Below are 53,607 nucleotides of genomic sequence, written 5' to 3'. Positions count from 1 at the left end.
ACGAGTTGCCGGGTGAGCTGGAGGCGGCGATGCGGGTGCATCCGCTGCTGGGGTCGGTGGAGGGGGGCGGGTGACGCGCGCCGCTCCCCCAAGGCCTGTGCCGTCCCCTGGGGGGCGGCGGGCGGTCAGGTGGTGAGGGTGCGGGCGAGGGCGTAGACCTCGGTGAGGTCGGTGCCGCGGTAGTCGAGGGCGGCGATGCCGGCGAGGTGGTGGTCGGCGTTGACGGCGACGGTGTTGGTGAGGTGCCTGAACAGGGGCGCGTCGGACATGGAGTCGCCGTAGGCGGTGCATTGGTCGACGTCGAGCCCGTGGCGGGCGCGCAGTTGTTCGGTGATGCGGACCTTGTCGGCGGGGGTGAGGATGCCGGCGGGGTCGAGGGTGCCGGTGAAGGGCAGGGGCGGGAAGCGGGAGGCGATGACGTCGTCGAAGCCGAGGTCGAGGAGGTGGCGGGCGAAGAAGTCGGGCGACATGGTGATGACGGCGGAGTGCTCGCCGCGGGCGCGGATGTCGGCGCAGACGTCGGCGATGCCGGTGAGCCAGGTGGCGGCGGTGTAGGCGGCGGCGACGGTGTCGGGGGTGAGGTCGCGCCAGAGCCGGTGGATCTCGATGGAGAAGCCGCGTGTGTCGAGGGTTCCGGCGGCGAAGCGGGCCTCGAGTTCGCGGAGTTCGGGGAGGGTGCCGAGGTGCCGGGCGATTTCGAGGTTGGCGGTGGTGCCGGTGAGGAGCGTGCCGTCCATGTCGAAGATGTGCAGGTGTCCCACAGGGTGTGGAGTGTGCCGGATGCGGGGGCGGGGCCGCGAACGGTTTTCAGTCGTCGCGGGCGGGCCAGATGGCGTAGGAGATGAGGATGGCGGCCCAGATGGCGAGGGGCGCGGCGGGCCAGTAGAACGTCCACTCCCCTGCGCGGAGGGCGGTGGCGGCCCAGATGGCGGTCATGACGGCGGCGCCGCCGGTCCAGTAGCGCCATTCGGCGGCCCATGCGCGTTCGTCGGCTTCGTCCTGGGCGGCGCGCCGGGCGTGTTCGGTCCGGGTGCGGGCGGTCTGGGACGGGGGCAGGTCGGCGGTGAGGCGGTGCAGGTCGCCGCGGGTGGTGGCGGTGAGGGCCTGCTGGAGGCGGCGGTGTTCGGCGGTGTCGAGGGCGCCGTCGGCGAGGGCGTCGCCGAGGCGTTCGGCGGTGGTGTCGCGGTCGTGGTCGGAGGCGCGGACGGGGTCGCCGCAGGGGTCGTCGTGGGGCGGGTTGTGGGGCGGGTGTCGCATGGCGGCTCCGTGGCGGGCGGTGTGGCGGGCGGTGTGGTTCCAGGGTGGCGCGGCGGCGGGCGGCGGGTCCTCCTTCGGTATGAGGATCGGGTCGTACATCGTTCGCAGGACGCGGGGCGGGACCTCTGCCGAAGGTCGGGGGCCGCGGTGGCCGTTCGCGGGATCCGCGGGGCGGTGATCGTTTTCTAGCGTCGGGGGCATGGGCGGGGTTGCGGGTCTGGTGGACACGGCGGTGACGTCGCCGTGGTTCTACCTGGTGCTTTTCGCGGTCGCGGCGATCGACGGGTTCTTCCCGGTGGTGCCGAGTGAGAGCTTGGTGATCACGGCGGGGGTGTACGCGGCGGCGGGTGCGCCGGAGCCGGTGCTGGTGGCGGCGTCGGCGGCGCTGGGCGCGTTCGCCGGTGATCACGTGTCGTATCTGGTGGGGTGCCGGGTGGGCGGGCGGCTGGTGCGGGGGCTGCGGCCGGGGACGCGGCGGCATGCGGTGTTCGCGTGGGCGGGGGGTGCGCTGGCCGAGCGGGGCGGGCTGGTGCTGGTGGTGGCGCGGTATGTGCCGGGCGGGCGGACGGCGGTGACGGCGGCGATGGGCGCGGTGGGCTACCGGTTGCGGTGGTTCTCGTTGTTCGCGGCGGTGGCGGCGGTGTCGTGGTCGGTGTACGGGGTGGTGCTGGGCGTGGTGGGCGGGGCGGCGTTCGAGGGCGATCCGGTGCGGGGTGCAGCGGTGGGGCTCGGGTTGGCGCTGGCGGTGACGGGCGCGGTGGAGGGGGTGCGTTTCGTGCGGCGGCGCCGCCGGGCGGCGGCCGGTGGGCGGGGGCCGCGGCGGGACGCGGAGGCGGCGGGGCGGGCCGAGCGGGTGGGGCCGTTGTCCGGCGGGTGATGGCGGGAAAGTGACAGGCTTTCGGTGATGGTGGCCGTAGGGTGAACTTCGGCGGTCGGCCCGGTGTCTCAAGGGTGTCGGCCCATGGGTGTCGGGCGGGGCCGCCCGCGAGTGTGAGGGAGAGCATGGGAGCGCCGGATTTCAGCGCCGATCTGTACCGGGAGATCACCGATTTCGCGCAGGGGACGCCGTCCTGGGTGCATGAGGCGGCGGACGTGGGGACCGACGCGGGGCTGCTGCTGTTCGCCGTGCTGTTCGTGGTGGGCTGGTGGCGGGCCCGGGGTCTGGACGCGCGGGCGATGGGGCTGGCGCTGGCGGCGCCGTTCGCGGTGGTGTCGGCGTATCTGGTGAGCGAGGTGTCGAAGTCCTTCATCGAGGAGGAGCGGCCGTGCCGGGCGGTGGCGGGGGCGGTGCACATCGCGGCGTGCCCGCCGCAGGGCGACTGGTCGTTCCCGAGCAACCACGCGACGATCGCGGCGGCGTCGGCGGCGGCGATCGTGGTGGCGTGGCGGGCGATGGCGCCGGTGGTGCTGCCGCTGGCGGCGCTGATGGCGTTCTCGCGGGTGTTCGTGGGCGTGCACTATCCGCATGATGTGGCGGCGGGGTTCCTGGTGGGAGTCGTGGTGGCGCCGGTGGTGGCGCTGGTGCTGGTCCGGGTGCTGGGTCCGCTGGTGACGTCGTTGCGGGGCGTGGCGGCGGGCGCGGTGCTGCTGGGTACCGGTCCGGCCGCGGCGGGCTCGCCGCTGGGAGGGCCGTTGGGAGGGCCGTTGCCGCATGCCGGTATGGGCGCGCCGGCCGGTGCGGCGCAGGTGAACGCTCCCCTGGAGGACGCGGCGGTGACGATGCCGGACGTGATGGGCGGCGTGACGCGCCGCCAGGGCCCTCTCCCCTAGCCGAGACGGGCCGGCGGGGCCGTCCCGGTGGTGCTGAGGCGCCGCCGGGGCGGCCCTTTCTCGTGGGCGCGCGGTTCGGGTTCTGCCCTCTCCCCCGGTGTCATAGCCGTTGGTTATCACTGCGGGTATTGGACGGGCCGGGGGTGGTCCGCCCAGCATGGGCCGCGTTGCGACCACGGTTGGAAGGCGGGGACGGCGAGATGCGGATTGCGGTGCTGGGCACGGGCGAGGTGGGGCGCGGGCTGGCGTCGGCGCTGGTGAGCGCCGGGCATGAGGTGGCGCTGGGGTCGCGGACCGCGGACAATGCGCGGGCGGCGGAGTGGGCGCGTGAGCACGGCGGCCGCCACGGGGACTTCGCGGGCGTGTGCCGGGACGCGGAGGTGGTGGTGAACGCCACGAACGGCGCGGCGTCGCTGGAGGCGCTGGGGGCGGCCGGTGATCTGTCGGGCCGGGTGGTGGTGGACGTGGCGAATCCGCTGGACTTCTCGGCGGGGTTCCCGCCGGCGGTGCTGGCGCCGGGCGGGCTGAGCCTGGCCGAGCGGATCCAGGAGGCGTTCCCGGGGGCGCGGGTGGTGAAGACGCTGAACACGATGAACGGGACGGTGATGGTGCGGCCGTCGTCGGTGCCGGGGCCGCATGTGGTGTTCGTGTCGGGGGACGACGAGGACGCCAAGCGGGTCACGGCCGGTCTGCTGGGGGGTTTCGGGTGGCCGGGCGAGCGGATCGTGGATCTGGGGCCGCTGTCGACGGCGCGGGCGGTGGAGCAGCTGGTGTCGCTGTGGCTGGTGCTGTACGGGCGGCTGGGCACGGCGTCGTTCAACTTCGGGGTGCACCGCTGACGCCGACAACGCGCGGGCGCCGCCGGCGAGGCCGCCGCCGACCTGGGCGATGACGCGGTGGGCGACCTTCGGGGACAGGTAGGCGGCGCCGCCGGCGACGGCGCGGACGCCGGCGATGAGCTCGCGGGGGTCGCCGGATTTGAGGAGGAAGCCGCCGGCTCCGCCGGACAGGGCGTGGGCGATGTACTCGTCCTCGCCGAAGGTGGTCAGGATGATGATGCCGGTGGCGGGGGCGGCGCGGCGCAGTTCGCCGGCGGCGGCCAGGACGCCTGCCCGGGCCGCGGCGGGGACATCATGCCGGTGGCGGCGGGGAGGGCCAGGGCGGCGTACAGCAGGACGTCCTTGACCAGCGCGCCGCGGGTGGGGCGGCGCGCGGCGGCGCGCAGCGCGGACGGCCGCAGCGCGCGCACGCCAGCGGTCGCGGCACCGGTCGCGGCGGTGCGGGCGGTGGCGCGGGCGGGTGCCGTGGGCCGCGGAGGCGTTCACGGGCCCCGCGCTACTGGCCGGTGAACTGCGGTGTTACTGCCGAAGGTCAGGGGTGCCCCCGGGGTGAAGATCGCGGGGCGGGGTGCGGCTGAACTACGGTTGGCCCGTGACAGCGCCTGCGATCCGCCGTGCGATGCGGGCCCGGCTGCGCCGCCTGCGGGACCTGGCGCGCGGCCCGGCCGGCGACGCGGTCCTCGCGGCGGCGGCGCTGGTGGTGACGGTGTGGCTGAGCGAGGCGGCCGCCAAGCCCGGGGACCGTCCGCTGTGGCCGGGCGGGCTGGCGCTGATCGCGGTGGGGACGCTTTCGCTGGCGTGGCGGCGCCGGTTCCCGGTGGCGGTGCTGGCGGTGGCGGTGGCGGTGCCGCCGCTGTACTACCCGTTGGGGTATCCGGACGGGCCGGTGGCGGTGCTGCTGTGGGTGGCGCTGTTCAACGCGGCGGTGGAGTGCCGGCTGGTGGTGTCGCTGGGCGCGGTGATCGCCGCCAACGCGGGGTTCCTGGCGCTGTCGCTGGCGGCGGGCGGGGACCGCAGCGACGACCCGGACGCGATCACCGACGCGCGGGGGGTGGCGTCGTTGACGCTGGGGCTGCTGGTGATGGTGGCGCTGGGGCAGTACGTGCGCGGCCGGCGGGACCGGGCGGAGGCGGCCGAGCGGCGCGCGGCGGAGGCCGAGCGGGACCGGGAGGCCGAGGCGCGGCGCCGTGCGGTGGCCGAGCGGCTGCGGATCGCGCGGGAGCTGCACGACGTGCTCGCCCACCAGATGTCGCTGATCAACGTGCAGGCCGGGGCGGCGCTGCACCGCCGCGGCGACCCCGAGCGGGCGTATGCGGCGCTGGAGGCGATCCGGGCGGCCAGCAAGGAGACGCTGCGGGAGCTGCGCGGGGTGCTGGGCGTGCTGCGGCAGGTCGACGGGTACGGCGCCGGCGGGTGCGACGCCGGCGGGTCCGGTGCGGGGGCGGGCGGGCCGGCGGCGCCTGCGCCGTCGCTGGCGCGGGTCGGTGAGCTGCTGGACCGGGCCGCGCAGGCCGGGCTGGAGGTGCGGCGGTCCGGTGATCTGCCGGAGCCCGGGGCGGCGGGGACGGCGGTGCTGGAGGCGGTGCCGGCGCCGGTGGGGCCGGCCGGGTACCGGATCGTGCAGGAGGCGCTGACCAACGCCGTCCGGCATTCGGGTGCGGCGGCGGTGGCGGTGGAGGTGCGGTGCCTGCCCGATGCGGTGACGGTGGTGGTGGAGGACGACGGCGCCGGCCCGGGCGGGGGCGGGGCGGCCGCGGAGGGCAACGGGCTGCGGGGCATGCGGGAGCGCGCCGCGGCGGTCGGCGGGGAGCTGACCGCGGGACCGGGCCCGGCGGGCGGGTTCCGGGTGGCGGCGCAGCTGCCGCTGGACGGCGGCGGCCGGCCGGGCCGCGCGGCGGACGACGAGACGGCGGACATGGAGGAGAGCGCGTGATCCGGGTGATGCTGGCCGACGACCAGACGCTGGTGCGGGCGGGTTTCCGGTCGATCCTGGAGGGCGAGGACGACATCGAGATCGTCGCCGAGGCCGGGGACGGGGAGCAGGCGGTGGCGCGCGCCCGGGAGCTGCGGCCCGACGTGGTGCTGATGGACATCCGGATGCCGGTGCTGGACGGGCTGGAGGCGACCCGCCGGATCATCGCCGACCCGCGCCTGGCCGGCGTGCGGGTGGTGATCTTGACGACGTTCGACCTGGACGAGTACGTGTACGGGGCGATCAAGGCGGGGGCCAGCGGGTTCCTGGTGAAGGACACCGAGCCGCCGGAGCTGATCCACGGGGTGCGGGTGGTGGCGCGCGGCGACGCGCTGCTGGCGCCGGCGGTGACGCGGCGGCTGATCGCCGAGTTCGCGTCCCGGATCTCCGCGCCGCCGCCCGCCGCGGAGCTGAACGAGCTGACCGACCGGGAGCGGGAGGTGCTGGAGCTGGTCGCGGCGGGCCTGTCGAACGAGGAGATCGCCGGGCGGCTGGTGCTGTCGCCGGCGACGGCGAAGACGCATGTGAGCCGTATCCTGGCCAAGCTGGGGGCGCGGGACCGGGCGCAGCTGGTGGTGCTGGCCTACGAGACCGGCGTGATCCGCCCCGGCTGGCTCGGCTGACCCCCGCCCGCCCCGTGCCGTCCCGGGGTGTTCCGCGAGCGGTGCAACCGGGCGGGCGGGGGCGGTGTTGAACGGATGTGACGGTTACGGACGAGGCTGCTGCGCGCCCCCCGGCGGGCGGCGCCCGCGACGCGGCGGGCGCGCAGGTCGCGGCGGCGCTGGCGCGGGACCTGGACGAGGGGTTCGCGGCCCTGTACGAGGCGTACCGGGGCGCGGTGTTCTCCACCGCGCTGCGGCTGTGCGGGCGGTGGGCCGAGGCCGAGGACCTGTCGGCGGAGGCGTTCCTGCGCGCCTACCGGGCGCTGGCCGGGTACGGGCCGGACCGCGTCGCGGGGCTGCGGCCGCGGGCGTGGCTGCTGGCGATCCTGACGAACGTGTGGCGCAACAGCCTGCGGTCGGCGGCGCGGCGCCCCGCGTCGGCGGGCCCGGTCGAGGACGTCGCGGACCCGCCCGACCCGGGCGAGGGCGTGGAGGACGCCGCCGCGCGCCGCGAGACCGGCCGCGAGCTGGCGGCGCTGCTGGCCGAGCTGCCGGCGGCGCAGCGGGCCGCGGTGGTGCTGCGGCACGTGACGGATCTGCCCGTCGCCGAGGTGGCGGCGGTGCTGGACCTGCCGGAGGGCACCGTGAAGTCGCACGTGTCGCGGGGGCTGGCGCGGCTGCGGCGGCTCCGCGCCGACCGGCAGGAGCCGGACGGAGGACCGGAACGGCAGACGCCGAGAGGGCAGACACAGGGAGGGGGTCCGCGATGACCGGGACCGACCGGCCGGAGGGCGAGCTGGCGCGGGAGCTGGCGGGGCTGGCCGCCGACGCGCCGCCCGCGCTGCTGGACCGCATCGCCGCGCGCCGCGTCCGCGTGCCCGGGCCGCTGGAGGACGGGCCGCTGGCCGGGCTGCAGGTCGCGTTCACCGACCGGGGCGTGGCCTTCCTGCGCGCCGGGATGGGCGAGCGGGAGTTCGCCGAGGCGTTCCGGTCCCGGTTCGCGCGGCCGCTGCTGCCCGCCGCCCGCCCCCCGGCCGGGCTGCTGCCGGCGCTGCGCACCGGCCGGGCCGGGGGGCTCGCGCTGGACCTGCGGGGCCTGAGCGACTTCGAGGCCGCCGTGCTGGCCGCCGCCGCGCAGATCCCGCGCGGGCAGACCCGCCCGTACGCGTGGGTGGCGGCGCGGGCGGGGCGTCCGCGGGCGGTGCGGGCGGTCGGGTCGGCGCTGGGCCGCAACCCGGTGCCGCTGCTGATCCCCTGCCATCGGGTGACCCGGTCGGACGGGTCGCTGGGCGACTACGTGTTCGGCGCGGAGGCCAAGGAGCGGCTGCTGCGCGCCGAGGACGTGGACGTCGACGGCGCGGCCGAGCTGGCGCGGCGCGGGGTGCGGCTGGTCGGCTCGGACACCACCGGGATCGTGTGCTACCCCACGTGCGGGGACGCGCGGCGGATCGGGCCCGGTCACCGGCGCGGGTTCGCGACCCTGGCGGCGGCGCGGGCGGCCGGGTACCGCCCGTGCCTGCACTGCCGCCCCACCTGACCGGCCCCCACCCGACCGGGCGGGAGGTCGGCGGCGGGGCGCGGGCATAGATCGGCGCAGGCCGGGAATGGGGCCGTCCACCTGCGGGGACGCGCCCGTCCCGCACCGAGGACCGCCGACCGAGGGGGAGATCGCCATGCGCGTCGTCGTCACCGGCGCCACCGGCAACATCGGGACCAGCACGCTGCGCGCGCTCGCCGAGGACCCGGCCGTCACCGCCGTCACGGGGCTGAGCCGGCGCGAGCCCGGGCCGGGCGCGGCGCGGGAGACCGACCCGGCCGGCACCGGCAAGATCGAGTGGGCGGAGGCCGACGTCACCGACAGCGACCTGGTGCCGCTGATGCGCGGCGCCGACGTCGTGATCCACCTGGCGTGGCTGTTCCAGCCCACGCACCGGCCCGCGGTCACCTGGGACGCCAACGTGATCGGCAGCGGCCGGGTGTTCGACGCCGTCGCCGAGGCGGGGGTGCCGGCGCTGGTGTACTCCTCGTCGGTCGGCGCCTACTCCCCCGGCCCCAAGGACCGCGCGGTGGACGAGTCGTGGCCGACGCACGGGTGGCCGGGCGCCGCCTACTCGCGGGAGAAGGCGTACGTGGAGCGGCTGCTGGACGCGTTCGAGGCCGCCGATCCCGGCCGCCGCGTGGTGCGGCTCCGGCCGGGGTTCGTGTTCGAGCGGCAGAGCGCCGGCGAGCAGCGGCGGCTGTTCGCCGGGCCGCTGCTGCCGGGCCGGCTCGCCCGCCCCGACCTCATCCGGGTCGTGCCGGACATGCCGGGCCTGCGGATGCAGTTCCTGCACTCCGCCGACGCCGGGCAGGCGTTCCGGCTCGCCGCGACCCGGGACGTGCGCGGCGCGTTCAACATCGCCGCCGATCCCGTCGTCGACGCCGCCGAACTCGCCGACCTGCTGGGCGCCCGCACCGTCCGGGTGCCGCGGCGCGGGGTGCGGGCCGCGCTGGCCGCCGCGTGGAACCTGCACCTGGTGCCCGCCTCGCCCGGCCTGTTCGACCTGGCCTTGGAGATCCCGGTCATGGACACCTCGCGGGCCCGCACCGAGCTCGGCTGGACGCCCCGGCACAGCGCCCGCGAGGCGTTCGCCGAGTTCCTGGAGGGGCTGCGCGCCGGGTCGGGGCGCGACACCCCGCCGCTGGCGCCCGGCACCGGCGGCCCAGCCCGCGCCCGCGAGTTCGCCACCGGCGCGGGCCGCAAACCCTGACCCCCTGCCGCCGGCGCGGGCGTCCCGGCGCATCCCACCGTTCAGCGACTGTTCAGCGACCATGTCCACCGCACGCTCTCGGAGGTCACCAGATGCCCACGATCACTTCCGACCACCTGCACACCCTGCTGGCCTCCACCGACCGCGACGCCGCGCTGGTGGTCGTCGGGGGCCGCGCCACCGTCGTCCCCACCGACCCCAGCCGCGGCGGCGGCCCCGAGGACGCGATGGTGATCACCACGCGGGACGCCGTCATCGCCGAACTGGACACCGGCGCCAACGAGGAGCAGATCGAGGCCCTGGCGCAGCGCCTGGACGTCGCCCTGGAGAGCCTCGGCGGCTGACGGGAACCGGCCCGGCTCCTCGCCGCCTCACGGACGCAGTGGGCAATATTTCGGGCGCTCCATGGAAGAGGACCCCGCATGCCCGCTTCCGTGCGCGTGATCGGGGTGCCGGTCCTCGCCTCCCCGGGGCGGCTCCGGTCACCGCCGCGCCCGCCTCGGCGCACTCCCACCGCCTGCGCCGCCCGAACCGGCCGGCGGCCGGTCACCCGCGGGTGCGGCGGCGGTGGCTGGTGTCGCAGAACGGGTAGGAGCGGCTCCGGCGGCACGCGCACAGCGCGACCAGCCACCGCTCCGACACGACCGTGGAGCCGTCCTCCAGGACGACTTCGACGGGGCCCTCCACCAGAACCGGGCCGCCCGGCACCATCCGCACCCGCCGCCGCTCCCCCGCCGGCCCGCGCCCCGGCGCGCGATCCTTCGCGCTCCCCTCCGCGGGAGCGCCCTCCGGTCCGGCGCCGGCCTCGGGCACGCGGTCAGGCGGCCTGGTTCCGGTGCTCACAGCCCTCCTCCCCGCAAGCCTCCCCGCACGCCCCGCCGCAGGCGGCGGCTGCCCCGAGCCGGTCGGCGCGGACCACGACGAGGTCCTCGTGCCGCTGCCCGGGGCCCAGCAGGCCCCGCGCCGCCAGCCGCGCCGCGCGGCGCCGCATCACCGGCCCGAACGGCTCGCGGTGCCGCGCCACCACCGACGCGCGCATCCCGGCGGCGCGCAGCGACACCAGCGTCGCCGCCACCCCGTTCAGCGCCGAGTGCACCAGCAGCAGCGTCCCCGACGGCGCCAGGTGCCGCGGGGCGCGCGCGCAGATCCGGTCCAGCAGCGCGCGGCCGTCCGGCCCGGCCTCCCACGCGCGGGCCCGGCCCCGCACCGCCGCCGGGTCGGCGTCCCCGGCCACGTACGGGGGGTTGGCGACGATCACGTCGAACACCTCGCCGGCGACCGGCGCGAACAGGTCGCCGCGCAGCACCCGGACCGGCAGGCCGCGCACCCGCGCGTTCATCCGCGCGGCCAGGACCGCGGGCGCCGACACGTCCACCGCGACGACGTCGCAGCCGGCGCGGGCGGCTGCCAGCGCGACCGCGCCGGTTCCGGTGCCGAGCTCCAGGACCCGCGCGCCGGGGCGCACGCCCCCGCGGGTCAGGGTCCGGGTCAGCGCGCCCGTCAGCAGCGAGGTGTCGGACTGCGGCCGGTACACCCCCGGCGGTCTCAGCAGCATCATCGCCCGGTCCCCTCTCCCCCGTCGGACGGTGCGTCAGGCCCCGCGTCAGGCCCCGCGTCAGGCCCCGCGCCGGGCGGCATGGCGGACGGCGCGTCGGGCGGCGCGTCGGGCAGGGGGCGGCGCAGCGCCGGCCGGCCGGCCCGCCAGGCGTCCAGCAGGCGGGCGCCCAGGCGGTCCTCCAGCAGCCCGGTCGCCCGCACGCCCAGCACCACGTCGCCCGCCAGGGCGGGCTCGGCGGCCAGCAGCGCGCCGACCACGTCGTGGCGCAGGACCTGCTCGTGGACGGCGTCGGCCTCGATGTGCTCGGTGTAGAACAGCAGGGCGCGCGGGCCACCGCCCAGGCGCTCCAGGGCGCGGGCCATGCGCCGCGCGGACGGCGCCGTGGTGATCTCGGCGGCGGCGAAATGCCCGACCAGGGCGCCGCGCAGGGACCGGTGCAGCCCGAACAGCGACATCATGTTCACCGTCGCCAGCATCGCCGCCGGGGCGGCGTCCACGTAGGCGCCGTAGGCGGGGTCCAGGCCCAGGTCCTCCAGCAGCCCGGCGTACAGGCCCTGGTGGATCATGCCGGGGCGGCCGCCGCCGAACTCGTCGTTCTCCACCGCGACCAGCGCGGTCTTGGCGCGGCCGTGCAGGCGCGGGATCACCCAGGCGTGCGGGTCGGCCTCCTTCAGGTGGTACACCGACCGCAGTGCCGCGTGCTCGCGCAGCTGCCACGCCTCGCCGTCGTCGCGCAGGTGGTGGGAGACGCCGCGGGCGTCCACCGGCTCCACCAGCAGCTCCCCCAGCGCCCCTTCGACATCGGTGGCGGCGGCGTCGGCTCCGGGGAGGGCGTCGCGGCGCAGCGCGTCCAGGAACGCCGCCTCCAGCGCGCCGCGCAGCCGCAGCAGCGCCGGGTCCCACTCCCAGCCGGGGTCGACGCCGGTGAAGCCGCGGTAGTGCAGCTCGTAGCAGGTGTGCAGGGCCAGCTGCACGTCGTCGCCGTAGGGGTCGGCCGGCTGCGCCCCGGGATCGGGGAGGGCGGCGGGCAGGCGGTCCGGGTCGCCCGGCGGCGGGCCGGACCGCAGGGCGGTGATCACGGCCTGCGACAGCGGGCCGCGCGGCAGCGGCAGCGCCGGCACCGTGCCGTGCGCCGTGCCGGGCGGCTCGGCGCCGGGCGCGGCCGTGCCGGGCGCGTCCGGTGCGGTCGCGGCGTCTTCGCGGGCCGGAGCCTGCGGAGCGGTCATGTGTCCTCCGTCGTCAGGGGGGCGTCAGGCTCCGGTACCCGCTCACGCAGGTCCCATACGCCCGGTTCCTCCCCTCGGGTCGCGTGCGGTGGCGTGCCGGGCCGCCGGACGGGCGGCCCGGCCGGCGGGGCGGGCGGTCCCCCGGTGAGGCGGCCCGACTCGGTCTGCCGCGCCAGCATCCGCACCGCCGCGCGGGGGCCGCCCCGGCGGGCGGCGCGGCGCTGCCGGTCCGCGCCCGTCCCGGCCCGGCGGACCGCCTCCAGCAGCGTGAACACCGTGTCCAGGTCGCCGGTGTCCTCCAGCGCGGGGGCCGCGCGGGCGACCATGTCGTCCACCAGCCGCCGCGCCGGGACGGCCCGCCGCGTCACCGGGTCGGCCAGCGTGCCGCCCAGGCCGTGCCGGGCCGCGTTCCACAGCGCCGCCGCGCACACCTGCCCGTCCGCCCGCGGCGCCTCCCGGCCCGCCGACAGATCGGCCAGGGCGGCGCCGACCAGGCCCCGCACCAGCGCCGCCTGCAGCACCGCGTCATCCGCGGTGGGCGCCGCGTCCGCCGCGCGGACCTCCACCGTCGGCCAGCGCGGCGACGGCCGCGCCAGCCAGAACGTCATGGCCGGGTCGACCAGCACGCCCGCCTCCACCAGCGCCGCGACCCGCGCGTCCCACGCGGCCGCCGACGCCGACCACGGCGGCACCCCCGCGCCGGGGAACCGGGCCATCTCCACCATCCGGCGGCACGCGTAGCCGGTGGGGCGCCCGTGGTCGAACGGCGAGTTCACCGACAGCGCGAGCAGCACCGGCAGCCACGGGCGCAGATGGTTCACCACCGCCACCGCCGCCTCCCGGTCGGGGACGGCGACGTGGACGTGGCAGCCGCACGCCTGGTAGTCCTCCACCACGTCCCCGTAGACCGCCATGATCTCGGCGAACCGGTCGCCGCGCGCGGGCGGCGGGGGCGGGCCGTCCAGCACCGGCGTCCCCGACGACACCAGCAGCGCACCGCCCGCCCGCGCCGCCGCGGCCAGCCGCGCCCGCCCGAACCGCAGCTGCTCGCCCAGCGAGGCCAGGTCGCGGCACACGCCCGTCGCGGCCTCCACCTGCGAGGTCAGCAGCTCGTTCTGGAAGGAGCCGCCCGATCCGGTCCAGCGGTGCGGGCCGGCCGCCGCCAGGACGCGTTCGGCGTCCGGGACGCACTCCCCCGACACCGCGTCCACCAGCAGGAACTCCTCCTCCACCCCGATGCTCGGCGGCCCGCCCCGCGGCGGGGCGCTGTCCGGCGGGACGCCGCGCGCGGTCGCGTCCCCGCCGGTGCCGTGCACGCCCATGTGCTGCCCCCTCGATCGTCCGCACCCCGCCACCCGGGGGATGCCCGTCCAGAACGTCCCCTCCCGCGACCGGCCAAACTCCTTTCCGCCGGGAAGCCGGCAGGCGGCCGCCGGGCGGCGCCCGCGCGGTGACCGTGCGGTGACCGGATCGTTCCGCATCGCGCCGCGATCGTGCCTGCCGCCGCGCGCGGCGACCGGCCAGGATCGGCGGCATGAACCGAGCGCTTCTCGTCATCGACGTCCAGGAGTCCTTCCGCCGCCGCCCGAACTGGGCGGCGGTGTCGGCGCCCGACATCGCCGGCCGCGCCGCCCGCCTGGTCGCGGCGACACGCGTCGCCGGCGACCTGGTCGTGTGGGTGCTGCACGCCGAACCCGGAACCGGCGGCCCGTTCGACCCCGACCTGGGCCACGTCCGCCTCATGGACGGGCTGGCGCCCGGGGCCGGCGAACCCGTCCTCACCAAGACCTCGCGCAACGCCTTCACCACCACCGGGCTGGCGCAGCTGCTGACCTCGCGGGGCATCGGCGAGGTGGTGGTCTGCGGCATCCAGACCGAGCAGTGCTGCGAGACCACCGCCCGGCTGGCCGCCGACCTGGGCTACCGCGTCACCTTCGTCACCGACGCCACCGCCACCTTCCCCATCGAGCACCGCGACGCCCCGCCCGGCAGGCCCCTGCAGGAAATCCTCGCCGACCCCGCCACCCTGCCCGCCGACCAGATCATCGCCCGCACCGAGTACGCCCTGGCCGGGCGCTTCGCCACCATCGCGAGCCTGGACGACCTCGCCCCCGCGCAGGCCCCCGCGACCGGCCCCGAAGCGGCGGCGGTAGGCTGACCGGATCGTGAACCGCGTCGTCTTCCTGCTCGTCCCCGGACTGCATCTGCTCGACCTCGCCGGGCCTGCCCAGGTGTTCTCCACCGCCGCCGACGCCGGCCTGCCCTACCGGCTCGCCTACGTCGCCGACCACCCCGGGACCGGGCAGGAAGACGGCCCAGAAGACGGGCCGGAAGACAGGCAGGGAGGCGGGCCGGGAGACGGGCGGGCCGGCGAGCGGGAGGTGCCCACCGCGCAGGGCCTGCCGCTGCGGGCGCCCGCCGCCTGGCCCGACCTCACCGCCGCCGACACCGTCATGGTCCCCGGATGGCGGTGGCGCGACGGCACGCCCCACGCCCCGCCGATCTCCGCGCGCGCCGCCCGCCGGCTGGTCGCCCACCACGCCGCCGGCGGCACCGTCGCCAGCGTCTGCGCCGGCGCGTTCGCGCTCGCCCACGCCGGGCTGCTGGACGGCCGCCGCTGCACCACCCACCACGAGCTGCAGGACGACCTGGCCCGCCGCCACCCCCGCGCCGCCGTCGTCCGCGACGTCCTCTACGTCACCGACGGCCGCGTCCTGACCTCGGCCGGCATCGCCAGCGGCATCGACCTGGCCCTGCACCTGCTCGCCGTCCGGCACGGCCCCGCGGCCGCCGCCCAGGTCGCCCGCACCATGGTCGTGTACGCGCGCCGCAACGGCGACCAGCCCCAGGCCGGCGCGATGCTGCGGTACCGCGCCCACCTGTCCGACCCGGTGCACCGCGCGCAGGACCTCATCGACGCCGCCTACACCCGCCCGCTGCCGCTGGCCCGCCTCGCCGCCGCCGCGGGCGTCAGCGAGCGCACCCTGACCCGCCGGTTCGCCGCCGCGACCGGCCTCACGCCCCTGCGCTACCAGCAGGAGCTGCGGCTGGAGCACGCCGAGCACCTCATGGCGCAGGGCGCCACCGCCGAGGCCGCCGCCCGCGCCGTCGGGTTCACCGACGCGCGCATGCTCCGCCGCCTGCGCGCCCGCCCCCAGCGCGCGACCGGCCGTGCGGGCGCGGCACCGACCCCGTAGACCGACCGCGTAGACCGGCCGCGTAGACCAGCCCGCAGACCCCCGGTGCGGGCCGGCCGTGCGGGCCGGCCGTGCGGGCCGGTCGTGCGGTCAGCCGTGCAGGGCCACGTAGGGGGCCAGCACCAGCAGGCACACCACCAGCGCGCCCTTCAGCGCGGCCGCCGGGACCGTCCGGGCGATCACCCATCCCGCCAGCACGCCCGCCAGCTCCGGGACGCCCAGCAGCGCCGCGAGCCGCCAGTCCACCGCGCCCGCCGCGACGTACCCGGCCGTCCCGGCGGCGGCGATCACCACCGACTGGGCCTGCGCCGCCGCCAGCGCCGGCAGCACCGGCATCCCCAGCGCGATCAGCAGCGGGACGCTCAGCAGCGGCCCCCCGACCCCGAACATCGCGCCCACCGCCGCCACGCCCGCGCCGACCGCCACCGCCGCCGGCCACCCGATCCCCCGCCCCGCCCCGTCCCCGTCCCCGGTTCCGTTCCCGGGTCCGGTGCCGCCGGCGTCCGGCGGGCGCCGCCGCAGCACCAGCACCGCGACCAGCGCGATGAACACCCCCAGCAGCACCCCGAACGCCCGGCCGGTGACCAGGCCGTTGGCCAGCACGCCCAGCGGCGTCCCCACCAGCGCCGCGGCCGCCAGCAGCGCCGCCGTCCGCCGCGTCCGCGGCTCGCGCAGCTGCCCCGACCGCGTGTACACGGCCGTGCCCAGCACCCCCGTCGCGACGTTGGTGACGATCGCGGTGCCCGCGACCCGCGCCGGCGGCAGCCCGGTGAACGCGAACAGGCCCACCGTGATCAGCACCCCGCCCGGCCCCACCGCGGTGATCCCGATGCCGGCCGCCACGGCCAGCAGCACCAGCCCCGCGGCCACCGCCGGCTCCAGCCCCGCCACCGCCACGCACCTCGCCTCCGCCGCCCGCGGCTCAGGCTATGCCGCGCCCCCCGCCGCACCGCAAGATCGGCCGGCGATCGCGGCGGCGGGGTCAGCCGCGCCGCGCGGGCGGGGCGAGCGCCCCGGACAGGAACAGGGTGGTCGCGGCGGCGGTGGCCTCCTCCACGCCCAGGCGGTCGCGCAGGACGCGCGACACCACGCCCTCCAGCAGGCTGAAGTACAGCTCGGCGAGGGTGTGGACGGGCAGGTCGGCGCGGAAGTGCCCGGCGGCGGCGCCGTGCTCGAACACCGCGCGCAGCGGCCCCGCGAGCCGCCGCTCGATCAGCCGGGCCTCCCGCGGCGTCCGGTCCGGCAGCCCGAGCGCCCGGTGCCGGCAGGCCGCGGCGATCGTCGCGCGGGTCATCCGGGCCACCGCCTCCTCGATGGGGACGCGGTCGAGGCGGGCGTCCTCCAGCCGGGCGGTCAGGTCGGCCAGCGCGGCCTCGTAGAGCGCGTGCAGCAGGGCCTCGCGGCTGGGGAACCAGAGGTCGAGGGTCTCGCGGTCCACCCCCGCCGCCGCAGCGATGTCGGACATGTCGGCCGCGCAGGCGGGCGTTCCGCGCTCGGCCAGCATCGCGGCGGCGGCCCGGAGGATCTCCGCCCTCACCCCGTCGCCGGCGACCGTCCCGCTGCCCATCGCGGGAAAGGCTACACCCGCCGCGGCGCCTCCCGGAGGGCCTCCGCCCGGCCGCCCCCGCGGCGGGGCCGGCGGGCCGCGCGGCGTGTCGGTTGCGGCGCCGCCCGCCCGGCAGGTGGGGTGGGAGACGGCCCGCACCGGGCCGCGACACCTGGGAAGGGCATCCCTCATGGAAACCGTGCACTCCAAGGACGGCACCCGCATCGCCTTCGACCGGACCGGGAGCGGCCCCGCCCTGGTCTGCGTCGGCGGGGCGCTCAACGACCGCGGGTCGGCCGCTCCGCTCGCCGGGCTGCTCGCCGGCCGGCACACCGTCCTCGCCTATGACCGGCGGGGCCGCGGAGACAGCGGCGACACCCCGCCCTACGCCGTCGACCGCGAGATCGAGGACCTGGCCGCCGTGCTCGGCGCGGCCGGCGGGTCCGCCGCGGTGTACGGGATGTCCTCGGGCGCGGTGCTGGCGCTGCGCGCCGCCGCGGCGGGGCTGCCCGTCACCCGGCTCGCGCTGTTCGAGCCGCCGTTCCACTCCGGCCACGACGACCGGCTGACCCGTGCGCGCGCCTACAACACCGAGCTGACCGGGCTGCTGGCCGACGGGCGCCGCGGCGACGCGCTCGCGCTGTTCATGGAGGGCGTGGGGATGCCGCGGGAGATGGTGGCGCAGGCCCGCAACTCGCCGATGTGGGCGGCGCTGGAGGCGCTCGCGCCGACCCTGGCCTACGACTCGGCGGTGATGGACGACGCCCGCGGCGGCGCGATGCCCGAGGCGCTCATCGCCCGCGTGTCCGCACCCGCGCTGGTCGTGGACGGCGGCGACAGCCCCGCCTGGATGCGCGACACCGCCCGCCGCGTGGCCGCGCTGCTGCCCGCCGGGACGCACCGCACCCTGGACGGCCAGAGCCACGACGTCGCCCCCGAAGTCCTCGCGCCCGTCCTGGCCGACTTCCTGGCCTGACCCGGGGCCCGGGGCCGCCGGGGGCGCACGGATGCCGGGGCGCGGGCCGCCGGGGCGGGGGGCGGTCAGGGCACCGGGACCTCGATGTGGCCGGCCGCGCCGCGCCGCAGCGCCGCCCGCCCCGCGGTGACCTCCGCCGCCCACGCCTCGAACGCCGCCAGGTCCTCGGCGGGCACCGCGACGTCGGCCTCCACGGTCGCGGCGTAGCGGACGTCGCCGGGCCGGTGCCCGGCCGCGTGCAGGTCGCCCAGGAACCGCCCGGCCAGGGCGTGGTCGACGCCGACGGTGACCGTCACCGCCGGGCGCAGCTCGACCACCCCGACCGCGTCGACGGCGTCGGCGACCGCCTGGGAGTAGGCGCGCACCAGGCCGCCCGCGCCGAGCTTGACCCCGCCGAAGTAGCGGGTGACGACCGCGGCGGTGCCGGTCAGGCCGCGCCGCAGCAGCACCTCCAGCATCGGCACGCCCGCCGTCCCGGCCGGCTCGCCGTCGTCGCTGCTCTTGGTGATCTCGCCGTGCTCCCCGACGACGTAGGCGGTGCAGTTGTGGGTCGCGTCGCGGTGGGCGCGGCGGTGCGCGGCGATGAACGCCGCGGCCTCGGCCTCGTCGGCGGCGCGGGCGAGCGTGCAGACGAACCGGGATCGGCGTATCTCCAGCTCGCGGGAGCCGCCCTGTCTGATCGTGCGCATGGCGCGTCCGAGTCTACGGCCGGGGCGTGTTCGGCCCGGCGCGGCGGCGGGCACAGTGGGCGGCATGGGTTCTTTGGACGCGGGTTCTTTGGACGCGCTGTACCGGCGCTGGCTGTTCGAGGTGTGGGAGGGCGACTTCGCGGTGGCCGAGCAGATCCTCGCGCCCGGCTTCACCGGCCACTGGCCGGACCTGGAGGTGCACGGGCCGGCCGAGGCGGCCGAGCAGGTCCGCCGCTCCCACGAGTACTTCTCCGGCGTCCGCACCGGCCTGGACGCCGGCCCGGTCGTCGGGGACGGGACGGGGGGCGGGATGGTCGCGGCCGCGTGGACCTTCCACGGCACCTACCGGGGCGGCGTGCCCGGCGCGACCGCCGCGCCCGGGACGCGGGTGTCGTTCCGCGGGCAGGACATCTTCCGCGCCGAGGACGGCCGGTTCGCCGAGTACTGGGTGGTGTCGGACGCGCTGGGCCTGATGACCGCGCTCGGCGCCGTCGGCTGACCGCCCCCGCCTCCCCCCGGGAGGCCCGCGGGCGGCCGCGCGGGAGGCCGCGGGTCAGACCAGGTCGACGAGGTCGGCGACCGAGTTGACGACGCGGCTCGGGCGGAACGGGAACCGGGCGATCTCGTCCTTGCGGGTCACCCCGGTCAGCACCAGGATCGTCTCCAGCCCGGCCTCGATGCCGGCGACGACGTCGGTGTCCATCCGGTCGCCGATCATCGCGGTGGACTCGCTGTGCCCGCCGACCACGTTCAGCGCGGTCCGCATCATCAGCGGGTTCGGCTTGCCGACGAAGTACGGCTCCACCCCCGTCGCCCGCGTGATCATCGCGGCGACCGCGCCGCACGCGGGCAGCGACCCCTCCGGGGACGGGCCGACCGGGTCGGGGTTGGTCGCCACGAACCGGGCGCCGCCCTCGATCAGCCGGATCGCGCGGGTGATCTGGGAGAAGCTGTAGGTGCGGGTCTCGCCCAGCACCACGTAGTCGGGGTCGATGTCGGTCAGCACGAAGTCGGCCTCGTGCAGCGCCGTGGTCAGCCCCGCCTCCCCGATCACGTAGGCCGACCCCTCGGGGCGCTGGTCGGCCAGGAACCGGGCGGTCGCCAGCGCCGAGGTCCAGATCGACTCGGCGGGGACCTGCAGGCCGGCCGCCGCCAGCCGGGCCGACAGGTCCCGGCGGGTGTAGATCGAGTTGTTGGTCAGGACGAGGAACGGCGTCCCGGCCGCCGACAGGCGGCGGATGAACTCGTCGGCGCCGGGCACGGGGCGGCCCTCGTGGACCAGGACCCCGTCCATGTCCGACAACCAGTACTCGATCGGCCTGCGTTCGGTCATGCCCCCATTGTCGCAGGTGAGGATCTTCGTTCGGACCGTTCCCGCGCGGCCGCCGCCGGCCCCGCCCCGGCGGCGGGGCGGCGATGGGGCGTTGACCTGCGCGTGACGCGGATCATAGATTTTCGAGACGGCGCACCGAACCGTGTTCGGCGGTCGGGCCGCGCGGCGGCGCGCCGTGACCCCGCGGGAGGCGCGACGTGCAGGACCGTCCAGTGCAGGATCGTGACAGGCAGAGCGGGCGGCAGGCCGCGCCGCCCGGCGGGCTGCCGGGCATCGCCGAGGTCAGGGAGCGGCTGACCGCGCCGGGGAGCCTGTTCGAGATGGACGAGGTCGACATCCGCGGCGTCCGGACCCGGGTGTGGAAGAACGCCCCGCCCACCCTGCGGGAGATCCTGGAGATCTCCCGCGCCCACGGCGACGCCGACTTCCTGGTCTACGAGGGCGACCGGCTCACCTTCGCCGCGCACTACGCGGCCGCGGCGGCGTTCGCGCGGCGGCTCATCGACCGCTACGGCGTCGGCAAGGGCGACCGGGTCGCGATCGCGATGCGCAACTACCCCGAATGGTCGGTGGCGTTCTTCGGCGCCGCCGTCGCCGGTGCGGTGGTGGTGCCGCTGAACGCCTGGTGGACCGCCGCCGAGCTGGAGTACGGGCTGTCCGACAGCGGCGCCAAGGTCCTCGTCGCCGACGCCGAGCGCGCCGAGCGGCTCGCCGGGGCGCTGCCGGGCCTGGGCGCGGCGTGCCTGGTCGTCCGCCCCGACGGGCCCCTGCCGGCGGGCGCGGAACCGTTCGCGGAGGTGCTCGGCGACCCCGGCGACCCGGCCGCCGCGTCGCTGCCCGACGTGGCGATCGGCCCCGACGACGACGCCACCATCTTCTACACCTCCGGCACCACCGGCCGCCCCAAGGGCGCGCTGGGCACGCACCGCAACATCGCCACCAACCCCGTCAGCCTCGCCTACGGGATCCTGTCGGCCGGGGTCCGCGCCGGCCGCACCGTCGAGGAGCTGATGGCGCCGCAGCCGCGGGTGACGCTGCTGAGCGTGCCGTTCTTCCACGCCACCGGCTGCCACTCGGTGCTGGTGACCAGCGCGCTGCAGGGCGGCACCGTGGTGCTGATGTACAAGTGGGACGTGACCAAGGCGCTGGAGCTGATCGAGCGGGAGCGGGTCACCGGGTTCGGCGGCGTCCCCACGATGGCGTGGCAGGTGCTGACCTCCCCCGAGTTCGGCCGGTACGACACCTCCAGCCTCACCGGCGTCAGCTACGGCGGCGCCCCCGCCGCGCCCGCGCTGCTGGACACCATCAAGGAGCGGCTGCCCGAGCGGGTCCCCGGCAACGGGTACGGCCTCACCGAGACCTCCTCGGTGACCACCTACAACGGCGGCGTCAACTACCTGGAGCGGCCCGAGAGCGTCGGCCCGCCCGTCGCGGTCTGCGACGTCAAGGTCGTCGACCCGGCCGGGAACGAACTGCCGCCCGGGGAGGTCGGCGAGCTGCTGATCAAGGGCCCGAACGTCATCAAGGGCTACTGGAACAAGCCGGAGGCGACCGCGCAGGCGTTCAGCGACGGCTGGTTCCACAGCGGCGACCTGGCCCGGCTGGACGCCGACGGGTTCGTCTACATCGTCGACCGCGCCAAGGACATGCTGATCCGCGGCGGGGAGAACATCTACTGCGCCGAGGTCGAGGCCGCCCTGTACGAGCATCCGGCGGTGGCCGACTGCGCCGTGATCGGCGTCCCGCACCAGGTGCTCGGCGAGGAGGTCGGCGCGGTCATCGTGCCGCGCCCCGGGGAGAAGGTCGCCGCGGAGGAGATCAAGGAGTTCCTGGGCGGGCGGATCGCCGCGTTCAAGGTGCCCGCCCACCTGTGGTTCCGGGACGAGCCGCTGCCCCGCAACCCCGGCGGCAAGATCCTCAAGACGCGGCTGCGCGAGGAGCTGCTCGGCTGACCCCGCGGGCGGCCCGCGCGGGGCGGCCGGGACGCCGTAAGGTGATCTTGTGATGAGCAGTGATCCGCGTTCGGGAATCCGGCAGGTCGAGGCGCCCGGCCTGGCGCCCGGCCCCGGCTACAGCCACGTCATCTCCGTCGACGTCCCCGGCCGGCTGGTGGTGGTCAGCGGGCAGGTCGCCCTGGACTCGGCCGGGAACCTGGTCGGGCCCGGCGACCTGGAGGCCCAGACCCGGCAGGTGTTCGGCAACCTGGAGGCCGCGCTGACCGCCGCGGGCGCGACCTGGGAGCACGTGATCCGGCTCGGGTACTTCCTGCGGGACGCGGGCGGCGTGGGCGTGGTGCGGTCCGTGCGCGCCGAGTTCGTGCCCGAGGGGGTGGAGCCGGCCGCGTCGCTGATCGAGGTGTCCCGGCTGGTCCGCGACGACCTGCTGATCGAGGTCGAGGCGCTGGCCGTCGTCCCGGCCTGCTGACCCGGCGACCGCCCCCGGCCCGCCCCGGCCCGCAGCGACCGCGCGGACCCGGCGCGGCCCGCGGGCCGGTCGAAGCGCGGCGGGGGGGGGCCGCCGCGCGGGGGGGGGGCCGCCCGGCCCGGCGGAAGGCGGCGCGGCGCCCCGGACGGTTCCGGGGCGCCCCGCTGCGGACTCTCGGCCGTGCGCCCGGCCCGCGGTGCGGCCGTGCGTTCGGCGCGTGCGTTCGGCGCGTGCGTTCGGCTCGCCGGTCAGACGTTGACGCCGTAGTCGGAGGCGATGCCCGCCAGGCCGGAGGCGTAGCCCTGGCCCACCGCGCGGAACTTCCACTCCGCACCGTTGCGGTACAGCTCGCCGAACACCATGGCGGTCTCGGTGGAGGCGTCCTCCGACAGGTCGTAGCGGGCGATCTCGCTGTTGTCGGCCTGGTTCACCACGCGGATGAACGCGTTGCGGACCTGCCCGAAGTTCTGCTGCCGGCCGTCGGCGTCGTAGATCGACACCGGGAACACGATCTTGGAGACCTCGGCGGGGACGGCGTTGAGGTTGACCTTGATCTGCTCGTCGTCGCCCTCGCCCTCGCCGGTGAGGTTGTCGCCGGTGTGCTCGACCGAGCCGTCGGGGCTCCTGAGGTTGTTGAAGAACACGAAGTGCTGGTCCGACAGGACCTTGTTCTCGGCCGACACCAGCAGGGCGCTGGCGTCCAGGTCGAAGTCGGTGCCGGTGGTGGTCCGCACGTCCCAGCCCAGACCGACCACGACGGCGGTCAGTCCGGGAGCCTCCTTGGTCAGCGAGACGTTGCCGCCCTTGCTCAGACTGACTCCCACTGTTGTCTACCTCCGTATCGGGACAGCGGACGGCCGGCGCCCGCGATCGGTCTGTCTAACGAGAACGGTAGCCATCCCTCGCCGGTTCCCCCGGCTCCTTGCCGAATTCGCGGCGTGGCGTGCCGTTTCGCGCCGTCCCGGGCGGAGGGTCACCGGCCGGCCGGGCCGGTGAGGAACGCGGCGGGAGCGGTGACGGGCGCGGGCAGCTCGAACGCGGCGGCCAGGTCCGCCGCGCGCGGCGCCAGCACGTCGCAGGCCCGGCGCCGCGCCGCCCACACCTCGTCCAGGAAACCCGGCGGGGCGGCGCCCTCGTTGAGCAGGTCGGGGGCGCGGCGGTCCAGGACGTTGAGGGCGTGCAGCCGCAGGACGGGCCCGAGCCCGTCCGGGTCGGCGGCGGCGGACGCGGCGCAGATCTCCAGCACGATCCGGTCGGCGCACGCGGCGGCCGTCCTGGCGGCCAGGACGAGGTTGCCGTTCCAGGCGGTGAACGCGTCGCCGCCGGCGGCCAGCGCGTCCTGGACCCGGCCGGCGAGCCGGTCGCGCATGCGGCGCTCGGCGTCGCGGGCCAGGAACAGCCACACGCGCGGGGAGTCCAGGTCGCCGCCGTCGGGCGGGCCGGCGCCCGGCTCGGGCGGGGTGTAGCGGTCCAGGTCGGCCATGGCGCGGGCGGTGTCGTAGAGGATCAGCTCGTTGTCGCCGCCGGCGTTCTGGTAGGCGTGGGCCAGGCCGCGGTAGGCGTTGAGGCGCTCGGCGGCGGCGAAGCCGGGCGCGCCGCTGTGCACCCGGCACGCCGACACCGTCTGCTGCGCCTGGGCGGTCGCGGCGGCCTTCAGCAGCGCCAGGTCGCGGTCGACCGCCGACCAGGGCGCCCACGCGGTGTCGGGCCCGCCGGCGGCCGGGGCCTGGGGGGCGGCGGGGCGGGGGGCGGTGACGTGCGCGGCGACGGCGGTGAGCGCGTGGGCGGCGGCCAGCGCGCCGAGCACGGCCTCCTGCTGGTTGCGGTAGTCGGTCAGCGGGCGGCGGGGCGCGAGCCTGCCGAGGGTGGTGCGGTCCGCCGAGTGCGCCAGCAGCATCCCCGCCGACGCGCGGGTGATCGCGGCGGAGGCGGAGATGACGGCCCGCCACACCGGCGGCGCGATGCCCATGGAGCGGGTCAGCCGGGCCGCCGGGTTCCCGGCCGGGTCGTGGAAGGAGCCGTCGGCGGCGATGCTCGCGCCGTCGCGCAGCCACGCCTCGTAGGGGACGCGGACGCCGTCGAGCAGGACGGCGGCGTAGTCGATCGGCAGCCCGGTCGTCTCCGGCGCCGGGACGATCCGCACGCCGGGCGGGACGGTGCCGTCGGGGCGGCGCAGCGGCACCGCGAACACGAACACCCCGCGCTCGCGCCCGCCGTGGACGAGGGTGGCGTAGACGGCGGCGGTCTTGGCGACGCCGGGGTGGGCGGTGTTGGTGGGGAACTTGGCGGCCTGCGGGTCGGGGGTGGTCAGGGTGAACCCGCCGGTGCCGGGGTCGTGGCGGGCGACGGTGCGGGGCGACAGGTGGCTGTTGCTGCGGCCGACCTCGGTCATCAGCAGCGTCCCGGCCGCCTCCATCGACTCCAGCGCGTCCCGCGCCTCCCGCGCGCCCTGCTGCCCGCCGCCGAACCGCAGGATCGGGCCGAGCGCGAGGGTGTAGTGCAGCAGCATGACGTGGAACAGGGCGGGGTCGGCGATGGCGGCGCGGTCCAGCAGCGCGCACAGCAGGGGCGGGTCGGCCAGCAGTTCGGCGGCGGGCGGCGCGGCCAGCCCGGCGTGCCGCAGCCGCCGGTAGGTGAGGGCCTGGTGCTCGCGGGCGGTGAGCCCGGCGGGGTAGGTGAAGAACTCCTCGGGGACGGCCTCCTCCAGCCGGGCCCGGGTCTTGGCGTCCATCACCGCTCCCCTCCCCCGCGCCCGGCCGTATCCGGGGCTGTATCGGGGGGCGCATCGGGGGGCGCCGTGCCGGGGGCCGCCGTCTCCGGTGCGGGCGTGCCGGGGGCGACGCCGGGGGCGGCCTTGCCGGTGCGGCCGTGGCGGGGCCGGTCGCGCAGCGGCGCGAGGGTCCGCGCGCCGGGCACCGACAGCCGGGCGCACTGGCACAGCGCGTCGCCGGGGCCGGCCTCGGTGAACACGGTCGCGCCGGCGGCGCGCACGGCGCGCAGGGCGCCGGGCAGCCGGACGGGCTTGACGATGCAGTCGGCCATGGCGCGGTGCAGGTCGTCGCCGTCGCGGTAGGCGCGGCCGCGGACCGGCGAGTGCACCTCCAGCTCCAGGGGCCGCTGGGGCAGGTGGCGGATCATCGCGTACCACTCGTCGTCGGCGCCGGCCATCGCGGGGTGGTGCGACAGGTAGGGGACGGCGAGCCGCACGGCGCGGATCCCGGCGCCGTGGGCGGCGTCCACGACCGCCTCCAGGGGGCCGTCGGGACCGGACACGATCGTCACCGACGGCGCGTTCAGGCAGGCGACCACCACCTCGGGCGCGGCGGCGGACTTGATGCAGGCGCGGGCGCCGTCCTCGCCGGTCTCCAGCAGCGCCATGCCGCCGCCGCGGCCGCGGGAGGCCAGGACGCCGACGGCGGCGACGGCCATCCGGGCGCCGTCGGCGATGCCGAACGCGCCGGCGCTGACCAGCGCGGCGATCTCGCCGAAGCTCTGCCCGACCGCGTAGCGGGGGTGGACGCCGCAGGCGCGCAGGGCGCGGTCGACGGCGACGGAGGCGGCGTAGGAGCACAGCTGGGCGACGCCGGGGGTGCGGGACGCGGCCCGGTATCGGGTGGGGTCCTCCAGCAGTATCGCCCGCAGGGACGGCCAGCCGGCGGCGGGCAGGCCCTCCTGGACGGCGTCCAGGACGTCGGCGACGGCGCGGGCGGCGCCCGGCCCGGCGGCGGCCAGGGCGGGCAGGTCGGGGACTCCGGTGGAGCCGGTGCCGGGGAACAGGAAGGCGCAGATGTCGCCGGGTTTGAGGGCGCGGGCGGGGTCGAACGCGGTGGACGGCACGCGGGTCTCCTTACCTGAAAGGAAGGCCGACTTACCCATTCGGGCATAAAGGCCGCTTAATGCGCACATATGGAACATAAACCGTGAAATGGGATTATTCACTCGTGCAGTGGGTCTGACAACCGCCCGTGGCGCGAGGGGGGAACGAGCGTGACCGTGCGCGAAGACACCCGGTGGGCCGTCCGCGGGACCGGCGCCTGCCTGCCCGAGCGGTGCGTGCCGAGCGACGAGCTGTCCCGCTCGCTGGGCCTCGATCCGTCCTGGATCGAGGACCGCACCGGCATCCGCCGCCGGCACCTGGCCGCGCCCGGGCAGGCCGCCTCCGACCTGGCCGCGGCCGCCGCCGGACGGGCGCTGGACGCGGCCGGGCTGGACGCCGCCGACATCGGCCTGATCGTCCTCGGCACCTCCACGCCCGACCTGATCGCCCCGTCCACCGCCTGCCGCGTGCAGGCCCTGCTCGGCGCGCGCCGCGCCGCCGCCTTCGACGTCGCCGCCGCCTGCACCGGGTACGTGTTCGGGCTGCAGGCCGCGCTCGGCTGGCTGGCCGCCCAGCGCGGCGCCGCCCCCTACGCGCTGGTCGTCGGCGTGGAGGTGTACTCGCGGTTCCTCAACCCCGCCGACCGCGGCACCGTCGCGGTGTTCGGCGACGGCGCCGCCGCCACCGTCATCGGGCCCGTCCCCGCCCCCTACGGGATCGGCCCGGTCACCCTGGGGTCCGACGGGTCGGGCACCGACGACGTGCTCATCCCCGCCGGCGGCAGCCGCACCCCCGCCACCGCCGAGACCCTCGCCGGCCTCGGCCACACCATCCACATGGACGGCCGCGCCGTCCGCGGCTTCATCGAGCGGATCTTCCCCCGGCTGGTCGCCGAGGCCACCGAGGCCGCCGGGATCAAACCCGCCGACCTGGACCTGGTCGTCCCGCACCAGCCCAACCCGCGGCTGGTCGCCGCGCTGGCGCCCGGCGCCGGGCTCGACCCCGGGCAGCTGGCGATCGTCGGGCACGACGTCGGCAACATCGGCGCCGCCAGCATCCCCTACGCCCTGGACCGGGCCGTGCGCACCGGCCGCCTGGCCGGCGGCGACCTGGTGCTGCTCGCCGGGTTCGGCGCCGGCGTCACCTGGGGCCACACCCTCATCACCTGGCCCCCGGCCCCGCCCTCCGCCTGACCCTCCCGGCGGTCCTCGCCGATCACGCGCGGCCGCGGCCAGGTCCGGGACGGACCGGGCGCGGACCGGGCACGGACCGGGCGCGGTGCGGTCGGCCGGTGCGCGGGGTCTGTGCCGGGGGCGGGTCAGGCGCTGCGGGCGGCGGCGAACTCGGCGGCGACGGCGGCCGTGGACCGCACGAACGCCGCCAGCGCCCGCGACCGGGACGCCTCCGGCCACGCCAGCACCAGCGTGGTCGGCGCCGCGTCCCGCACCGGCACCGCCACCAGGTCGTCGCGCAGCAGCCCCCGCATCGACTCCGGCAGCACCGCCACCGCCCGGCCCAGCGCGATCAGCTGCATCAGCTGCCCGCCGTCGGTGACGGGCGGCAGCCCGTCCAGGCCGTGCCCGTACCGGGCGACCGGCGCGTCGCCGCCGTCCAGGTCCGCCAGGGACACCTCCGCGCGGCCCGCCAGCCGGTGCGCGCGCGGCAGCACCGCGACCTGCGGCTCCTCCAGCAGTTCCTCCACGGCCAGGCCGGTGACGTCCTGCCGCGGCGTGTACAGCAGGGCGGCGTCGGCGCGGCCGTCGCGCAGCGCCCGGTCGGCGCCGTAGCCGAGCAGCATCTCCACCGGCACGGCGTCGGGTTCGCGCTCGTAGGCGGACAGGATCGCCGGGAGCAGCCCGCCGCCGTCCCCGCCGGGCTTCATCGCCAGGACCAGCCGGGGCCCGGTCCCGCCGGCGCGGCGGGTGCGGCGGACGGCCGCGGTGACGGCGTCCAGCGCCGCGGCGCCTTCGGCCAGCAGCGTCTCGCCGGCCGGGGTGAGCGTCACCCGGCGGCTGGTGCGCTCCAGCAGCCGCACGCCCAGGCGCCGCTCCAGCCGGCCGATCGCCCGCGACAGCGGCGGCTGCGCGATGCCCAGGCTCTCGGCGGCCCGGCCGAAGTGCAGTTCCCGCGCGACCGCCAGGAAGTAGGCGAGCTCCCGCGTTTCCACCACGTCCATACCTCCAGGGTATTGATCGGGGCGCGATCGGTGTTGGAGCCGGCCGCGCCGCCGGTGGTGGGCTGGGGGCATGAACGACACCACCACCGCCCTGGTGACCGGGGCGAACAAGGGCATCGGATACGCCATCGCGCGGGGGCTGGCCGAGCGCGGCATGACCGTGCTGCTCGGCGCCCGCGACCCGGGCCTGGGCGCGAAGGCCGCCGCGGAGCTGCGGGACGCCGGGCTCGACGTCCGCGAGGTGGTCCTGGACGTCACCGACGCGGCGTCGGTGCGGGCCGCGGCCGGGCACGTCGCCGCCTCGGCCGGGCGGCTGGACGTGCTGGTCAACAACGCCGGCATCTCCGGCGGCCCGGTTCACCTGCCCGACGAGGCCGACCTCGACGTCGTGCGGCGCGTGTTCGACACCAACCTGTTCGGCGTGTACCGGGTGACCAACGCGGTGCTGCCGCTGCTGCGCGAGGCGCCGGCGGGGCGGATCGTGAACATCTCCAGCGGCACCTCCTCGATGGCCGCGATGACCGATCCCGGCCACTACTTCTGGGACGTGGCCGCCTCGGCCGCCTACCCGGCGTCCAAGGCGGCGCTGAACATGCTGACGATCCAGTACGCCAAGCGGCTGCGGGACACGCGCATCAAGGTCAACGCGGCCGCGCCCGGCGCCTGCGCCACCGACTTCACCGTGGAGTTCGCGCGCGTCTCCGGGCGGACCGTCGAGCGCACCGCCGAGCAGGGCGCCGCCATCGCGATCCGGCTCGCGACCCTGGGCGAGGACGGCCCGACCGGCGGGTTCTTCGACGACGACGGCCCCGTCCCCTGGTGAGCGCGGCCCCTGGTGAGCGCGGCCCCTGGCGGCGGGACGGTCCCCCGGTCCGGTCTTCCGGCGAGGGGCCGTCACCAGGGCGACAGGACCAGCGCCTGGACGGCGATCGCGGTCGCCGCCTGCGCGGCGAGCCAGGCCCGGGCCGGGGGCCGGAGCAGCGCGGCGGCGGCCACCGCCCACAGGGCGAACGGCGTCCAGATCCGCTCGACCTCGCCCCTGGTCACCCCGGAGGCGTCCAGGACGAGCACGCCGATCAGCGCCGCCGCCGCGAGGGAGGCCGCCGCCGCGGGCGGCGGCGCCGCCCGGGCGCGGATCGCGCCGCGCACCGCCCGCACCGCCCCGGGCAGGGCGCGGGCGGTCGCCGGGCCGGTGAGCAGCCCCAGCACGGCCAGGTTCGCGAACACGAAGTAGGCGTAGGAGCGGCGCGCCGATCCGCGGCTGACCAGGTAGGTGTCGAGGGTGGCGGCCACGCCGTCCGGCCACCAGAACCCCAGCAGCGTGAACGCGGCGGGCGCCGCGGCCAGGCCCGCGCCGAGCGCCGCGAGCACCCCGGCCCCCGGACGGGTCAGCAGCAGCACCGCCAGCGGCACCGCGAACAGCGGCAGCAGCCCGTAGCTGAGGTAGGGCAGGCACCCCAGCAGCACCCCGCCCACCGCGGCGAGCACCGCGGCGAGCGCCGCGGCGGGGGCGGCGGCCGGGGCGGCGGACCGCGCCCCGGCCCGCCGGGCGGTGCGCCGGGCGGTCTGCCGGGAAGTGCGCCGGCGTGCGGTGCTCCGGTGTGCGGCCAGGGCGAGCAGCGCGGTGCCCCACGCGCCCACGGCCAGGAAGAACGCGTCCATCGCGGTCGCGATCCACACCGCCGCCGGCGCCAGCGCCAGGAACGGCACGGCCGCGCGGGCGGTGCGCTCCCCCGCCAGGCACCGCACCGTGACGGCGATCGCCGCGGCGGCGGACGTGCCCGCCGCGATGACGAGCGCCGCCGCCCAGCCGGTCCCGTGGAGCCCACCCTTCTCCAGCGCCCACAGCAGCAGCGTCGGCAGCGGCGGATGCCCCCGCACGTGCGTGGTGTAGCCGCCGAGCCGCTCGGTGAACGTCCGCAGCCACTCCAGGGGGTCGGGGCGGACCTGCGCCAGGCCCGCCGGGTACTCGGTGGGCGCGTCCAGCGGCGCCTTGAGGGCGTCCCAGCCGTCGCCGGCCGCGAGCGCCACCGTCCACGCGGCCGAGGCCGCCCACGCCAGCGGCGGCAGCGCCCGCCACCGCAGCCGCGCCGCGAGCGTGGGCAGCGCCGCCACGGCGGCGGCCGCGACGGCGGCGGCGGGCAGCATCTCCCAGGTCAGGGGCCGCTCCCGCGCCCGCGCGTGCAGCGGCGGCAGCCGGTCCTCGGTGGCCAGGCCGGCGCGCCGCAGGTACCAGCCGGCGGCGAACGCCGCGGCGATCCCGGCGGCCCACACCGCGACCGCGGCCCACCCCGGCCGCCGTGCCCGCCGCCGTGCCCGCCGCGGCGTCCATCTCGGCGCCCGCCGGCGGGCCTGGGGCCGGGCCCGGCGGCCCGCGCCGGCCCGTCCCCGCGAGCCGGTTGCGGTCACCGCGCCCGTCCCCCGCGCCGCCCGGCGAGCAGGCGGACCGCGGCCGCGGCGGCCGCGGCGGCCGTGACGGCGGCCAGGACGATCGCCAGGTTGCAGCCGTAGGGCAGCGGCAGCCGGGACGGCTCGTCGGCGCGGCGGCCGTAGCCCAGCACCAGCGGCAGCGCGACCGCGGTGACGCAGCCGGCGACGATGAGCGCGGCCCGCGCGATGCGCCGGTACGCGGCGGGGAGCCGGCCGGTGGCCAGCCCGGCGGCCAGCACCGCCGGGACCAGGACCCCGTCGTGCAGGACCGCCGCGCCGGCGAACCAGGCCGCCCACCGGGCGGCGGGGACCTCGGCGGCGATGCCGCGCAGCCCGGCGCCGATGAGCGCCAGCCCGGCCGCGTAGGCGGCGGCGCGGGCGATCACGAGACCACCAGCCGGTGCACCCATTTGGTCTGCATGACCCCGGGCCGGTTCGGCGCGATCAGGCGGCAGGGGTGGCCGTGGTCGAGGGCGAGGGGTTCGCCGTTGAGGTCCAGGGCCAGCAGGGTCAGCGGGTCGCGCCAGTGCGGCGGGTCGACCCGGGAGGTGCGGTAGCGGCCCTGCCGCTCCAGCGACTCCACCCGTATCCGCGCGTCGCCGGAGACGCCGGCCAGGCGCAGCACGTCCCGCAGCCGCACCCCCCGCCAGTCCGCCTCTACGCTCCAGCCCTCCACGCAGGCGATGGGCAGCCGCGCGGTGTGCTGCGGCAGGGCGCGCAGGTCGTCCAGGGACAGCACGACCCGGCGGGCGACGCGGCCGGTGACGGTGAGCCGCCAGCCGGGGTCGCGGGCCAGGGCGGTGACGCCGGTCGCGGCGGCCGACTTGTTGACCGGGACGCCCTGCGGCCCGGTGCCGGGGCGGCGGGGCGCCAGCACGGCCAGCCGCGCCAGCGGCGTGAACGCCTCCCCCGCGGTGGTCAGCGCGACGGTGCCGCTCGCGGCGGCGGCGGTGAGCAGGAACCAGCGGCGCCCGACCGCGTCCTGCGGGCGGGTCATCACGGTCCGGCGCGCCTTGGCGCCCTGGTCGGCGACGTGGATGACCAGCGCGCCGGCCAGGATGTAGGCCGTCCAGTAGTGCGCGGTGGTGAAGAAGAACCGGAACGGGTACCAGTAGGCGATGTTCAGCACGCCGGTGGCGAACTGGAACAGCGCCGCGCCGACCAGGACGAACACCAGCAGCCGCTGCACGGCGTGGCCGATCGAGCGGACCGGCGGCCACTGCCACAGCCTGGGGTAGACCGTCCAGAGCTTGGCCAGCAGCAGCGGGACGGCCGCCAGCCCGCCGATGACGTGGACGCCCTGGGTGACCCGGTACAGGTTCACCGGCCGCGACGGCCACTGCGCCCAGCCGGGCGGGTGCTGCATGAAGTGGGAGACCAGCCCGGTCGCGAACGCCGACAGCACGCTGACGCCCAGCGCGATGCCCAGCCACGAGGCGGTCCGCTCGTCGTGGAGGCGGCTGGTGAACCGCGCCGGGAGGGAGGTGAGCAGCGCGGGCGGTGTCAAGGCCGCAGGGCGACGAACCATCGGCCGGCCTCCTCCCACAGCTCGGTGACGGTGGCGGCGCAGGCCGCGGCGAGCGCGCCGGCGGCGTCGGCGGACACGTGCGCCCAGGTGAACCATTCGCCGACCGCGCGGCCCGACCGCAGCCGCAGCGGCTCGACCCGCGAGCCGGCGCCGGGCGGGTCGACCTCGATCAGGACCCGGCCGCCGGGCGCGCACAGCGCCCGGACGCGGCGCAGCAGGGCGGCGGGGTCGCCGCCGATGCCGATGTTGCCGTCGGCGAGCAGGACGGTGCGCCAGCGGCCGGTGCCGGGCACGCGGCCGAACACGTCCCGGCACAGGGCGGGGCCGCCCGCCGCGACGGTCAGCGCGACCGCGGCGGGCGCCAGGTCGATGCCGAGGACGGGCAGGCCGCGCCGGGCCAGCGCCACGGTGAGGCGGCCCGGACCCGACCCGACGTCCAGGGTGGCGCCGCGGCAGCGGTCCAGCAGGCCGCCGTCGCCGGGCCGGGCCGCCAGCCAGTCCTTCAGCGGCAGGGGGCGGCGGCGCCCGTCGGCGTGCTCGATCTCCACGGGGGCGCGGCCGCGCAGCGCATCCTCGTACAGGGCGCCGATCATGCCGGGACCGCCCGGGCGTGCAGGGCGCGCAGCGCGCCGGCGAACCGCCCGCCCGGCGCCGCGGCGGCGACGGCGCGGGCGTCGCCGGGGGTGTCGACGTCGGTGAGCCGCGGCAGGAACCCCACGCGCAGCCGGGCGGCGCGCAGCCGCGCGAGCAGCACCGCGCCGGTGTAGGACCGCGACATGGGGACGCCGCGCAGCAGCCGCGCGTCGGGGCGGCGCAGCCCCAGCAGCCAGAACCCGCCGTCGGCGGCGGGCCCCACCACCGCGTCGCAGCGTCCCAGGCCGCGGGCGGCGCGGGCGAGCAGCGCGGGGGTGGCCTGCGGGGTGTCCATCCCGACCAGCACCAGGGGGCGGCCCGCCCACGCGTCGGCGAACGCGGCGGCCAGCCGCTCGTCCAGCCCGGCGCCGCGCTGGGCGATGACGGCGAACCCGCGCGGCAGCCACGGGCCGGGCGCGCCGTCGAGGGCGAGGGTGCGGCGCCCGGCGGGTGCGGCGGCGACGGCGGCGAGGGTGTCGCGCAGGGACGCCTCGGCGAGCGCGGCGGCCTCGGCCGGGGTGTAGGCGGGGGTCAGCCGCGTCTTGACCCGCCCCGGGAGGGGCTCCTTGGCGATGACGACCACATCGGCGGCGCCGGGGGTGCGGGCGGCGGGCGCGTTCACGGGGCGGCCTCGGCGAGGACGCGGCGCATGTCGCGGACGGCGCGGACCGTCCCGCCGAGGGTCCCGGTGACCTTGGAGGCGCCGGTGCGGGGCCGGTAGGCGACGTCGATCTCGCCGATCGGCCAGCCGGCGCGGGCGGCGCGCAGCACCATCTCCAGCGGGTAGCCGAACCGGCGGTCGCGCAGGCCGAGGGCGAGCAGGTCGTCGCGGCGGGCGGCGCGCATCGGGCCCAGGTCGTGCAGCCGGGTCCCGGCGCGCCGGTTCAGGGAGCGGGCCAGCACGGCGTTGCCGAGGCGGGCGTGCGGCGGCCACGCGCCCCGCCCGGCGGGCCGGCGCCGCCCCAGCACCAGCCCCGCCCCGCCGGCCGGTCCGCCGGCCGGCCCGCCCGGGTCGTCGCGGCGGTGCAGCGCGGCGAGGGCGGCGGTCAGGCGGGGCAGGTCGGCCGGGTCGAGGGAGGCGTCGGCGTCCATCACGCACACGACCTCGGTCCGGGCGGCCAGCAGCCCGGCGTGGCAGGCGGCGCCGAACCCGCGGTCGGGGGCGGGCACGACGCGGGCGCCGTGGCCCGCGGCCACGCGCGCGGAGCCGTCGGTGGAGGCGTTGTCCACCACCAGGGGCCGGTAGCCGTCCGGCATGCGGGTCAGCACCCAGGGCAGGGCCTCGGCCTCGTTGAGGCACGGGAGTACGACATCGATCACGGTTCCGACGCTACTTTCGGTGACGGGCGCATGACCCTTACGAACTGGTGACGGGCGTCCGGGCGAACTCGGCCATCCCGTCGGCGAACGCCACCGCCGGGGAGAAGCCGAGCTCGCGGCGGGCCCGGTCGCCGCGGGCGACGATGTGGCGGACGTCCCCGAGCCGGTAACCGCCCGTGACGCGCGGGGCCGGGCCGCCGAACGCCGCGGCGAGCGCCCCGGCCATCGCGCCGATGGTGCGGGGCTCGCCGCTGGCGATGTTGTAGGCGCGCAGCCCGCCGGGCTCGGGCGGCCCGGCGGCGAGCCGCTCCAGCGCCAGCACGTTGGCGCGGGCGACGTCGCGGACGTGGACGAAGTCGCGGCGCTGCCCGCCGTCCTCGAACACCAGCGGCGCCTGGCCGTTCAGCAGCCGCGACCGGAAGACCGCCGCGACGCCCGCGTAGGGGGTGTCGCGCGGCATCCGGGGCCCGTAGACGTTGTGGTAGCGCAGCGCGGCGGCCGACCCGCCGGTGGCGCGCGCCCATGACGCGGCCAGGTGCTCCTGGGCGAGCTTGGTGTCGGCGTAGGCGTTGCGGGGGTCGGGCGGGGCGTCCTCGGCGACGGTGCCGGGCTCCAGGGGCCGGCCGCAGGAGGGGCAGCCGGGCTCGAACCGCCCGGCGCGCAGCGCGTCCTCGGGGCGGGGCCGCGGCCGGACCGGCCCGTGCCGGTCGCAGGTGTAGGCGCCCTCCCCGTACACCACCATGGAGGAGGCCAGCACCAGGGAGGCGACGCCGGCGCGGGCCATCTCGGCCAGCAGCACGGCGGTGCCCTGCACGTTCACCGATGTGTAGTCGGGCAGGTCGGACACGCCGGTGCCGAGGCCGACCTTGGCGGCCTGGTGGCAGACGGCGTCGACTCCGGCCAGCCGCCGGGCGACCGCGGCGGCGTCGCGGACGTCGGCGGGCGGGCCGCCGAGCCCGTCGGGCCGCAGGTCCAGGCCGCGGACGCGGTGCCCGGCGGCGGTCAGCGCGGCGGCGATGTGCGAGCCGATGAATCCGGCGGACCCGGTGAGCAGTACGTTCATGGCGACGAACGTAGGACTCGCGGGCGCGCCGGGACGGCGCGCAGGGCCCGGTCAAGGCTCCTTGTTCGAACCTTGTAAGAACTTCGCCCGGCGGGCGGGACGGTCTGCGGGCGTCAGGGCGCGATGAGGGGGGCGAGCAGTTCGACGGCCTTGTCGACGTCGGCGCCGGTGGTGGTGAGGTGGAAGGCGCAGCGCAGCCGTCCCGCCCGGACGGTGGCGACGACCCCGGCGCGGCGCAGCAGGCCGGCGGTGCCGTCGGGGGCGGCGACCGACACGATCGCCGAGTCGCCGGGCGGCAGTCCCAGCCCGGCCGCGAACCGGCGGGCCAGCGCCACGTCGTGGTCGTGGACGGCCTGGACCCCGACGCGTTCGAGCAGTTCCAGGGCGGGGGCCTGCCCGGCCCAGCACTGCCACGCCGGGGACAGGTCCAGGCGGCGCGCGTCGGCGGCCAGGCGCAGCGGCAGCCCGTACACCGAGTCCCAGATGTCGGGGCCGGCGTACCAGCCGGCGCCGATCGGGGGCAGCGCGGCCAGGGCCTCCTCGGTGCCGGTCAGGAAGCAGGTGCCGCGCGGGCCGAGCAGCCATTTGTAGCCGCCGGCGACGAGCCAGTCGACGCGGCCGGCGGGCAGCGGGAGCCACCCGGCGGCCTGGGTGGCGTCCAGCAGGATGCGGGCGCCGTGCGCGCGGGCCGCGCCGATCAGGTCGTCGAGGGGGGCGATGCGGCCGTCGGCGGACTGCACCGCCGACACCGCGACCAGGCCGGTGCGGGCGGTGACCTCGTCGGCGATGCGCTCCAGCGGCACCGACCGGACCGTCAGGCCGGTGCGGGCGGCGAACGGGAACAGCAGGGAGGTGAAGTCGCCGTCGGCGACCAGGACCTCGGTCCCGGCGGGCAGCGACGCGGCGACCAGGCCCACGTAGTAGGACACCTGCGGGCCGCACGCGACCCGCGCGGCGGGGACGCCGAGCAGCCGCGCGAACGCCTCGCGCGACCGCGTGACCGCCTCGTCGAAGTCGGTGGGGACCATCAGCCCGGCGGCGCGGTCGCGTTCGGCGGCGAGCATCGCCGCGTGCGCGGCGCGCGGCGGCAGCCCGTAGGTGGCGGTGTTGAGGTAGGCGACGCCGGCGGAGAACTCGCGCTGCGCCTCGGCGACGGTCAGGCGCCCCGTGGAGGGGGCGGCGGTGGACGGAGTCGTGGTGGAAGGGGTCATGCCCTGATCGTCGCCCCCGGCATCCCATAGCACAAAGTGAGGTTTTCTGGGCGTCCCATCAGTGCGGTTGATATCTTGCGGGGATGCTTGATCTGCACCGGGGCCGGATCCTGCGGGAGGTGGCCCGGCTCGGCTCGATGACGGCCGCCGCGCGGTCCCTCTCCTACACCCAGCCGGCGGTGTCGCACCACATCGCGCGGCTGGAGGCCGAGGCCGGCACGCCGCTGGTGATCCGGCACGGCCGGGGGGTGCGGCTGACCGAGGCGGGGCGGATCCTGGTCGAGCACGTCGAGGACGTCCTGGCCCGCATGGACGACGCGCAGGAGCAGATCGCGGCGATCGCGGGGCTGCGCGCGGGGCGGGTGCGGGTCGCGGTGTTCCCGACGGCCGCCGGGGGCCTGCTGCCGGACGCGCTGGCCCGGCTGCGGGAGCGGGCGCCGGGGGTGTCGGTCACGCTGGTGGACGCCGAGCCGCCGGAGGCGCTGTCCCTGCTGCGCGCGGGCGACACCGACGTCGCGGTGGTGTTCCGCCACGCCCACACCCCGCCCGACGTCGATGCGCGGTTCCGGGAGGTGGTGCTGGGCGAGGACCCGCTGCGGCTGCTGGTCCCGGCCGGGCATCCTCTCGCCGAGGCGGAGCGGCCGCGCCTGCAGGACTTGGCCCGCGAGACGTGGGCGTCGGGCTGCGCCCGGTGCCGCGACCATCTGCGGTGGGCGTGCGCGCAGGCCGGGTTCACGCCCGACATCGCGTTCGCCACCGAGGACCACGTCGCGATCCAGCGGCTGGTGGCGCGGGGGCTGGCGGTCACGACGCTGCCGGCGCTGGCGCTGAGCCTGCACACCGAGCCGGGCGTCGCGGTCCCGGACGTGCCCGCGGTCGGCAGCCGCACCATCAGCGCGGTCGTCGCGGCCGGTCCGCGCCCGCCCGCGGTGGCGGCGCTGCTGGACGAGCTCGCCGCCGTCGCCGGCGCGCCACCGCCCGACACGGTGCCGCAGGAAACGGCGCCGCAGGAAACAGCGCCGGTCAGGACGGGCACCGGCTAGGACGAGCCCCGGTCAGAAACGTGCCGGCCGGGACGGCGCCGGCCGGAACAGGCGCCGGTCGGAACAGGCGCCGGTCGGAACAGGCCGCGGTCAGGACAGGTGGCGGTCAGGACAGGTGGCGGTGCAGGTCGGTGAGGCGTCCCGCGGCGGCGACGACGGCCTCGGCCAGGCCCGGCAGCCGGTCGTCGCCGAACCGGACCGCGGGCCCCTGCAGCGCGACCGCCGCGAACACGCGCCCGCCGCCGTCGCGGACGGGCGCGGCGACCGCGCGCACCCCGACCAGGCGTTCCTCGTCGCTGACGGCGTAGCCGCGCTCGCGGACGCGGTGCAGGTCGGCTTCCAGCTCGCGGCGGGTGGTGAGGGTGGCGGGGGTGTAGCGGCGGAACGGCTCGTCCATCGCGGGCGGGTCGCCGCCGCAGGCCAGCAGCGCCTTGCCCATCGCGCACGCGTGGACGGGGTTGCGGTCGCCGGGCGGCTGGTCGTAGCGCAGCGGGTGCGCCGACGGCAGGTGCAGCAGGATCGCGACCTCGTCGCCGGCCCGCACGCCGAGGCTGACCGACTCGCCGGTGCCGTCGCGCAGCGCGGTCAGCTCCGGCTGCAGCAGGGTGGCGCCCATCCGCTCCAGCGCGAGCCGCCCGAGGATCGCGGTGGTGGGGCCGAGGAAGTACCGCTCGGTCGCCGGGTCCTGCGCCAGCATCCCGGTGGCGTGCAGGGCGTGCACGATGCGGTGCGCGGTGCTGACCGACAGACCGAGCCGGTGCGCGATCTCGGTGGGGGTCTGCCGGTCGGCGCCCTCGAAGGAGCGCAGTACCGCCACCGACCGGTCCACGGTCTGCGTTCCCGGTTTGGGCTGGTGGGCCCCTTCCGCGTGCTCACGCGTCCGCCCGCCGGGGACGGCGCCGCTGTCGTCCGTCACGGCTCCCATACTCCCACCGCGCCCCGCGCGGGCATCCGCGGGGGCGTGCCATAGTGGGCGGGTGGCCGCACAGACCCCGCTGCACCCGACCCGTCCGCCCAGGACCCGCGGGGCGAGGGGCCCGTCCGCGTCGCTGACGCTCAGGCACGGCGCGGCGTTCGCGGCGAATCCGTGCAAGAGCCTGCTGCGCCTGTACGCCGAGGCGGGCCCGGTCGCGGTCGTGGGGACGCGCCGCCGCCCGTTCGTGCACCTGTTCGGCCCGGACGCCAACGCGTTCGTGTTCGCCAACTCCGGGCTGTTCCGGTGGCGGGAGGCGTTCGACCTGCTGGTGCCGGTGAACGGGGAGACCGCGCTGATCGTCAGCGACGGCGCCGACCACCGGCGGCGGCGCCGCCTGGTCCAGCCGGCGTTCCACCACCGCCGCGTCGCCGGGTACGTGGCGCGGATGGCCGCCAACACCGGCGCGGCGCTGGAGTCGTGGCGGCCCGGCCGGACGCTGGACGCCTACGCCGAGCTGCGGTCGGTGATCCGCCGCAGCACCGTGGAGGTGCTGTTCGGGGACCGGCTCGCAGCCGACGCCGAGGTGATCGGGCGGCGGCTGCAGATCGCGCTGGCCGCCGTCGACCGGAACTTCGTCCTGCAGATGGCGCTGCGGTCGCTGCCCAACCCCTACATGCGGCGGGTCGCGGCGGCCCGCGCGCAGGTCGCCCGGCGGGTGGACCAGGAGGTCGACCGGCGCCTGGCCGAACGCGCCGCCGGACGCGCCGCCGGACGCGCCGGCGGCGATGACGGCGGTCATGACGGCGGCGGGTACGACGATGTGCTGGGCATGCTGATGGCCGCCCGCGACGAGGACGGCTCGGGCCTGACCCGCCAGGAGCTGCAGGACCAGGTCATCAGCCTGATCTCCGCCGGGTACGACACCACCAGCGCCGCGATGGCGTGGGCGGTGTACGCGCTGCTGACCCATCCGGCGGCCGAGGAGCGGGCGCGCCGCGAGGTCGCCGAGGTGGTCGGCGACCGCCCGGTGACGGCCGCCGACCTGCCCGCGCTGACCTACCTGGACGGGGTGGTGAACGAGACGCTGCGGCTGTTCCCGCCCGCGGTGGTCAGCGCCCGGGTCCCGGTGGAGGACCTCTCCTACGCCGGGCACCGGATCCCGGCGGGCGCGATGGTGCTGTACTCGCCGTTCGTCACGCACCGGATGCCGGAGGTGTGGCCGCGGGCGGGACGGTTCCGGCCCGAGCGCTGGGACCCGGCCTCGGCCCTGTACCGTCCCGCCGCGCCGTCGACGTTCCTGCCGTTCGGCGGCGGGCCGCACCGCTGCATCGGCGCGACCCTGGCGACCGTGGAGATCAAGACGATGCTGGCGTGCCTGCTGGCCCGGACCCGGCTGCGCCTGGTCTCCCCCGCCGCCGTCCCGACGAGCGTGACGGCGATGCGGCCGCGCGGCGGCCTGCCCGTGCGGGTGCTGTAGCCCCCGCCGACCGGCCCTGCCCGCCGGCCTTGCTCGCCGGCCTTGCTCGCCGGCCTTGCTCGCCGGCCTTGCTCAGGCGGGTTCTGCGGGCTGGCGCAGGCAGACGCAGAACGGGTGCCCGGCGGGGTCGGCCAGGACGCGCCAGCGGTCCTCGCCGGGCTGGAAGTCCAGTGTGCTGCCGCCCAGTTCGGCGACCGCCGCCTCGGCCTTGTCGAGGTCGTCGACGTAGAGGTCGAGGTGGAACTGCTGGGGCCGGTCCCCCTCGGGCCAGGTCGGCGCCTTGTGGGCGGGCACGGCCTGGAAGTAGACGTCCACGCCGTTGGGCAGCTTGACGGCGGCGGCCTCGGCGGTGTCGTAGGTGACCTCGCCGCCGGTGAGGGCCGCGTAGAACGCGGCGAGAGCGGGCGGCTCCGGGCAGTCGATGGTGACGGCGGCGAACTCCGCGATACCGGTCATGTGCATCTCCTCTGTCGTCGGGGAAACGCCCCAAGGCTCGCAGGAGAAGCTGACACCTTCTGTCAGGTACCGCCGGAACGTCCGCGGCGGATCGCCACGCCGCCCGCCGCGCCGCCCGCCGGGGCGGCGGGCCGGGCGGGTCGTTCGGGCGGGTCGTGGGGCGGGGTCAGTCGCCGGAGGCGAGGCGGGCGGGGAACCCGCCGGTGGCGATGGGGCCCCACCGGTCGATGGTGACGCGGATCAGCGACTTGCCCTGGCGGCGCATCGCCTCGCGGTACTCGTCCCAGTCGGGGTGCTCCCCGGCGATGCACCGGTAGTAGTCGACGAGGGCGTCTGCGGCGGCGGGCATGTCGATGACCTCGGCGGTCCCGTCGACCTGGACGTAGGGGCCGTTGAAGTCGTCCGACAGCACGCACACCGACACGCGCGGGTCGCGGCGGGCGTTGCGGGCCTTGGCGCGTTCTGGGTAGGTGGACACCACGATGCGGCCCTCGCCGTCGACCCCGCACGTCACCGGGGACATCTGGGGGCGCCCGTCGGCGCGGGTCGTGGACAGCACCGCGCGGTGGCGGGGACGCAGGAAGTCGAGCAGTTCGGGGCGGCCGACGCGGTCCGCGGAGGCGATGGAAGGAGCCATGATCCCCACCCTAGGGAACCGGGCGCCGATGAGTTCGCGGGCGCCGCGCGGTCTGCCCCCTGTGAAAGGCTCGCATGAGTCCGGCCGAAGGAGGACGACGATGACCGACCGTGAGCCCGTGGAGGCCCGCAACCTCGACATCTACGGCAGCCCGGAGCTGGCGTGGGAGACCGTCCGGGACGCGCTGGTGGGCGCGCTGCCGAAGATGGAGACCGCGTCGTTCCTGGGGACCGTCCGCCCGGACGGGCGCCCGCACTCGGCGGGCATCGGCGCGCTGTGGCACGACGGGGAGATCTTCTTCGTCAGCGGGCCGGGCACCCGCAAGTCCCGCGACCTGGCGGCGAACCCGGCGTGCACGCTGTCGGTCCGCACTCCCGGCGGCGACATCGTGCTGGAGGGGACCGCCGGGCGCGTCACCGACCCGGCCGTCCTGGAGCAGGTCGCCGCGGCCTACCGGGAGAGCGGCTGGCCCGCGCAGGTCGACGGGGACGCGTTCACCGCGCCCTACAACGCTCAGAGCGCCGGGCCGCCGCCGTGGCACCTGTACCGGTTCGTCCACCGGACGGTGGCGATGGTCAGCACGGTGGAGCCCTACGGCGCGGGCCTGTGGCGCTTCGAGTCCTGACCGCGGTCCCGGCCGTCGACTTTGGTCTAGGGTCCGGTCGCCGTTCGGGCGTTGGGGCGGGTGCCGGCCGGTGGCGAGACTGGCGGCATGCCAGGGGGTATATCGCTGAGCGGCGCGCCCGCGGGCCGCTGGACGCTCGACTGCGGAGGCCGACGCCTGCAGGTCGAGACCGGGCGGGACGGGTGGGACCGGTTCGCGCGCCTGTACGTCGACGGTGAGCCGGCGCGGGAGGCCGCGGCCTTCCTGAAGGCCGAGCTCGCCTACGGCGACCGGTCGGTGGTCGTGGTGTTCGACGCCGTGGGGCTGGTGGACGGGCAGGCGTCCCGCTGCGCGCTGACCCGGCCGCAACCCCTGGACACGGGCACGGGCAAGAGTCCCGGTGAAGGCTCCGGCGGGGGCTGCGGCGGGGGCGCGGGGAAGGGCCGGGGGCGGGTGCCGTTCGAGCCGCCGGCGGGGACGCGGGCGGCGCGGCGGGAGGCGTTCGCGCGGGCGCATCCGGCGCTGTACGCCTCCCGGCATGTGGCGGCGGCGCTCGGCCGGGTGCTGGTCCCGCTGCTGGGTCTGGGCGCGCTGGTGAGGGTGCTGGTCGGCATGGTCCCGCGCCCGGACGTGCGGTTCCCCGGCATCGATCCCCCGCCGGTTCCCCGGCCGCGCGTCCCCTTCCCCGATCTGCCGCTGCCGGACCTGCCGGAGGCGCCGCTGCCGCCGTGGGTGCGGGCGGCGGCGGTGGCGGCGAAGCTGTGGGTGCCGGTGCTGATCGCGGTCTGCGTGGCGGCCGGTGAGGTGCGGCGCCGCAGGGGGTCAGCCGCTGAGCAGGGCGAACAGCCCGGCGCAGGTGAGCGCGACCATGACCGCGGCGACGGGGAGCTGGCCGCGCAGGGCCGGGCCGGGGCCGCGCAGGGCGAGGTCGTGCGCGGCGACGGTCCCGGCGATGTGGCCGAGGACGATGGCGTTGACCTGGACCTGCGCGGTGAGCGTGGGCCCGGCCAGGTCGTAGTCGATCCGGTTGCCGGTGGAGCCGAGCAGGTTCGCGCCCGTCCCGAACGGGTCGCTGGCGAGGATGAAGGTGGTCTGCCCTTCCAGGACGAAGAACGAGAAGTAGTGGGCGAGGGTGTAGCCGAGGGCGATGGGCAGCAGCGTCGCGGCGAACCGCCCGGGCAGCGCGGCCGGGTCCTGGCCGGTGAGGCGGGCGCTGAGCCGCAGCGCGGCGACGTAGCCGGCCGCGACGGCGCCGATGGCGGCGGCGAGCCCTAGCGTCCCGGCGGGGACGCTGGAGGGGTCGACGTTGTCGCGCCAGTAGGTGGTGCGGGTGATGCCGTCGAATCCGGTGGAGCCGATGAGCACGCAGGCGGTCGCGGTGAGGCCGGGTTCGGCGGCGCCGGTCATGAGCCCGGTGAGCGGGGTGCGCAGCACCAGGGTCCCGTCGCGGCGCCGCCCGATCGGGCAGAGCCGGGCCAGCAGGCTGCAGTAGGCCTCGAACCCGTCGCCGCGGGTGAACCAGTCGCGGCCGAACCACCAGGCCAGCGCCGTGTTCGCGGCCGCGTAAGCCAGGATGAGCGCGCCGACCAGGCGCGGGTCGGAGCGGTGGGGAGCGACCAGCTCCAGCCACACGAACCCGGTGAGCCACGCCGCGGCGGGCCAGTATCCGGCGCGGGCGGGCAGGGCGCGGCGGCCCGCCGGGGGCGTGCGGGTGAGCCGGCACAGGGCGGCGTGCAGGGTCCGCAGCGGGTTGACGCGCCGCCATACCGGGCCGAGCAGGACGCCGGCGGGGACGAGCCCGACCCAGAACGTCACGAACAGCGCCCAGGGGGCGAGGTTGGCGTCCGCGCCGGGCGGCCCGGCGAACGCGACGATCACGACGAACGCGGCCGCGGCGAGGGCCAGGAGGCGTCCGGCCGCGGTGAGGGCGGGCGCGTCCAGGGCGCGGGCGAGCGCGGCGGGCAGCGGCCGCCCGGCGTCGGGGTGGAGCCGGGGCCGCTTCCACGCGGCGGTCAGCGCGGCGAACGAGGCGGCCACCGCGATGCCGCCGCCGGCGATGGCCGCGACGGCGTCCAGCGGCAGGTCGGTGCGGCCGCCGAGCCCGTGCGCCAGGACGTGGGCGCCGCCGGCGGCGGGTGCGGGTGCGGTCACGGCTCAGCCGACCTGGAGCTCGAGCACGCGGGCGCCGGAGTGGTGCAGCTCGGCCTCGAACACCCCGGGCGTGCCGGCGGTGAACCGCAGGACGGCGGGGCGCCCGGGGGTGATCGGCAGTTCGCGGTCGTAGCCGTGCAGGTGGAACCGGTCGGCGGTGTCGCCGGTGACGGTGATCTCGACGACGGCGCCGCGCGGGACCTTCACCCGGCGGTGCGCGGTGCGGACCCGGCCGTCCCGGACGGTCACCGCGACCCGCACGACCGGCGCCCCCGGCGAGGCGGACGGCGGGGCGCCCGCGGTGGGTCCGGTGGTGGGTCCGGTGGTGGGTCCGGCGGTGGGTCCGGTGGTGGGCGCGGCGGTGCCGGGGGCGCCGGGCGCGGCGGACGGCCCGGCGGGCGCGGGCTCCCCGCATCCGGCCGCCGCCAGCGTCACGGCGGCCGCGACCGCCCCGGCGATGATCCGCAGCCTCATGGCGCTCCTTCCGTACCGGTGTCCCACACCACAGATTGTGACACTAGACAATGACACATTCGAAGATGACATACTCCACATCGGAAAGGGGTATCGCCCCCATCCGTTCCGATTCGTGCGGCGAGGGAGCACCGGTGGTGGAGCACATGACGGGCACGGGAGCGGCGGCAGCGGCGCTGCGGCTGGCCGCCGCGGCGCCGGCGAAACCGGCGGGCGGCGCCGCGCTCGACCAGATCATCATCGCCTCCGCCGGCGCCGCCGCCCTGACGGCGTTCCTGCTGGTCTTCGGGTGGGGGCACCGCACCGGCCGCATCGCCGCCCTGGCGCGGCTGGCGCGGCTGGCCGAGCGCGGCGCCGGCCGCGGCGTGCCCGGCTGGGCCGCGCTGCCGCTGCAGGTGGCGATGGTGGCGCTGCTGGTGGCGCTGCTCGGCATGTACTGGGACATCTCCCTGCACATCTCGCACGGCCGCGACGAGGGCCCGCTGGCCAACGTCGCGCACTACCCGATCCTGGTCGGGCTGTTCGGCGTCTTCACCGCCGGGGTGCTGGCCGTGGTGCTGCCCAAGGGCGAGCGGCCCGGCGCCGCGGCGGTGCGGATCACCCGGGACTGGTACGCGCCCGCCGGCGGCGTGCTGCTGGCCGGCGCCGGGTTCTACGCGCTGCTGGGCTTCCCCCTCGACGACGTGTGGCACCGCATCTTCGGGCAGGACGTGACGCTGTGGGGCCCGACGCACCTGATGCTGATCGGCGGGGCCGGGCTGTCGCTGGTGGCGATGATGATCCTGGAGCGGGAGGGCCGCCGCGCCCGCGGCGGCGCCGCGCAGCCGCCCCGCTGGGTCCGGTACGCGCGGCGCTGCATGCTCGGCGGCGGGCTGCTGATCGGGCTGTCGGTGTTCCAGGCCGAGTACGACTTCGGGGTGCCGCAGTTCCGGCTCGTCCACCAGCCGCTGCTGATCGCGCTGGCGGCGGGCTGCGCGCTGGTGGCGGTGCGGCTGTGGGCGGGCCGCGGCGCCGCGCTGCTGGCCGTGGTGTTCTACATGCTGGTGCGGGGCGGGGTGTCGGTCGCGGTCGCCGGGGTGATCGGCGAGCTGTGGGCGGCGGTGCCGCTGTACTTCGCCGAGGCGGTGTGCGTGGAGGTCGCGGCGCTGGCGCTCGCGCGGCGGCCGGTGGCGATGGGCGCGGTGTCGGGGCTGCTGATCGGGACGGCGGGGTTCGGCGCCGAGTACGCCTACGGGCAGGCGGCGTGGCGGCTGCCGTGGACGCCGGACATCCTCGCCGAGGGCATGGCCATGGCGGTGACCGGCGGCGTCGCGGGCGGGCTGTGCGGGGCGCTGCTGGCCGAGGGGCTGGCGGGGCGGATGCCGCGGCGGGCGGTGGCGCGCGGGATCTTCGCGGGGGCGGTCCTGGCGGTGTCGGCGGCCGTGGCCAACGGGCTGGTGGTCGACGTGCCGTCCGGGCGGACCGCGACCGTCACGCTCACCGGCGTGCGCGGCGACGCCGCGCACCGCACCGCCGGCGCCCGCGTGGAGTTCTCCTCCGGCGCGGTGGACGGGCCGGCGTGGCTGACGGTGACCGGCTGGCAGGGCCGGGGCCTGCACGTCGACCACCTGGTGCGGGAGCGCGACGGCGTCTACCGCACGAGCGAGCCGATGCCGCTGCACGGCGGGTGGAAGACGCTGATCCGCGTGCACGACGGCCGGACCCTCGCCGGCGTCCCGGTGTACCTGCCCGCCGACCCCGCGATCGGCGCCGGGGAGCTGCCCGCCCCGGACCGGTTCACCCGGGACGTGCAGGGCGAGCGGTCGATCCTGCAGCGGGAGCTGAAGACCGACGTGCCGGGCTGGCTGTGGGCGGTGTGCTCGGCGGTGGTGCTGGCGTGCACGCTGGCGCTGGTGCTGGCGCTCGGCTGGGGCGTCGCGCGGATCGCCCGCCTGCTCCCCGAGGCCGGGTCCGCCGCCGAATCCGCCGCCGAATCCGCCGCCGGGTCCGCCGCCGGGTCCGCCGCCGGGTCCGCCGCCGGGTCCGCCGCCGCGGCACCCCGGGAAGCCTCTGCGGAGACGGGCGCGGAATCGGCGGCGGGGGCGTGACCGCCTTCGCCGGCCCCGGGGCGGGGGTCCTGGCGACCCACCCGGTCATCACGGCGGTGCCGTTCTTCGTGCCGACGTTCGTCGTCGTGGCGGTGATCGCCGTGGTGATCTGGCGGGACCGCCGCCGCGGCGACGACGGTACCGGCGAGGGCGGGCCGCCCGGCCGGGCGCCGGACGACACGCAGGACGGCACGCAGAACGGGACGCAGGACGAGACGCCGGATCGGGCACCGGATCGGGCGCGGGGCGGGGCGCCGCCCGGCGCGCCGCCGGAACCGTAGAATCTGCCGTCATGAGCGACCGGCCGTCCCCCGTCCCGTACCTGTCGGAGCTGTTCTCGCTGGAGGGCCGGGTCGCGGTCGTGACCGGGGGCAGCTCCGGGATCGGCCGGGCGATCGCGGTGGCGCTCGGCCGGGCCGGCGCGTCCGTCGTGGTGGTCGCGCGGCGGGAGGCCGAGCTGGACTCCACCGTCGCCGAGCTGGAGGGGCACGGGTGCCGGGCGGCGCGGGTCAGCGCCGACCTGGGGTCGCGGGACGCGGTCGCCGAGGCCGCCGACGAGGCCGCGGCGGCGTTCGGGGAGCCCGACATCCTGGTCAACGCGGCGGCGGTCAACCTGCGTCCGCCGATGGACGAGCTCGGCCCGCAGGTGTGGGACGCCACGATGGCGGTGAACCTGGACGCGCCGTTCCTGCTGGGGCAGCGGTTCGGGCCCGGGATGGCCGAGCGCGGCTTCGGGCGGCTGATCCACATCGCCTCCCAGCAGGCGTTCCGCGCGTCGGTGACCAGCGGCGCCTACGGGGTGTCCAAGGCGGGGCTGGTCGCGCTGGCCCGGTCGCAGGCCGAGGCGTGGTCGGGCCGCGGGGTCACCGCCAACACGCTGGTGCCGGGGTTCGTGATGACGCCGCTGAACGCGCGGCTGTCGGCGGACCCGGCGAAGGTGAAGGCGCTCGCCGAGCGGACGATGGTCGGCCGCAACGGGCTGGCGGAGGACTTCGCGGGCGCCGCGGTGTTCCTGGCGTCGGCGTCGTCCGCCTACGTCACCGGCCAGTCGGTCTTCGTGGACGGCGGCTACTCCGCCCACTAGTCCCACAGGCCGGTCGCGGCGACGGCGGCGGCCGGGCCGTCGGCGTGGACGATGCCGCCGGCGGGCCGCCCGGCGGCGTCGTGGACGCTCCACCCGGCGATCTGCACGACGGGGATCCGCCCGGCGCGCATGGCCAGCGCGATCTCCGACAGCGTCCCCCAGGACCCGCCGACCGCGATGAGCGCGTCGGCGGCGTTGACGATGACGTTGTTGCGGGCCTGCCCGAGCCCGGTGGGGACGGCGACGGTGAGGTCGGGTCCGGCGGCGGCGCGGTCGGCGGCGGGCAGCACCCCGACCGCGATGCCGCCGCCGGCGCGGGCGCCGGCCGCGGCGGCGGCCATCACCCCGCCGAGCCCGCCGCACAGCACGACGGCGCCGCGCCCGGCGAGCAGCCGCCCGGTCTCGTAGGCCAGGTCCCATTCGGTCTCGGTGCACTCGCCGGGCCCGCACACCGCCACCTGGACGGCCACCGCGGCCCCTACCCGGCGCCGTGCCGGGCGGCGATCTCGTCGATCTTGCCGGCGAGGTCGAAGTCCTTGGCGGTGATGCCGCCGGCGCTGTGCGTGGACAGCGTGAAGGTCAGGGTGCGCCAGCGGATGTCGATGTCGGGGTGGTGGTCGGCGTCCTCGGCGGCGCGTGCGACGTCGGTGACGACGTCGATCCCCGCCAGGAACGAGGGCGCCTTGACCTGCCTGCGGATGGCGTCGCCGTCCCGGGCCCAGGCGGGCAGCCCGCGCAGGCGTTCCGCGACGGCGGTGTCGTCGAGCGTCTCGGCCATCGGCTCACTCCCTGCTCCTCGGCGCTGGTGCCGTGCTCCCCTCCACTACACCACGCCGGTCATCCTGAGCCGAGGCGGCACACGGCGGTGCGGCGGCGCTCGGGGCGCAGGCGTCCCCCGCCCCCCGGTCCCCCGCCCCCGGGTCGTCCCGTCCGGGGCGGCCTGCGGGGCCGGGGTCGGGGTCGGTGGGGTTGATGTGGTGTTCGCCGTGGTCGGTGCGGGTCAGCGCAGCCTGTAGAGCCGGGCGCCGCCGCCGTCGGAGGTTCCGGTGCCGGCGGTCCCGCCGTATTCGCTCGCGTCGACGAGGGCGGCGTTCTGCCGGATCCAGGCGGTGACGCCGGAGGCCGCGCCGCCGCCGGGGCCCGTGCGGCCGCCGAGCAGGACGTAGCGGAGCCTGCCCTCCCGCACGTACCGCTGGAGCTTGCCGACGGTCATGGCGGGGTCGGCGCCGGTGAATCCGCCCATGGCGATGACGGGGCGCCCGGTCCGCAGGATGAGCGAGGACGCCTCCTGGGCGCTGGGGACGGCGACGAGCCAGGTCGCGCCGCGCTGGTTGCGCCGCAGGTAGGAGATCATCCGGTCGTCGGCGCCCCCGCCGGACCGGCCCGATCCGGTGCGCGGCCCGCGTCCGGGCTGATCCCCGCCGGGCGGCGTCGGGGGCCGCTGCCCGCCGGGACCGCCGGGCGTCCGGCCGGGCATGGCTCCCGGCATCCCGCCGGGGATGGCGCCGGGCGGGGTGCCGGGGCGTCCGGCGGGCATGCCGGTGGGGGCGCCGCGTCCGCGCGGGCCGCCGAACCGGTTGCCCGCGGACGGCCCGGCCAGCGGGTCGGTGCCGTTGGAGGCGGTGGAGGCGGCCGACGCGGCATAGGCGCCCGGCCCGGCGAGCCCGGCGGTGGCGGCGAGGACGAGGCCCGCGGCCGCAGCAGATGTCCCGGCGCGCGGCCGGGTGCGCGGGATGAGCCGCCCGGCCAGGAGCGCGGCGGCGGCGAGGGCGGTGGCGGCGGCGACGAGCCACCGCAGCCACGGATGCCAGCCGGGGGTGCGGTCCAGCAGGACGAACGCCCAGGCCCCGGTGGCGGCGGTCCCGGCGGGCAGGACCCACCCCCACGCCGCCGGCCGGCGGTGCGCGGCGGCCGGCAGGACGGCGCCGGCGCCGGTGAGCGCGGCGACGGCGGGGGCCATGGCGGTGGAGTAGTAGGGGTGGAAGGTGCCCTGCGCGAAGCTGAAGACGGCGTAGTGGACGGCGAGCCAGCCGCCCCACAGGATCAGCGCGGCGCGGGCGGGGTCGGTGCGGGGGCGGCGGCGCAGCAGGACGAGCCCGGCGGCCAGGGCGAGGACGGCGAAGGGGATCAGCCAGGAGATCTGGCCGCCGAGGATGTCGTTGAACAGCCGCCCGGCGCCGGGCGCGCCGCCGAACCCGCCGCCGAACCCGGGGCCGCCGCGTCCGCCCGGCCCGTCCTGGCCGAGGACGCGGCCGAGGCCGTTGTAGCCGATGACCAGGTCCAAGGCGGTGCCGTCGGTGCTGCCGCCGATGTAGGGGCGGGAGCGGGCGGGGATCAGGTCGACGGTGAGGACCCACCACAGCGACGAGACCGCCAGGACGGCGCCGGCGGCGGCCAGGTGCGCCAGCCGCCGCCGGATCCCCGGCCGCGCCGCGACCAGGTAGGTCAGGGCCAGCGCGGGGACGGGCAGGAACGCCTGCAGCATCTTGGTGTTGAATCCGCAGCCGATCAGGAACGCCGCGAGCAGCAGGGGCCGCGCCCGCCCGCCGGCGATGGCGCGCTGGCAGGCCCAGGCGGCGGCGACCATCAGCAGGACCAGGAGGGTGTCGGGGTTGTTGTCGCGGTTGATCGCGACGGTGATCGGGGTGAGGGCGAGCACGGCCGCCGCGGTGACCGCGGCGGCGTGCCCGAACGCGCGCCGGACCGCCGCGTGCAGGACGGCGACGGCGGCGACGCCTTCGACGACCTGCGGGAGCAGCAGGCTCCACGTGCCGAATCCGAGGACGCGGGCGGACAGGCCCATCGCCCACAGCGCCAGGGGCGGCTTGTCGACGGTGATGTAGGAGCCGGCGTCCAGGGAGCCGAAGAAGAACGCCTTCCAGCTCTGGGTGCCGCTTTTGACGGCGGCGGAGTAGTAGGCGTTGGCGTATCCGGCGTCCGGCAGCCCCCACCCGTAGAGCGCTCCCGCGGCGATCAGGACGGCCCACAGGGCGGGCCGGGCCCAGCGGGGGTCGTCGGGGGCGCCGAGGAGCAGCCGCCGCAGGGGCCGGGCCGGGGCGGGGCCGCGCCGCCCGGCGGGCGCGGTGGCGGTGGCGGTCACGAGGGCGTCCCTCCGGTGCGGTGTGCGGCGGGGTGTGCGGCTGGGTGTGCGGCTGGGTGTGCGGCGGGGTGTGCGGCGGGGTGTGCGGCGGGGTGTGCGGCGGGGTGTGCGGCTGGGTGTGCGGCGGGGCGCGGGGCGAGACGGCGGGGGTGGAAGATCCAGGCGCGCATCAGCAGGAACCGGGCCAGGGTGGCGGCGGCGTTGGCGGTGACGAGCGCGGCGGCCTCCACGGCGCGGGACGCGCCGGGCGCGGCGGCGTGCAGGGCGGCGAGGCCGCCGGTGGACAGGGCCAGGGCGAGCAGGAACGCGGCGCCGCCTTGGAGCTGGTGGCGCGCGGCGCGGCGGGCGCCGGTGACGCCGAAGGTGAAGCGCCGGTTGGCGGCGGTGTTGCCGATGGTGGTGGCGGTCAGGGACACGGCGTTGGCCCACAGCGGCCCCATGACCGTCCGCAGCGCGGCGAACAGGGCGAGCTGCGCGAGGGTGCTGGCGGCGCCGATGGCGGCGAAGGCGGGCAGCTGGCGTCCCATCCCGGCGGGCAGGGCGGGCGCGGGCCGGGCGGCGGGGGCGCGGAACGCGCCGGTGAGCATGCGGCGGGCGACGCGGGCCATGCCGCGCAGGTCGTCGAGGGCGGTGCGCAGCACGTCGACGCGGCTGTCGGGGTCGTCGACCCAGTCGACGGGGACCTCGTGGATGCGCAGCCCGTTGCGTTCGGCGAGCAGCAGCAGCTCGGTGTCGAAGAACCACGCCTCGTCCTGCACCGCGGGCAGCAGCGCCTGGACGGTCTCGGTGCGGGCGGCTTTGAAGCCGCACTGGGCGTCGGTGAAGCGGGCGGCGAGGGCGGTGCGCAGCAGCAGGTTGTAGCAGCGGGAGATGATCTCGCGGCGGGGGCCGCGGACGACGGCGGAGCCGCGGGTGAGGCGGGACCCGATGGCCAGGTCGCTGTGCCCGGAGATGAGCGGGGCGACCAGCGGCAGGAACGCGTCCAGGTCGGTGGACAGGTCGGCGTCCATGTAGGCGACGACGTCGGCGTCGCTGGCGCCCCACACGTGCCGCAGCGCGCGCCCGCGGCCCTTGTCCTCCAGCCGGACGGCGCGCACGTGCGGGAGCCTGGCCGCCAGGTCCTCGGCGGCCGGCCAGGTGGCGTCGGTGCTGGCGTTGTCGGCGACGGTGATGCGGAACGGGTAGGGGAACGTGGCGGCCAGGTAGGCGTGGAGGCGTTCGACGCTGGCGGCCAGGACGCGTTCTTCGTTGTGGACGGGGACGACCACCTCGACCAGCCGCCGCCGGTCCCCGCGGTCGTGGCGGGGCGGCGGCTCGGCGGGCGTGCCCGGTTCGGTGATGAGGCGACTCATGGGGCCGAGGTTCGGCGGCGGCCGTGGGAGGCGGGTGAGGCGCCGATTAACGCGCCATGAGAAACCGCGGGGCAGCGCGGCCCCGGCGGGGTCGGTCGGCGGGGTCGGTCGGCGGGGTCGGTCGGCGGGGTCGGTCGGCGGGGTCGGTCGGCGGGGTCGGTCGGCGGGGTCAGTCGGGGGGTGCGGGGGTGCCGGGGAGGCGGACGCGGGCCAGGGTGCCGCCGCCGGGGGCGGGTTCGAGGGTCACTCGGCCGCCGGTCTCGGCGACGACGCGGGCGACGATGGACAGCCCGAGCCCCGAGCCGGGCAGGCTCCGCGCGGACGGGGACCGCCAGAACCGCTCGAACACGTGCGGGAGGTCCTCGGCGGGGATGCCGGGGCCGCGGTCGCGGACGGTCAGCTCCCCGCCGGCGAGCCGGACGGTGACGGTGCCGCCGGGCGGGCTGAACTTGACGGCGTTGTCCAGCAGGTTGACGACGGCGCGTTCCAGGGACGCCGGGTCGCCGTGCACGTACCAGGGGTCGGCGCGGGATTCGACGGTGAGGCCGGGGCCGCGCAGCCGGGCGCGCGCCACGGCGCGGGCGGCGACGTCGTGCAGGGCGACGGTCTCGCGGGCGGGCCGCGCGTCGGCGGGCCGGGCCAGTTCCAGCAGGTCGCCGACGAGGCTGGACAGCTCCCGCATCTGCGCCTTGACGCCGGTGAGCAGGGTGCGGCGGGCGTCGGGGGGCAGGTTGCGGCCGGTGGCCTCGGCGCGCAGCAGCAGGTCGATGTTGGTGCGCAGGCTGGTGAGGGGGGTGCGCAGCTCGTGCCCGGCGTCGGCGATGAGCTGCCGCTGCCGTTCGCGGGACGCGGCCAGCGCGGCGGTCATGGCGTTGAAGGAGCGCGACAGGCGGGCGATCTCGTCGGTGCCCTCCGCGGGGATGCGGGTGGCGAGGTCCTCGGTGCGGGCGATGTGCTCGGCGGCGCCGGTCAGCTCGTCCACCGGCCGCAGCGACGCGCGGGCGATCGCCAGGCCGGCGGCGGCCGACACCAGCACGCCCAGGGCGGTGACGGCGGTGAGCAGCAGCGCGAGGTTGTCCAGCGGCCCCTCGACCTCGTCCAGGGAGATGGCGTAGGACACCGCGGCCTGGGTTCCGTCCGCGGCGCGGAAGGAGCGGGTGAGGACGCGGACGTGGTCGGTGCCGCCGCCGGCGGTGGTGCCGGTGCCGTCGTGGTAGGCGTGGCCGCGTTCGCCGCGGGCGACTTCGACGTCCTGCGCGGTGACGCGCAGCGCCCCGGAGCCGGGCAGGGTGCAGCGCCGCCCGTCGGCGGTCACCGCCTGGGTCATCTCGAAGGGGCCGGGCGGCGGGTTGAGGCTGGCGGAGGGGTCGTGGGAGCAGCGGGCCAGGGCGTCCTCGATCCGCTGGGCGGCGCCGCGGAACGGGCGGTCGTGCTCGGGTCCGGGCGGCCCGCCGGTGGTGGCGGCCAGCCGCCGGTCGAGCTCGGTGTAGAGCTGGTTGCGGGTGAGCAGCCACCCGGCGGTGGCGCAGGCGGCGACGGCGAGCGCGACGGCGGCGGCGGTCAGCAGCGCCAGCCGGGTGCGCAGCGTGAGCCGCCGGGTCACCGGGGCCCGGGCCGCGGACGCCCGGGCGGCCGGCGCCGCCCGGTTCATGGGGACGCCGCCGCGCGCAGCACGTACCCGACGCCGCGGACGGTGTGCACGAGCCGCGGCAGCCCGCCTGCCTCGGTCTTGCGCCGCAGGTACATCACGTACACGTCCAGGGAGTTGGAGGCGGGTTCGAAGTCGAACCCCCACACGGTCTCCAGGATCTGCTCGCGGGTGAGGACCTGGCGGGGGTGGGCCAGGAACATCTCCAGCAGCATGTACTCGGTGCGGGTCAGCTCGACGGGCCGGCCGGCGCGGGTGACC

Annotated in this window: 58 protein-coding genes (2 of these 58 only partly in view); 24 read left to right on the top strand and 34 right to left on the bottom strand. The window is 77.5% G+C overall.

The annotated features are described in order from the left end of the window. A protein-coding gene (locus ABTW95_RS22195; protein ID WP_396450932.1) for a tyrosine-type recombinase/integrase crosses the window boundary here: on the top strand, positions 1-74 show its final stretch. Its footprint begins 943 nt before the window's first position; the window shows 74 of its 1,017 coding nt (coding positions 944-1,017); the start codon falls outside the window, past its left edge; its stop codon occupies positions 72-74. Between the two features lie 51 nt (positions 75-125). On the opposite strand, the gene ABTW95_RS22190 is transcribed toward ABTW95_RS22195, so the two are convergent. Together ABTW95_RS22190 and ABTW95_RS22185 are read right to left on the bottom strand one after the other, a co-directional pair. After that, positions 126-761: an HAD family hydrolase gene (locus ABTW95_RS22190; protein WP_396450934.1), complete on the bottom strand. Its 636-nt coding sequence runs from the start codon at positions 759-761 to the stop codon at positions 126-128. 46 nt (positions 762-807) lie between these two features. Beyond that, a complete protein-coding gene (locus ABTW95_RS22185; RefSeq protein ID WP_500227270.1) occupies positions 808-1,257 on the bottom strand; it encodes a DUF1707 SHOCT-like domain-containing protein in 450 nt (149 codons plus the stop codon). A gap of 199 nt (positions 1,258-1,456) precedes the next feature. Here ABTW95_RS22185 and ABTW95_RS22180 point away from each other — a divergent pair, with 199 nt between their 5' ends. From ABTW95_RS22180 to ABTW95_RS22170, 3 genes are all read left to right on the top strand, one after another. Beyond that, entirely contained in the window at positions 1,457-2,134 is a 678-nt protein-coding gene (locus ABTW95_RS22180) for a DedA family protein (protein ID WP_500227269.1), read from the top strand. Positions 2,135-2,259: 125 nt separating this feature from the next. Next, complete coding sequence (locus tag ABTW95_RS22175) at positions 2,260-3,027, top strand: phosphatase PAP2 family protein (RefSeq protein ID WP_500227268.1); 768 nt, start codon at positions 2,260-2,262, stop codon at positions 3,025-3,027. 200 nt (positions 3,028-3,227) lie between these two features. Next, positions 3,228-3,866, top strand: a complete 639-nt coding sequence (locus ABTW95_RS22170) for an NADPH-dependent F420 reductase (RefSeq protein WP_500227267.1) — start codon at positions 3,228-3,230, stop codon at positions 3,864-3,866. Positions 3,867-4,072: 206 nt separating this feature from the next. Here ABTW95_RS22170 and ABTW95_RS22165 read toward each other — a convergent pair whose 3' ends face one another. Continuing rightward, positions 4,073-4,276, bottom strand: a complete 204-nt coding sequence (locus ABTW95_RS22165; protein ID WP_396454528.1) for a hypothetical protein — start codon at positions 4,274-4,276, stop codon at positions 4,073-4,075. Between the two features lie 182 nt (positions 4,277-4,458). On the opposite strand from ABTW95_RS22165, the gene ABTW95_RS22160 reads away from it, so the two are divergent. The 6 genes from ABTW95_RS22160 (at position 4,459) to ABTW95_RS22135 (ending at position 9,534) form a co-directional block, all read left to right on the top strand. Next, positions 4,459-5,799, top strand: a complete 1,341-nt coding sequence (locus tag ABTW95_RS22160; RefSeq protein ID WP_500227266.1) for a sensor histidine kinase — start codon at positions 4,459-4,461, stop codon at positions 5,797-5,799. Next, complete coding sequence (locus tag ABTW95_RS22155) at positions 5,796-6,461, top strand: response regulator (RefSeq protein WP_500227265.1); 666 nt, start codon at positions 5,796-5,798, stop codon at positions 6,459-6,461. Before ABTW95_RS22160 ends, ABTW95_RS22155 begins: the two co-directional genes overlap by 4 nt. A gap of 77 nt (positions 6,462-6,538) precedes the next feature. Next, entirely contained in the window at positions 6,539-7,210 is a 672-nt protein-coding gene (locus ABTW95_RS22150) for an RNA polymerase sigma factor (protein ID WP_500227264.1), read from the top strand. Next, entirely contained in the window at positions 7,207-7,977 is a 771-nt protein-coding gene (locus ABTW95_RS22145; RefSeq protein WP_396454529.1) for a methylated-DNA--[protein]-cysteine S-methyltransferase, read from the top strand. The genes ABTW95_RS22150 and ABTW95_RS22145 overlap by 4 nt, the downstream gene beginning before the upstream one ends. 136 nt (positions 7,978-8,113) lie before the next feature. Next, the gene (locus tag ABTW95_RS22140) at positions 8,114-9,190 is read left to right on the top strand and encodes an NAD-dependent epimerase/dehydratase family protein (RefSeq protein WP_500227263.1); all 1,077 of its coding nucleotides are present in this window, start codon (positions 8,114-8,116) and stop codon (positions 9,188-9,190) included. Between the two features lie 92 nt (positions 9,191-9,282). Then, positions 9,283-9,534: a hypothetical protein gene (locus ABTW95_RS22135; RefSeq protein ID WP_396450952.1), complete on the top strand. Its 252-nt coding sequence runs from the start codon at positions 9,283-9,285 to the stop codon at positions 9,532-9,534. A 202-nt stretch (positions 9,535-9,736) separates the two neighbouring features. Here ABTW95_RS22135 and ABTW95_RS22130 read toward each other — a convergent pair whose 3' ends face one another. From ABTW95_RS22130 to ABTW95_RS22115, 4 genes are read right to left on the bottom strand one after another with little or no spacing between them, the layout of a single operon-like run. Beyond that, the gene (locus tag ABTW95_RS22130) at positions 9,737-10,033 is read right to left on the bottom strand and encodes a CDGSH iron-sulfur domain-containing protein (protein WP_396450954.1); all 297 of its coding nucleotides are present in this window, start codon (positions 10,031-10,033) and stop codon (positions 9,737-9,739) included. Further along, positions 10,008-10,748: a HemK2/MTQ2 family protein methyltransferase gene (locus ABTW95_RS22125; RefSeq protein WP_396450956.1), complete on the bottom strand. Its 741-nt coding sequence runs from the start codon at positions 10,746-10,748 to the stop codon at positions 10,008-10,010. Before ABTW95_RS22125 ends, ABTW95_RS22130 begins: the two co-directional genes overlap by 26 nt. Then, positions 10,745-11,974 (bottom strand): iron-containing redox enzyme family protein, encoded by a 1,230-nt coding sequence (locus ABTW95_RS22120; RefSeq protein WP_500227262.1) that lies wholly within the window; start codon positions 11,972-11,974, stop codon positions 10,745-10,747. The genes ABTW95_RS22125 and ABTW95_RS22120 overlap by 4 nt, the downstream gene beginning before the upstream one ends. After that, complete coding sequence (locus tag ABTW95_RS22115) at positions 11,971-13,296, bottom strand: carboxylate-amine ligase (protein WP_500227261.1); 1,326 nt, start codon at positions 13,294-13,296, stop codon at positions 11,971-11,973. The genes ABTW95_RS22120 and ABTW95_RS22115 overlap by 4 nt, the downstream gene beginning before the upstream one ends. A 212-nt stretch (positions 13,297-13,508) precedes the next feature. Here ABTW95_RS22115 and ABTW95_RS22110 point away from each other — a divergent pair, with 212 nt between their 5' ends. Together ABTW95_RS22110 and ABTW95_RS22105 are read left to right on the top strand one after the other, a co-directional pair. Next, positions 13,509-14,132: a cysteine hydrolase family protein gene (locus ABTW95_RS22110; protein ID WP_500227260.1), complete on the top strand. Its 624-nt coding sequence runs from the start codon at positions 13,509-13,511 to the stop codon at positions 14,130-14,132. A 7-nt stretch (positions 14,133-14,139) separates the two neighbouring features. Next, positions 14,140-15,171: a GlxA family transcriptional regulator gene (locus ABTW95_RS22105; protein WP_500227259.1), complete on the top strand. Its 1,032-nt coding sequence runs from the start codon at positions 14,140-14,142 to the stop codon at positions 15,169-15,171. A 90-nt stretch (positions 15,172-15,261) separates the two neighbouring features. Here the strand turns inward: ABTW95_RS22105 and ABTW95_RS22100 are convergent, their stop codons facing one another. After that, on the bottom strand, positions 15,262-16,062 hold the full coding sequence (locus tag ABTW95_RS22100; RefSeq protein WP_500227258.1) for a sulfite exporter TauE/SafE family protein: 801 nt from the start codon (positions 16,060-16,062) through the stop codon (positions 15,262-15,264). 91 nt (positions 16,063-16,153) lie between these two features. Continuing rightward, complete coding sequence (locus ABTW95_RS22095; RefSeq protein ID WP_396452464.1) at positions 16,154-16,738, bottom strand: TetR/AcrR family transcriptional regulator; 585 nt, start codon at positions 16,736-16,738, stop codon at positions 16,154-16,156. A gap of 169 nt (positions 16,739-16,907) precedes the next feature. Between ABTW95_RS22095 and ABTW95_RS22090 the strand changes: the two genes are divergently transcribed. Next, on the top strand, positions 16,908-17,693 hold the full coding sequence (locus tag ABTW95_RS22090) for an alpha/beta fold hydrolase (RefSeq protein WP_396452462.1): 786 nt from the start codon (positions 16,908-16,910) through the stop codon (positions 17,691-17,693). Between the two features lie 65 nt (positions 17,694-17,758). On the opposite strand, the gene ABTW95_RS22085 is transcribed toward ABTW95_RS22090, so the two are convergent. Next, positions 17,759-18,382, bottom strand: coding sequence for an IMPACT family protein (locus ABTW95_RS22085; protein ID WP_396452460.1), 624 nt, complete (start codon positions 18,380-18,382; stop codon positions 17,759-17,761). A 64-nt stretch (positions 18,383-18,446) separates the two neighbouring features. Here ABTW95_RS22085 and ABTW95_RS22080 point away from each other — a divergent pair, with 64 nt between their 5' ends. Beyond that, positions 18,447-18,881: an ester cyclase gene (locus ABTW95_RS22080; protein WP_500227257.1), complete on the top strand. Its 435-nt coding sequence runs from the start codon at positions 18,447-18,449 to the stop codon at positions 18,879-18,881. Positions 18,882-18,935: 54 nt separating this feature from the next. Here ABTW95_RS22080 and ABTW95_RS22075 read toward each other — a convergent pair whose 3' ends face one another. Continuing rightward, positions 18,936-19,715 carry an HAD-IIA family hydrolase gene (locus ABTW95_RS22075; RefSeq protein WP_396452456.1) on the bottom strand — a complete coding sequence of 260 codons (780 nt, stop codon included), beginning with the start codon at positions 19,713-19,715 and terminating at the stop codon, positions 18,936-18,938. A gap of 212 nt (positions 19,716-19,927) precedes the next feature. Between ABTW95_RS22075 and ABTW95_RS22070 the strand changes: the two genes are divergently transcribed. Both ABTW95_RS22070 and ABTW95_RS22065 read left to right on the top strand, forming a co-directional pair. Continuing rightward, positions 19,928-21,667: a class I adenylate-forming enzyme family protein gene (locus tag ABTW95_RS22070; protein ID WP_396455011.1), complete on the top strand. Its 1,740-nt coding sequence runs from the start codon at positions 19,928-19,930 to the stop codon at positions 21,665-21,667. Positions 21,668-21,719: 52 nt separating this feature from the next. Then, complete coding sequence (locus ABTW95_RS22065) at positions 21,720-22,139, top strand: RidA family protein (RefSeq protein ID WP_396452452.1); 420 nt, start codon at positions 21,720-21,722, stop codon at positions 22,137-22,139. A 248-nt stretch (positions 22,140-22,387) separates the two neighbouring features. On the opposite strand, the gene ABTW95_RS22060 is transcribed toward ABTW95_RS22065, so the two are convergent. The 3 genes from ABTW95_RS22060 to ABTW95_RS22050 form a co-directional block, all read right to left on the bottom strand. Further along, positions 22,388-22,963, bottom strand: coding sequence for a TerD family protein (locus ABTW95_RS22060; protein WP_396455012.1), 576 nt, complete (start codon positions 22,961-22,963; stop codon positions 22,388-22,390). Between the two features lie 149 nt (positions 22,964-23,112). Next, positions 23,113-24,870 (bottom strand): acyl-CoA dehydrogenase family protein, encoded by a 1,758-nt coding sequence (locus ABTW95_RS22055; protein ID WP_500227256.1) that lies wholly within the window; start codon positions 24,868-24,870, stop codon positions 23,113-23,115. Next, positions 24,870-25,976: an ACP S-malonyltransferase gene (locus ABTW95_RS22050; protein ID WP_500227255.1), complete on the bottom strand. Its 1,107-nt coding sequence runs from the start codon at positions 25,974-25,976 to the stop codon at positions 24,870-24,872. The genes ABTW95_RS22055 and ABTW95_RS22050 overlap by 1 nt, the downstream gene beginning before the upstream one ends. A gap of 150 nt (positions 25,977-26,126) precedes the next feature. Between ABTW95_RS22050 and ABTW95_RS22045 the strand changes: the two genes are divergently transcribed. Continuing rightward, complete coding sequence (locus ABTW95_RS22045) at positions 26,127-27,149, top strand: 3-oxoacyl-ACP synthase III family protein (protein ID WP_500227254.1); 1,023 nt, start codon at positions 26,127-26,129, stop codon at positions 27,147-27,149. 125 nt (positions 27,150-27,274) lie between these two features. Here the strand turns inward: ABTW95_RS22045 and ABTW95_RS22040 are convergent, their stop codons facing one another. Beyond that, complete coding sequence (locus tag ABTW95_RS22040; protein ID WP_396454689.1) at positions 27,275-28,132, bottom strand: LysR family transcriptional regulator; 858 nt, start codon at positions 28,130-28,132, stop codon at positions 27,275-27,277. A 70-nt stretch (positions 28,133-28,202) separates the two neighbouring features. On the opposite strand from ABTW95_RS22040, the gene ABTW95_RS22035 reads away from it, so the two are divergent. Further along, on the top strand, positions 28,203-28,955 hold the full coding sequence (locus ABTW95_RS22035) for an SDR family oxidoreductase (RefSeq protein ID WP_396454690.1): 753 nt from the start codon (positions 28,203-28,205) through the stop codon (positions 28,953-28,955). A gap of 71 nt (positions 28,956-29,026) precedes the next feature. Here ABTW95_RS22035 and ABTW95_RS22030 read toward each other — a convergent pair whose 3' ends face one another. The 8 genes from ABTW95_RS22030 to ABTW95_RS21995 form a co-directional block, all read right to left on the bottom strand. Continuing rightward, entirely contained in the window at positions 29,027-30,541 is a 1,515-nt protein-coding gene (locus ABTW95_RS22030; RefSeq protein WP_500227253.1) for a hypothetical protein, read from the bottom strand. Further along, positions 30,538-30,948: a hypothetical protein gene (locus ABTW95_RS22025; protein WP_500227252.1), complete on the bottom strand. Its 411-nt coding sequence runs from the start codon at positions 30,946-30,948 to the stop codon at positions 30,538-30,540. The genes ABTW95_RS22030 and ABTW95_RS22025 overlap by 4 nt, the downstream gene beginning before the upstream one ends. Continuing rightward, positions 30,945-32,090 carry a molybdopterin-dependent oxidoreductase gene (locus tag ABTW95_RS22020; protein WP_396454693.1) on the bottom strand — a complete coding sequence of 382 codons (1,146 nt, stop codon included), beginning with the start codon at positions 32,088-32,090 and terminating at the stop codon, positions 30,945-30,947. Before ABTW95_RS22020 ends, ABTW95_RS22025 begins: the two co-directional genes overlap by 4 nt. Then, on the bottom strand, positions 32,066-32,683 hold the full coding sequence (locus ABTW95_RS22015; protein ID WP_500227251.1) for a class I SAM-dependent methyltransferase: 618 nt from the start codon (positions 32,681-32,683) through the stop codon (positions 32,066-32,068). Before ABTW95_RS22015 ends, ABTW95_RS22020 begins: the two co-directional genes overlap by 25 nt. Continuing rightward, positions 32,680-33,345 carry a TIGR04282 family arsenosugar biosynthesis glycosyltransferase gene (locus ABTW95_RS22010; protein WP_500227250.1) on the bottom strand — a complete coding sequence of 222 codons (666 nt, stop codon included), beginning with the start codon at positions 33,343-33,345 and terminating at the stop codon, positions 32,680-32,682. The genes ABTW95_RS22015 and ABTW95_RS22010 overlap by 4 nt, the downstream gene beginning before the upstream one ends. Beyond that, complete coding sequence (locus ABTW95_RS22005) at positions 33,342-34,043, bottom strand: glycosyltransferase family 2 protein (protein ID WP_500227249.1); 702 nt, start codon at positions 34,041-34,043, stop codon at positions 33,342-33,344. The genes ABTW95_RS22010 and ABTW95_RS22005 overlap by 4 nt, the downstream gene beginning before the upstream one ends. A gap of 37 nt (positions 34,044-34,080) precedes the next feature. After that, the gene (locus ABTW95_RS22000) at positions 34,081-35,106 is read right to left on the bottom strand and encodes an NAD-dependent epimerase/dehydratase family protein (RefSeq protein ID WP_500227248.1); all 1,026 of its coding nucleotides are present in this window, start codon (positions 35,104-35,106) and stop codon (positions 34,081-34,083) included. Positions 35,107-35,219: 113 nt separating this feature from the next. Further along, positions 35,220-36,317, bottom strand: coding sequence for an aminotransferase class V-fold PLP-dependent enzyme (locus tag ABTW95_RS21995; protein WP_500227247.1), 1,098 nt, complete (start codon positions 36,315-36,317; stop codon positions 35,220-35,222). Between the two features lie 83 nt (positions 36,318-36,400). Between ABTW95_RS21995 and ABTW95_RS21990 the strand changes: the two genes are divergently transcribed. Beyond that, positions 36,401-37,360 (top strand): LysR family transcriptional regulator, encoded by a 960-nt coding sequence (locus ABTW95_RS21990; RefSeq protein WP_500227246.1) that lies wholly within the window; start codon positions 36,401-36,403, stop codon positions 37,358-37,360. A gap of 106 nt (positions 37,361-37,466) precedes the next feature. Here the strand turns inward: ABTW95_RS21990 and ABTW95_RS21985 are convergent, their stop codons facing one another. Beyond that, a complete protein-coding gene (locus ABTW95_RS21985; protein WP_500227245.1) occupies positions 37,467-38,276 on the bottom strand; it encodes an IclR family transcriptional regulator in 810 nt (269 codons plus the stop codon). 61 nt (positions 38,277-38,337) lie between these two features. Between ABTW95_RS21985 and ABTW95_RS21980 the strand changes: the two genes are divergently transcribed. Continuing rightward, positions 38,338-39,753 (top strand): cytochrome P450, encoded by a 1,416-nt coding sequence (locus tag ABTW95_RS21980; RefSeq protein ID WP_500227244.1) that lies wholly within the window; start codon positions 38,338-38,340, stop codon positions 39,751-39,753. 72 nt (positions 39,754-39,825) lie between these two features. On the opposite strand, the gene ABTW95_RS21975 is transcribed toward ABTW95_RS21980, so the two are convergent. After that, on the bottom strand, positions 39,826-40,209 hold the full coding sequence (locus ABTW95_RS21975; RefSeq protein WP_500227243.1) for a VOC family protein: 384 nt from the start codon (positions 40,207-40,209) through the stop codon (positions 39,826-39,828). A 166-nt stretch (positions 40,210-40,375) separates the two neighbouring features. Then, a complete protein-coding gene (locus ABTW95_RS21970) occupies positions 40,376-40,846 on the bottom strand; it encodes a PPOX class F420-dependent oxidoreductase (protein ID WP_396454704.1) in 471 nt (156 codons plus the stop codon). A 100-nt stretch (positions 40,847-40,946) separates the two neighbouring features. Here ABTW95_RS21970 and ABTW95_RS21965 point away from each other — a divergent pair, with 100 nt between their 5' ends. Then, positions 40,947-41,471, top strand: coding sequence for a pyridoxamine 5'-phosphate oxidase family protein (locus tag ABTW95_RS21965; protein ID WP_396454705.1), 525 nt, complete (start codon positions 40,947-40,949; stop codon positions 41,469-41,471). Between the two features lie 801 nt (positions 41,472-42,272). Here the strand turns inward: ABTW95_RS21965 and ABTW95_RS21960 are convergent. Continuing rightward, positions 42,273-43,601, bottom strand: a complete 1,329-nt coding sequence (locus ABTW95_RS21960; protein ID WP_500227242.1) for a hypothetical protein — start codon at positions 43,599-43,601, stop codon at positions 42,273-42,275. Between the two features lie 3 nt (positions 43,602-43,604). Beyond that, on the bottom strand, positions 43,605-44,075 hold the full coding sequence (locus tag ABTW95_RS21955) for a hypothetical protein (RefSeq protein ID WP_500227241.1): 471 nt from the start codon (positions 44,073-44,075) through the stop codon (positions 43,605-43,607). 146 nt (positions 44,076-44,221) lie between these two features. Between ABTW95_RS21955 and ABTW95_RS21950 the strand changes: the two genes are divergently transcribed. The 3 genes from ABTW95_RS21950 to ABTW95_RS21940 are packed head-to-tail and all read left to right on the top strand — an operon-like array spanning position 44,222 to position 47,246. Next, the gene (locus ABTW95_RS21950) at positions 44,222-46,162 is read left to right on the top strand and encodes a hypothetical protein (protein ID WP_500227240.1); all 1,941 of its coding nucleotides are present in this window, start codon (positions 44,222-44,224) and stop codon (positions 46,160-46,162) included. Beyond that, the gene (locus ABTW95_RS21945; protein WP_500227239.1) at positions 46,159-46,443 is read left to right on the top strand and encodes a hypothetical protein; all 285 of its coding nucleotides are present in this window, start codon (positions 46,159-46,161) and stop codon (positions 46,441-46,443) included. Before ABTW95_RS21950 ends, ABTW95_RS21945 begins: the two co-directional genes overlap by 4 nt. An 11-nt stretch (positions 46,444-46,454) precedes the next feature. Next, on the top strand, positions 46,455-47,246 hold the full coding sequence (locus tag ABTW95_RS21940) for an SDR family NAD(P)-dependent oxidoreductase (RefSeq protein WP_500227238.1): 792 nt from the start codon (positions 46,455-46,457) through the stop codon (positions 47,244-47,246). On the opposite strand, the gene ABTW95_RS21935 is transcribed toward ABTW95_RS21940, so the two are convergent. From ABTW95_RS21935 to ABTW95_RS21910, 6 genes are all read right to left on the bottom strand, one after another. Further along, a complete protein-coding gene (locus ABTW95_RS21935; RefSeq protein ID WP_396454710.1) occupies positions 47,243-47,716 on the bottom strand; it encodes a TIGR00725 family protein in 474 nt (157 codons plus the stop codon). The genes ABTW95_RS21940 and ABTW95_RS21935 overlap by 4 nt on opposite strands. Before the next feature lie 8 nt (positions 47,717-47,724). Then, on the bottom strand, positions 47,725-48,024 hold the full coding sequence (locus tag ABTW95_RS21930; protein WP_396454711.1) for a 4a-hydroxytetrahydrobiopterin dehydratase: 300 nt from the start codon (positions 48,022-48,024) through the stop codon (positions 47,725-47,727). Positions 48,025-48,246: 222 nt separating this feature from the next. Further along, positions 48,247-50,346 (bottom strand): ArnT family glycosyltransferase, encoded by a 2,100-nt coding sequence (locus ABTW95_RS21925; protein WP_500227237.1) that lies wholly within the window; start codon positions 50,344-50,346, stop codon positions 48,247-48,249. Continuing rightward, entirely contained in the window at positions 50,343-51,698 is a 1,356-nt protein-coding gene (locus ABTW95_RS21920; RefSeq protein WP_500227236.1) for a glycosyltransferase, read from the bottom strand. The genes ABTW95_RS21925 and ABTW95_RS21920 overlap by 4 nt, the downstream gene beginning before the upstream one ends. 169 nt (positions 51,699-51,867) lie before the next feature. Next, on the bottom strand, positions 51,868-53,349 hold the full coding sequence (locus ABTW95_RS21915; protein WP_396454714.1) for a sensor histidine kinase: 1,482 nt from the start codon (positions 53,347-53,349) through the stop codon (positions 51,868-51,870). Next, on the bottom strand, positions 53,346-53,607 hold the 3' portion of the coding sequence (locus ABTW95_RS21910; RefSeq protein ID WP_500227235.1) for a response regulator transcription factor. It continues 485 nt past the right edge of the window; the window shows 262 of its 747 coding nt (coding positions 486-747); its start codon lies beyond the right edge, outside the window; it ends in the stop codon at positions 53,346-53,348. Before ABTW95_RS21910 ends, ABTW95_RS21915 begins: the two co-directional genes overlap by 4 nt.

Source organism: Spirillospora sp. NPDC127506, from assembly GCF_040302145.1.
GTDB lineage: Bacteria > Actinomycetota > Actinomycetes > Streptosporangiales > Streptosporangiaceae > Spirillospora.
This window is presented reverse-complemented; position numbering and strand designations above follow the sequence as displayed.

What these genes read in the sequence shown, in the direction of transcription:
- ABTW95_RS22185 (WP_500227270.1), bottom strand. Translation starts at nt 1,257, where the DNA reads ATGCGACACCCGCCCCACAACCCGCCCCACGACGACCCCTGCGGCGAC.
- ABTW95_RS22180 (WP_500227269.1), top strand. Translation starts at nt 1,457, where the DNA reads ATGGGCGGGGTTGCGGGTCTGGTGGACACGGCGGTGACGTCGCCGTGG.
- ABTW95_RS22175 (WP_500227268.1), top strand. Translation starts at nt 2,260, where the DNA reads ATGGGAGCGCCGGATTTCAGCGCCGATCTGTACCGGGAGATCACCGAT.
- ABTW95_RS22170 (WP_500227267.1), top strand. Translation starts at nt 3,228, where the DNA reads ATGCGGATTGCGGTGCTGGGCACGGGCGAGGTGGGGCGCGGGCTGGCG.
- ABTW95_RS22145 (WP_396454529.1), top strand. Translation starts at nt 7,207, where the DNA reads ATGACCGGGACCGACCGGCCGGAGGGCGAGCTGGCGCGGGAGCTGGCG.
- ABTW95_RS22140 (WP_500227263.1), top strand. Translation starts at nt 8,114, where the DNA reads ATGCGCGTCGTCGTCACCGGCGCCACCGGCAACATCGGGACCAGCACG.
- ABTW95_RS22135 (WP_396450952.1), top strand. Translation starts at nt 9,283, where the DNA reads ATGCCCACGATCACTTCCGACCACCTGCACACCCTGCTGGCCTCCACC.
- ABTW95_RS22125 (WP_396450956.1), bottom strand. Translation starts at nt 10,748, where the DNA reads ATGATGCTGCTGAGACCGCCGGGGGTGTACCGGCCGCAGTCCGACACC.
- ABTW95_RS22120 (WP_500227262.1), bottom strand. Translation starts at nt 11,974, where the DNA reads ATGACCGCTCCGCAGGCTCCGGCCCGCGAAGACGCCGCGACCGCACCG.
- ABTW95_RS22115 (WP_500227261.1), bottom strand. Translation starts at nt 13,296, where the DNA reads ATGGGCGTGCACGGCACCGGCGGGGACGCGACCGCGCGCGGCGTCCCG.
- ABTW95_RS22110 (WP_500227260.1), top strand. Translation starts at nt 13,509, where the DNA reads ATGAACCGAGCGCTTCTCGTCATCGACGTCCAGGAGTCCTTCCGCCGC.
- ABTW95_RS22095 (WP_396452464.1), bottom strand. Translation starts at nt 16,738, where the DNA reads ATGGGCAGCGGGACGGTCGCCGGCGACGGGGTGAGGGCGGAGATCCTC.
- ABTW95_RS22090 (WP_396452462.1), top strand. Translation starts at nt 16,908, where the DNA reads ATGGAAACCGTGCACTCCAAGGACGGCACCCGCATCGCCTTCGACCGG.
- ABTW95_RS22085 (WP_396452460.1), bottom strand. Translation starts at nt 18,382, where the DNA reads ATGCGCACGATCAGACAGGGCGGCTCCCGCGAGCTGGAGATACGCCGA.
- ABTW95_RS22080 (WP_500227257.1), top strand. Translation starts at nt 18,447, where the DNA reads ATGGGTTCTTTGGACGCGGGTTCTTTGGACGCGCTGTACCGGCGCTGG.
- ABTW95_RS22075 (WP_396452456.1), bottom strand. Translation starts at nt 19,715, where the DNA reads ATGACCGAACGCAGGCCGATCGAGTACTGGTTGTCGGACATGGACGGG.
- ABTW95_RS22065 (WP_396452452.1), top strand. Translation starts at nt 21,720, where the DNA reads ATGAGCAGTGATCCGCGTTCGGGAATCCGGCAGGTCGAGGCGCCCGGC.
- ABTW95_RS22055 (WP_500227256.1), bottom strand. Translation starts at nt 24,870, where the DNA reads ATGGACGCCAAGACCCGGGCCCGGCTGGAGGAGGCCGTCCCCGAGGAG.
- ABTW95_RS22040 (WP_396454689.1), bottom strand. Translation starts at nt 28,132, where the DNA reads ATGGACGTGGTGGAAACGCGGGAGCTCGCCTACTTCCTGGCGGTCGCG.
- ABTW95_RS22035 (WP_396454690.1), top strand. Translation starts at nt 28,203, where the DNA reads ATGAACGACACCACCACCGCCCTGGTGACCGGGGCGAACAAGGGCATC.
- ABTW95_RS22020 (WP_396454693.1), bottom strand. Translation starts at nt 32,090, where the DNA reads ATGGTTCGTCGCCCTGCGGCCTTGACACCGCCCGCGCTGCTCACCTCC.
- ABTW95_RS22015 (WP_500227251.1), bottom strand. Translation starts at nt 32,683, where the DNA reads ATGATCGGCGCCCTGTACGAGGATGCGCTGCGCGGCCGCGCCCCCGTG.
- ABTW95_RS22000 (WP_500227248.1), bottom strand. Translation starts at nt 35,106, where the DNA reads ATGAACGTACTGCTCACCGGGTCCGCCGGATTCATCGGCTCGCACATC.
- ABTW95_RS21995 (WP_500227247.1), bottom strand. Translation starts at nt 36,317, where the DNA reads ATGACCCCTTCCACCACGACTCCGTCCACCGCCGCCCCCTCCACGGGG.
- ABTW95_RS21990 (WP_500227246.1), top strand. Translation starts at nt 36,401, where the DNA reads ATGCTTGATCTGCACCGGGGCCGGATCCTGCGGGAGGTGGCCCGGCTC.
- ABTW95_RS21975 (WP_500227243.1), bottom strand. Translation starts at nt 40,209, where the DNA reads ATGACCGGTATCGCGGAGTTCGCCGCCGTCACCATCGACTGCCCGGAG.
- ABTW95_RS21970 (WP_396454704.1), bottom strand. Translation starts at nt 40,846, where the DNA reads ATGGCTCCTTCCATCGCCTCCGCGGACCGCGTCGGCCGCCCCGAACTG.
- ABTW95_RS21965 (WP_396454705.1), top strand. Translation starts at nt 40,947, where the DNA reads ATGACCGACCGTGAGCCCGTGGAGGCCCGCAACCTCGACATCTACGGC.
- ABTW95_RS21955 (WP_500227241.1), bottom strand. Translation starts at nt 44,075, where the DNA reads ATGAGGCTGCGGATCATCGCCGGGGCGGTCGCGGCCGCCGTGACGCTG.
- ABTW95_RS21950 (WP_500227240.1), top strand. Translation starts at nt 44,222, where the DNA reads ATGACGGGCACGGGAGCGGCGGCAGCGGCGCTGCGGCTGGCCGCCGCG.
- ABTW95_RS21940 (WP_500227238.1), top strand. Translation starts at nt 46,455, where the DNA reads ATGAGCGACCGGCCGTCCCCCGTCCCGTACCTGTCGGAGCTGTTCTCG.
- ABTW95_RS21930 (WP_396454711.1), bottom strand. Translation starts at nt 48,024, where the DNA reads ATGGCCGAGACGCTCGACGACACCGCCGTCGCGGAACGCCTGCGCGGG.
- ABTW95_RS21920 (WP_500227236.1), bottom strand. Translation starts at nt 51,698, where the DNA reads ATGAGTCGCCTCATCACCGAACCGGGCACGCCCGCCGAGCCGCCGCCC.
- ABTW95_RS21915 (WP_396454714.1), bottom strand. Translation starts at nt 53,349, where the DNA reads ATGAACCGGGCGGCGCCGGCCGCCCGGGCGTCCGCGGCCCGGGCCCCG.